This window comes from Deltaproteobacteria bacterium, assembly GCA_019912665.1.
GTDB lineage: Bacteria > Desulfobacterota > GWC2-55-46 > GWC2-55-46 > GWC2-55-46 > UBA5799.
Window position 1 is genome coordinate 112,391 of sequence record JAIOIE010000021.1, and the last position, 57,671, is coordinate 170,061.

The 57,671-nt window shown below is 58.3% G+C and carries 55 protein-coding genes and 1 other RNA gene (2 of these 56 running past the window's edge); 6 read left to right on the forward strand and 50 right to left on the reverse strand.

The features are described 5' to 3' along the window. Nucleotides 1-364, reverse strand: partial view of a cbb3-type cytochrome c oxidase subunit I gene (locus K8I01_09950; GenBank protein MBZ0220740.1) — the beginning only. It extends 1,031 nt beyond the left edge of the window; the window shows 364 of its 1,395 coding nt (coding positions 1-364); its start codon is at nt 362-364; its stop codon lies off the left edge, out of view. Nucleotides 365-602: 238 nt separating this feature from the next. On the opposite strand from K8I01_09950, the gene K8I01_09955 reads away from it, so the two are divergent. The 6 genes from K8I01_09955 (at nt 603) to apbC (ending at nt 3,227) form a co-directional block, all read left to right on the forward strand. Further along, nucleotides 603-827 (forward strand): NifU family protein, encoded by a 225-nt coding sequence (locus tag K8I01_09955; GenBank protein MBZ0220741.1) that lies wholly within the window; start codon nt 603-605, stop codon nt 825-827. Nucleotides 828-951: 124 nt separating this feature from the next. Continuing rightward, nucleotides 952-1,161, forward strand: a complete 210-nt coding sequence (locus K8I01_09960; GenBank protein MBZ0220742.1) for a 4Fe-4S binding protein — start codon at nt 952-954, stop codon at nt 1,159-1,161. A gap of 147 nt (nt 1,162-1,308) precedes the next feature. Further along, entirely contained in the window at nt 1,309-1,728 is a 420-nt protein-coding gene (locus tag K8I01_09965; protein ID MBZ0220743.1) for a hypothetical protein, read from the forward strand. A gap of 1 nt (nt 1,729) precedes the next feature. After that, entirely contained in the window at nt 1,730-1,951 is a 222-nt protein-coding gene (locus tag K8I01_09970) for a DUF1858 domain-containing protein (GenBank protein ID MBZ0220744.1), read from the forward strand. Nucleotides 1,952-1,955: 4 nt separating this feature from the next. Beyond that, a complete protein-coding gene (locus K8I01_09975) occupies nt 1,956-2,147 on the forward strand; it encodes a DUF542 domain-containing protein (GenBank protein MBZ0220745.1) in 192 nt (63 codons plus the stop codon). A gap of 27 nt (nt 2,148-2,174) precedes the next feature. Next, nucleotides 2,175-3,227, forward strand: coding sequence for an iron-sulfur cluster carrier protein ApbC (gene apbC, locus K8I01_09980; GenBank protein MBZ0220746.1), 1,053 nt, complete (start codon nt 2,175-2,177; stop codon nt 3,225-3,227). A 260-nt stretch (nt 3,228-3,487) separates the two neighbouring features. On the opposite strand, the gene K8I01_09985 is transcribed toward apbC, so the two are convergent. The 49 genes from K8I01_09985 to K8I01_10225 all read right to left on the reverse strand — a co-directional run. Then, nucleotides 3,488-3,790, reverse strand: coding sequence for a hypothetical protein (locus K8I01_09985; GenBank protein MBZ0220747.1), 303 nt, complete (start codon nt 3,788-3,790; stop codon nt 3,488-3,490). Nucleotides 3,791-3,901: 111 nt separating this feature from the next. Continuing rightward, nucleotides 3,902-4,762, reverse strand: coding sequence for a dihydroorotate dehydrogenase (locus K8I01_09990; protein ID MBZ0220748.1), 861 nt, complete (start codon nt 4,760-4,762; stop codon nt 3,902-3,904). Nucleotides 4,763-4,821: 59 nt separating this feature from the next. Next, nucleotides 4,822-5,640, reverse strand: coding sequence for a dihydroorotate dehydrogenase electron transfer subunit (locus K8I01_09995; GenBank protein ID MBZ0220749.1), 819 nt, complete (start codon nt 5,638-5,640; stop codon nt 4,822-4,824). Between the two features lie 21 nt (nt 5,641-5,661). Continuing rightward, entirely contained in the window at nt 5,662-6,132 is a 471-nt protein-coding gene (gene rimI / locus K8I01_10000) for a ribosomal protein S18-alanine N-acetyltransferase (GenBank protein ID MBZ0220750.1), read from the reverse strand. 12 nt (nt 6,133-6,144) lie between these two features. Beyond that, entirely contained in the window at nt 6,145-6,762 is a 618-nt protein-coding gene (locus K8I01_10005) for a methyltransferase domain-containing protein (GenBank protein ID MBZ0220751.1), read from the reverse strand. A 1-nt stretch (nt 6,763) separates the two neighbouring features. After that, nucleotides 6,764-7,279, reverse strand: coding sequence for a GNAT family N-acetyltransferase (locus tag K8I01_10010; protein ID MBZ0220752.1), 516 nt, complete (start codon nt 7,277-7,279; stop codon nt 6,764-6,766). Beyond that, nucleotides 7,276-8,319 (reverse strand): ATP-grasp domain-containing protein, encoded by a 1,044-nt coding sequence (locus K8I01_10015; protein MBZ0220753.1) that lies wholly within the window; start codon nt 8,317-8,319, stop codon nt 7,276-7,278. The genes K8I01_10010 and K8I01_10015 overlap by 4 nt, the downstream gene beginning before the upstream one ends. After that, the gene (locus K8I01_10020; GenBank protein MBZ0220754.1) at nt 8,316-9,329 is read right to left on the reverse strand and encodes a D-alanine--D-alanine ligase; all 1,014 of its coding nucleotides are present in this window, start codon (nt 9,327-9,329) and stop codon (nt 8,316-8,318) included. The genes K8I01_10015 and K8I01_10020 overlap by 4 nt, the downstream gene beginning before the upstream one ends. A gap of 175 nt (nt 9,330-9,504) precedes the next feature. Next, nucleotides 9,505-10,050 (reverse strand): arginine decarboxylase, pyruvoyl-dependent, encoded by a 546-nt coding sequence (locus K8I01_10025; GenBank protein MBZ0220755.1) that lies wholly within the window; start codon nt 10,048-10,050, stop codon nt 9,505-9,507. Nucleotides 10,051-10,115: 65 nt separating this feature from the next. Then, a complete protein-coding gene (speB, locus tag K8I01_10030) occupies nt 10,116-11,015 on the reverse strand; it encodes an agmatinase (GenBank protein MBZ0220756.1) in 900 nt (299 codons plus the stop codon). 155 nt (nt 11,016-11,170) lie between these two features. Further along, nucleotides 11,171-11,782: a lytic transglycosylase domain-containing protein gene (locus K8I01_10035; protein MBZ0220757.1), complete on the reverse strand. Its 612-nt coding sequence runs from the start codon at nt 11,780-11,782 to the stop codon at nt 11,171-11,173. A 231-nt stretch (nt 11,783-12,013) separates the two neighbouring features. Next, a complete protein-coding gene (gene recJ, locus K8I01_10040) occupies nt 12,014-13,726 on the reverse strand; it encodes a single-stranded-DNA-specific exonuclease RecJ (GenBank protein MBZ0220758.1) in 1,713 nt (570 codons plus the stop codon). 76 nt (nt 13,727-13,802) lie between these two features. Further along, nucleotides 13,803-15,500, reverse strand: a complete 1,698-nt coding sequence (locus K8I01_10045; protein MBZ0220759.1) for a tetratricopeptide repeat protein — start codon at nt 15,498-15,500, stop codon at nt 13,803-13,805. A gap of 145 nt (nt 15,501-15,645) precedes the next feature. After that, complete coding sequence (locus K8I01_10050) at nt 15,646-16,872, reverse strand: HD-GYP domain-containing protein (GenBank protein MBZ0220760.1); 1,227 nt, start codon at nt 16,870-16,872, stop codon at nt 15,646-15,648. A 33-nt stretch (nt 16,873-16,905) separates the two neighbouring features. After that, nucleotides 16,906-17,274: an STAS domain-containing protein gene (locus K8I01_10055; protein ID MBZ0220761.1), complete on the reverse strand. Its 369-nt coding sequence runs from the start codon at nt 17,272-17,274 to the stop codon at nt 16,906-16,908. Then, nucleotides 17,258-19,471 carry an ATP-binding protein gene (locus K8I01_10060; protein ID MBZ0220762.1) on the reverse strand — a complete coding sequence of 738 codons (2,214 nt, stop codon included), beginning with the start codon at nt 19,469-19,471 and terminating at the stop codon, nt 17,258-17,260. Before K8I01_10060 ends, K8I01_10055 begins: the two co-directional genes overlap by 17 nt. Continuing rightward, nucleotides 19,461-21,026, reverse strand: a complete 1,566-nt coding sequence (locus K8I01_10065; protein MBZ0220763.1) for a diguanylate cyclase — start codon at nt 21,024-21,026, stop codon at nt 19,461-19,463. The genes K8I01_10060 and K8I01_10065 overlap by 11 nt, the downstream gene beginning before the upstream one ends. A 344-nt stretch (nt 21,027-21,370) precedes the next feature. Further along, nucleotides 21,371-22,285, reverse strand: a complete 915-nt coding sequence (secF, locus tag K8I01_10070) for a protein translocase subunit SecF (protein ID MBZ0220764.1) — start codon at nt 22,283-22,285, stop codon at nt 21,371-21,373. 68 nt (nt 22,286-22,353) lie between these two features. Continuing rightward, nucleotides 22,354-23,940: a protein translocase subunit SecD gene (gene secD, locus K8I01_10075; protein ID MBZ0220765.1), complete on the reverse strand. Its 1,587-nt coding sequence runs from the start codon at nt 23,938-23,940 to the stop codon at nt 22,354-22,356. Between the two features lie 234 nt (nt 23,941-24,174). Further along, entirely contained in the window at nt 24,175-24,426 is a 252-nt protein-coding gene (gene yajC / locus K8I01_10080; protein MBZ0220766.1) for a preprotein translocase subunit YajC, read from the reverse strand. Between the two features lie 140 nt (nt 24,427-24,566). Continuing rightward, a complete protein-coding gene (gene tgt / locus K8I01_10085) occupies nt 24,567-25,694 on the reverse strand; it encodes a tRNA guanosine(34) transglycosylase Tgt (protein ID MBZ0220767.1) in 1,128 nt (375 codons plus the stop codon). A gap of 81 nt (nt 25,695-25,775) precedes the next feature. After that, on the reverse strand, nt 25,776-26,795 hold the full coding sequence (queA, locus tag K8I01_10090) for a tRNA preQ1(34) S-adenosylmethionine ribosyltransferase-isomerase QueA (GenBank protein MBZ0220768.1): 1,020 nt from the start codon (nt 26,793-26,795) through the stop codon (nt 25,776-25,778). 61 nt (nt 26,796-26,856) lie between these two features. Further along, nucleotides 26,857-27,972, reverse strand: a complete 1,116-nt coding sequence (locus K8I01_10095; GenBank protein MBZ0220769.1) for a SpoIID/LytB domain-containing protein — start codon at nt 27,970-27,972, stop codon at nt 26,857-26,859. Nucleotides 27,973-28,046: 74 nt separating this feature from the next. Further along, a complete protein-coding gene (locus K8I01_10100; protein MBZ0220770.1) occupies nt 28,047-28,256 on the reverse strand; it encodes a DUF2065 domain-containing protein in 210 nt (69 codons plus the stop codon). 57 nt (nt 28,257-28,313) lie between these two features. Then, nucleotides 28,314-28,667, reverse strand: coding sequence for a c-type cytochrome (locus tag K8I01_10105; protein MBZ0220771.1), 354 nt, complete (start codon nt 28,665-28,667; stop codon nt 28,314-28,316). Next, nucleotides 28,664-29,329: a cytochrome c gene (locus tag K8I01_10110; protein ID MBZ0220772.1), complete on the reverse strand. Its 666-nt coding sequence runs from the start codon at nt 29,327-29,329 to the stop codon at nt 28,664-28,666. Before K8I01_10110 ends, K8I01_10105 begins: the two co-directional genes overlap by 4 nt. A gap of 106 nt (nt 29,330-29,435) precedes the next feature. Beyond that, the gene (locus K8I01_10115; GenBank protein MBZ0220773.1) at nt 29,436-30,908 is read right to left on the reverse strand and encodes an Rne/Rng family ribonuclease; all 1,473 of its coding nucleotides are present in this window, start codon (nt 30,906-30,908) and stop codon (nt 29,436-29,438) included. Between the two features lie 39 nt (nt 30,909-30,947). Continuing rightward, nucleotides 30,948-33,476 (reverse strand): TIGR03960 family B12-binding radical SAM protein, encoded by a 2,529-nt coding sequence (locus K8I01_10120; GenBank protein MBZ0220774.1) that lies wholly within the window; start codon nt 33,474-33,476, stop codon nt 30,948-30,950. A 188-nt stretch (nt 33,477-33,664) separates the two neighbouring features. Continuing rightward, nucleotides 33,665-35,245: a radical SAM protein gene (locus K8I01_10125; GenBank protein ID MBZ0220775.1), complete on the reverse strand. Its 1,581-nt coding sequence runs from the start codon at nt 35,243-35,245 to the stop codon at nt 33,665-33,667. Between the two features lie 444 nt (nt 35,246-35,689). After that, nucleotides 35,690-36,850: a cell division protein FtsZ gene (gene ftsZ / locus K8I01_10130; protein MBZ0220776.1), complete on the reverse strand. Its 1,161-nt coding sequence runs from the start codon at nt 36,848-36,850 to the stop codon at nt 35,690-35,692. Nucleotides 36,851-36,995: 145 nt separating this feature from the next. Next, on the reverse strand, nt 36,996-38,225 hold the full coding sequence (ftsA, locus tag K8I01_10135; protein MBZ0220777.1) for a cell division protein FtsA: 1,230 nt from the start codon (nt 38,223-38,225) through the stop codon (nt 36,996-36,998). Further along, complete coding sequence (locus K8I01_10140) at nt 38,209-39,048, reverse strand: FtsQ-type POTRA domain-containing protein (protein ID MBZ0220778.1); 840 nt, start codon at nt 39,046-39,048, stop codon at nt 38,209-38,211. The genes ftsA and K8I01_10140 overlap by 17 nt, the downstream gene beginning before the upstream one ends. Then, a complete protein-coding gene (locus tag K8I01_10145; GenBank protein ID MBZ0220779.1) occupies nt 39,048-39,965 on the reverse strand; it encodes a D-alanine--D-alanine ligase in 918 nt (305 codons plus the stop codon). Before K8I01_10145 ends, K8I01_10140 begins: the two co-directional genes overlap by 1 nt. Before the next feature lie 3 nt (nt 39,966-39,968). Further along, nucleotides 39,969-40,871: a UDP-N-acetylmuramate dehydrogenase gene (gene murB, locus K8I01_10150; protein MBZ0220780.1), complete on the reverse strand. Its 903-nt coding sequence runs from the start codon at nt 40,869-40,871 to the stop codon at nt 39,969-39,971. A 41-nt stretch (nt 40,872-40,912) separates the two neighbouring features. Further along, nucleotides 40,913-42,244, reverse strand: a complete 1,332-nt coding sequence (murC, locus tag K8I01_10155; GenBank protein ID MBZ0220781.1) for a UDP-N-acetylmuramate--L-alanine ligase — start codon at nt 42,242-42,244, stop codon at nt 40,913-40,915. 77 nt (nt 42,245-42,321) lie between these two features. Then, nucleotides 42,322-43,440, reverse strand: a complete 1,119-nt coding sequence (gene murG / locus K8I01_10160) for an undecaprenyldiphospho-muramoylpentapeptide beta-N-acetylglucosaminyltransferase (protein MBZ0220782.1) — start codon at nt 43,438-43,440, stop codon at nt 42,322-42,324. A 5-nt stretch (nt 43,441-43,445) separates the two neighbouring features. Then, nucleotides 43,446-44,546 carry a putative lipid II flippase FtsW gene (gene ftsW, locus K8I01_10165; protein ID MBZ0220783.1) on the reverse strand — a complete coding sequence of 367 codons (1,101 nt, stop codon included), beginning with the start codon at nt 44,544-44,546 and terminating at the stop codon, nt 43,446-43,448. After that, nucleotides 44,543-45,916, reverse strand: coding sequence for a UDP-N-acetylmuramoyl-L-alanine--D-glutamate ligase (gene murD, locus K8I01_10170; GenBank protein ID MBZ0220784.1), 1,374 nt, complete (start codon nt 45,914-45,916; stop codon nt 44,543-44,545). The genes ftsW and murD overlap by 4 nt, the downstream gene beginning before the upstream one ends. A gap of 17 nt (nt 45,917-45,933) precedes the next feature. Continuing rightward, on the reverse strand, nt 45,934-47,004 hold the full coding sequence (gene mraY, locus K8I01_10175) for a phospho-N-acetylmuramoyl-pentapeptide-transferase (GenBank protein MBZ0220785.1): 1,071 nt from the start codon (nt 47,002-47,004) through the stop codon (nt 45,934-45,936). Between the two features lie 111 nt (nt 47,005-47,115). Further along, nucleotides 47,116-48,510: a UDP-N-acetylmuramoyl-tripeptide--D-alanyl-D-alanine ligase gene (gene murF / locus K8I01_10180; GenBank protein MBZ0220786.1), complete on the reverse strand. Its 1,395-nt coding sequence runs from the start codon at nt 48,508-48,510 to the stop codon at nt 47,116-47,118. Further along, nucleotides 48,507-50,036 (reverse strand): UDP-N-acetylmuramoyl-L-alanyl-D-glutamate--2,6-diaminopimelate ligase, encoded by a 1,530-nt coding sequence (locus K8I01_10185; protein ID MBZ0220787.1) that lies wholly within the window; start codon nt 50,034-50,036, stop codon nt 48,507-48,509. Before K8I01_10185 ends, murF begins: the two co-directional genes overlap by 4 nt. A gap of 117 nt (nt 50,037-50,153) precedes the next feature. Further along, nucleotides 50,154-52,118 carry a transpeptidase family protein gene (locus K8I01_10190; protein ID MBZ0220788.1) on the reverse strand — a complete coding sequence of 655 codons (1,965 nt, stop codon included), beginning with the start codon at nt 52,116-52,118 and terminating at the stop codon, nt 50,154-50,156. Next, nucleotides 52,115-52,459, reverse strand: coding sequence for a cell division protein FtsL (locus K8I01_10195; protein ID MBZ0220789.1), 345 nt, complete (start codon nt 52,457-52,459; stop codon nt 52,115-52,117). Before K8I01_10195 ends, K8I01_10190 begins: the two co-directional genes overlap by 4 nt. Before the next feature lie 78 nt (nt 52,460-52,537). Next, entirely contained in the window at nt 52,538-53,473 is a 936-nt protein-coding gene (rsmH, locus tag K8I01_10200; GenBank protein ID MBZ0220790.1) for a 16S rRNA (cytosine(1402)-N(4))-methyltransferase RsmH, read from the reverse strand. Nucleotides 53,474-53,476: 3 nt separating this feature from the next. After that, a complete protein-coding gene (gene mraZ / locus K8I01_10205) occupies nt 53,477-53,911 on the reverse strand; it encodes a division/cell wall cluster transcriptional repressor MraZ (GenBank protein ID MBZ0220791.1) in 435 nt (144 codons plus the stop codon). 466 nt (nt 53,912-54,377) lie between these two features. Then, nucleotides 54,378-55,223, reverse strand: coding sequence for a tetratricopeptide repeat protein (locus K8I01_10210; protein MBZ0220792.1), 846 nt, complete (start codon nt 55,221-55,223; stop codon nt 54,378-54,380). Beyond that, nucleotides 55,213-56,655 (reverse strand): HAMP domain-containing protein, encoded by a 1,443-nt coding sequence (locus K8I01_10215; protein MBZ0220793.1) that lies wholly within the window; start codon nt 56,653-56,655, stop codon nt 55,213-55,215. Before K8I01_10215 ends, K8I01_10210 begins: the two co-directional genes overlap by 11 nt. Before the next feature lie 294 nt (nt 56,656-56,949). Next, nucleotides 56,950-57,320, reverse strand: an RNA gene (rnpB, locus tag K8I01_10220) — RNase P RNA component class A. A gap of 72 nt (nt 57,321-57,392) precedes the next feature. Beyond that, nucleotides 57,393-57,671 carry the 3' portion of a ribonuclease HI family protein gene (locus K8I01_10225; GenBank protein MBZ0220794.1) on the reverse strand. Its footprint extends 300 nt past the window's final position, so the window shows 279 of its 579 coding nt (coding positions 301-579); its start codon lies beyond the right edge, outside the window; it ends in the stop codon at nt 57,393-57,395.

Sequence of the window (57,671 nt, forward strand, 5' to 3'; positions counted from 1 at the left end):
GTCCGAGCCCGAATACCGCGGCTATGACTACAAGGGCCATGCCGAGGGCCGAGAGCGCGAGGGAAACCCTTCCCAGGGCAGGGGAGAATATCGCGGATGGGAGCGAGTAGACCCAGAGAAAGCCCTTGAAGGCAAGAAACCAGATGACAACCGCAAGCACAACGTGCCCGACCAGGGCCACATAGATATAATCCCTGCCGAGCGGGAGCATCTCCTCTACGACAGGTGTCCTCGCAAGCGCCACAAGGAGCGCAAAGACTCCGGCAAACACAAGGGAAAATACCGCCAGTATGAGCCAGCCATGCGCAAGCGCGCGGTTTTCAGCTTTGATCGTCCGGGCAATGTATGGCGTCTCTTTTCTCATCTGCTTCACACGTTCCCGTGTATAAACTCCGGCTCTCAAGTCGTAAACCCAATGGGACCAATACAAAAGTACCAGAACACGGCCCTCAATTCAAGCCGGGCAACCGGAATGGGCCGCCTGAACGAATAAAAGGGCGCCCCCCAACATGACGGAAATCATTTATTATGGCTTGAAAGGTCGGTATACTCTAAGCTATAATATATTGTTCGAATAACCACTTACGGAGGAATATATTATGATCAGGGAACGGGTCGAAGAGGCTCTTAACGGCATCAGGCCGGCCCTTCAGGCTGACGGCGGCAACGTGGAGCTTGTGGACGTGGACGAGGCCCAGGGCATAGTGCGTGTACAGCTCCAGGGCGCCTGCTCCGGCTGCCCGAGCGCTCAGATAACGCTCGCAATGGGCATCGAAAGGGCCATAAAGGAGCGTGTGCCGGAGATAAAGCAGGTCCTTTCGGTCTAATCAAAGAAGGCCCTGCAAGCTGAATGATTTGGGGCGGCACGGCGATTCCCGCCGAATGCACAGGTGCGCGGATTTTCCCGGAAAAGAAATCGCCATAACATCCAGCGGTTTCCTGCGAGGGCCGATGTCCTACCTTATTCTCGAAGAATGCATCGCCTGTGGCGCTTGCCTGCCAGAGTGTCCTGAGGGCGCGATATCCGAAGGGACCCCTTACAAGATAGACCCAAGGCTCTGCACCGAGTGCGGCGCGTGCGCGGAAGTGTGCCCGGTAGACGCGTGCCGGCCCGCCGCTCCTGTGACAGAAAAGGATAATTCAAAACAAGGCAATCTCTAAAAACCAGAGATCTTTCCCGTAATCAAAAAAGGTCGGGAATAAAAAGCGGAGCATATATTACAAATATGTGGGCATTTTTTTCCCGTTAACTACGCAGAGCCGGGGAAAAGATCAATTTTTAAAACATAAATCAGCCGGAGGGATTTGATGAGCAGCGTAACAGTCTGGTTCATAAGATTCGCCATAATATATTTCCTGTTATCTATTTTACTGGGACTCCATATGAGCGCGGCAGGCCCGGTCTATCCGTGGATGCCGATACACGTCCACTTCAACCTCCTCGGCTGGATGTCCATGATGATATACGGGGTGGCCTATCACATACTGCCCCGTTTCAGCGGCCGCCCGCTTTATTCCGACCGACTGGCATATGCTCAGCTCTGGCTTGCGAACATAGGGCTCGTCGGGATGGCCGCGGGCTGGATAGTCCAGAGCGAAATCGGCGGCAACACGGTCCTCATAACCTTCTCGCTCATCGAGGCGGTCTCGATAGTCTTTTTCGCCGTGAACATGCTCATGACGATCAAGCCGGCCCCGGCGCCGCCTCCGGCGGCCGTAAAGAAGTGAAATGGCAGGCCCGGTGATAACAAAGGACATGATAATCGGCGAGGTCATTGAAAAGTACCCCGGCACCGCCGAGGTCTTCAGGAAATACTTCGGCAAGGGGTGTTTCGACTGCCCGGGCTCGGGTTACGAGGACATAGACTTCGGTTCCGGGATGCACAGCGCCGATATCGACGCGCTCCTGAAGGAGCTTAACGAGGCGGCAAAAGGAAAGGGGAAAGGATAAGGGGATGAACGGGATAAATGAGAAGATGGTCGTAAACGACTGCATAAAACTATACCCGAAGACTATCGGGGTCTTCACGCGTTTCCAGATAGACTCGTGCTGCGGCGGGGCGGTCTCGATTGAAGAGGCGGCAAAAAGGGACGGCGCGCCGCTAGAAGAGCTTATGACGGCGCTTAAAGAGGCTGCCTCGGCGTAATCACAGGAATGGAGGTGTAAATTGGCCATAAACAACATCACAGAGGCCGTTGTGCTCGACGCCCTCCGGAGCGTCATGGACCCGGAGCTCGGCAAGGACCTCGTAACCCTCAATATGATACGGGACGTGAAGGTCGAGGGCGGGAAAGTGAGCTTCACGCTCATGCTCACGACAATGGCGTGCCCATTGAAAAAAGAGCTCGAGGCCAACTCGGTGAACGCCGTAAAGGCAATACCCGGCGTTACCGAAGTGTCGGTCACGACCGGCGCCGAGGTGCCGAAATCGAAAGAGGTATCGGGCAAGGCGCCGATACCGGGCGTGAAGAACACTATAGCCGTGGCGAGCGGAAAGGGCGGGGTCGGGAAATCCACAGTCGCCGTAAACCTGGCCGTGGCGCTTGCGCAGTCCGGGGCGAAAGTGGGCCTCCTCGATACCGACCTCTACGGCCCGAGCCTGCCGCTCATGATGGGCATACACGAGCCGTTGCAGGCGACTCCGGAGGAGAGGCTCGTTCCTCTTGAGAAGTACGGTATGAAACTCGTCTCAGTGGGATTCATGCTAGACGAGGAGACGCCCCTCATATGGCGCGGGCCGCTTGTCATGCAGCTTATAAAGCAGTTCCTCGTCGGGGTCGAATGGGGAGAGCTCGATTATCTCGTAATAGACCTGCCGCCGGGCACCGGGGATACGCAGCTTACGCTCGTGCAGACCATACCCCTTACCGGCGCTGTCATAGTGACCACGCCGCAGGACGTGGCCCTTATAGACGCGAGGCGGGCCATAAGGATGTTCAAGGAAGTGAAAGTCCCGGTCCTCGGCATAATAGAGAACATGAGCCAGTTCGTCTGCCCGCACTGCGGCGGCGCAACCGAGATATTCAGCAAGGGCGGCGGCGAGAAGACGAGCGAAAGGTATCAGGTGCCGCTCCTCGGGAAGATCCCCATAGACATAGCCATAAGGGAGGGCGGCGACACGGGCATGCCCATAACGCACGCGGACCCGAATTCTGCCCACTCCAAGGCCTTTGTAGAGATAGCACAGTCGGTCGCGGCGAAGGTGAGCGTACTGGATCTCGAGTAGCCGGACGGATATGGAAAAAAGAAAAACCGGGAAGGCGCGTGCCTTCCCGGTTTTTCTTTTTGATACATTCGCTGCAGCTCAATCGCAGACTATCGGGCCAGCAATTCGTCCTCATACCGCTCTTCCCTGCGCATAAAGCAAGTTAAAGAGCTTAAGCCTCGAAAGCCGATTTAAAAAAAACCATTCAGCGCATACGAGCTGCCACAAGGCACTAAAAAAAACGGCCGGCAGGACTGCCGGCCGTTTTTGTGGAGCCGCTCTTATTTCCTGAGTTTCGCCATCGCGAGCTTGTAATCCTTCTTGACCACCTTCATGAGGGCGTCCGCCCTCTTCTGGACCTTTTTCGCGAGCTTTTCGTATCCGCCCTTCTTCCAGACCTTGAGCTGCTCCGCGGCCTTGAGCTTCTTCTTCGCTATCTTCTCCGCCTTGGCGAGGTCCTTTTTGAATTTTTTCCCGATCGCGTCCATATCCTTGTCGAGCCTGCACCTGAGCTTTGACAGCTTATGATACATCTCGGAGGTGATACTGGACCTTTTAAGGACCTTCTCTATCGGGTTCTTCATGCGTCCTCCTTCAACCTATTTTGGATAAATTAACCTTTAGAGGGGGAAAATTCAACCCTAAAGAGATTGGAGGGGGATATGGGCTTCTGAAACCTGCCGTCGGGGACTGGCTCAGGCGATCCTTAATGAGCCTATGAGGTCCTGAATGGTAATCGCGTTCCTGGAGAGGTACTCTTCTATGCCTTCGGCCACCTTTACGGCGGCGTCCGGCTCGATGAAGCTCGCAGTGCCGACCTGGACGGCAGTCGCACCGGCTATTATGAATTCGAGCGCGTCCCTTGCCGTCATTATCCCGCCCATGCCGATTACCGGGACGCTCGCGGCCTGGGCCGCCTGCCAGACCATGCGGACGGCTATGGGCCTTATGGCCGGGCCGGAAAGCCCGCCGGTCGCGGTCGCAAGGACCGGCCTTCTCCTGTCGACGTCTATTACCATGCCTGTGATGGTGTTGATGAGCGAGACCGCGTCCGAGCCGCCGTCCTCCGCGGCCTTCACCATCAACTTTATGTCGGTGACGTTAGGCGAGAGCTTCGTTATAACGGGGAGCCTCGTGGATTTGCGCACAGCGGAAACTACCTTGAACGCCTCCTGGGGGTCGGTTCCGAAGACTATGCCGCCTTTCTTCACGTTGGGGCAGGATATGTTCACCTCTACCGCCGAGACCCCTTCCGCCCCGTCGAGCCTCCTTGCGACTTCCATATAGTCCTCGACCGTTTCGCCGAAGATGTTCGCGATTATATGAGTGCCGGCGGTACGGATTAGCGGGAGCTTCTTCTCGATGAATTCATCCACTCCCACGTTCTGCAGGCCTATGGCGTTGAGCATCCCGCAGGGTGTTTCGGCTATCCTCGGCCCGGGGTTCCCCTGCCTCGGGTAGAGGGAAAGCCCTTTTACGACGATGCCTCCGAGCCTGCCGAGGTCCATGTAGGGGGCGAACTCGACCCCGTACCCGAACGTACCTGAAGCGGTCATCACCGGGTTTTTGAACTTGAGGCCCGCGATCGTCACCTCGGCCCCGGCCTTTGTCTTCTTCACAACAGGTCCCAATCTATCTCCTCGCTCGGGAAGACCGGCCCGTCCGAGCAGACCATCTTGTAAAACCGGTTCTCCTTCTCTTCTTTGTGCGCCTTTGCCCGAACTGCGCACCCAAGGCACACCCCTATGCCGCAGGCCATCGAGCGCTCAAGGGATACAAGGCAGCGCGCCCCGGCCTTCCCCGAAATGGCCGCCGCGGCCTTTAGCATGCCCACGGGGCCGCATGCGTAAACGATAGATTCCGGCGTTAGCTCGTCTTCAAGGAGGCCGGTCACAAGCCCCTTTACACCCGCGCTCCCGTCCTCGGTCGCGGTCTTTATCTTGAGGCCGAGTCCCCTGAAATCCTTAAGGAGAGCCGTCTCCGCTTTTGAGCGAGCCCCGAAAAGGAGCGTCCCCCCTCCGAGTCTCTTTGCCAGGAGGTAAAGGGGGGCTATCCCCATGCCGCCCGCGACGAGCACCATGTTACTGCCCTCAGCCGGGTCCGGGAAGCCGTTCCCGAGCGGGCCCAGCACCCCGAGCGTCTCGCCGGGCCTTCTTTCGGAAAGTATCGCCGTGCCCTTTCCGACAACCCTGTAGAGTATCTCTATCCCCTTCCTCTTCGAGGGCGAGCTCCCTGTCCCGATTGTCCGCCCTATCGTCCGCCCGAGCATCCGATAGATGCCGAAAGGCCTCCGGAGGAGCGGGTCGAGTCCGTCGGAGACCCGGAGCATAACGAACTGGCCAGGCTTCACCTCTGGGATTGCGCACGCAAGCCCGAGCTTGAAGTATCCCCTGGCCATCCTGTCGTTATACATTATCTCTGCTTTTATTTCCAAACCGGCCGGTTCCGTTTCCGTTCACAGGTCGAGGACCATGACTATCGCGTCCTCGTCCCCGTAGTAATTTTTCCTGACGAATGCTTCCCTGAACCCGAACTTCTTATAAAGGCTCCTGGCCGCCTCGTTCGACACCCTGACCTCGAGGAAGACCTCGTAGACCATGTTCCTCTTCATGAGCTGGAGCATGAGAGCGAGGAGCTTGGAGGCGACCCCCCTGCCCCTCAGGGCCGGCGCGACCGCGATATTCAGTATGTGGGCCTCTCCGTGGACTATCCAGAAAACGATATAGGCGGCGAGCTCCTCTTTCCGTTCAGGGCGCACCCGCAGGGTGTACGCGAACGAGACCGGGTTCTTCAGTTCTCCTTCGAACATTGCCCTGGTCCAGGGCTTGGAGAAAGAGGCCTTCTCTATCCTGAGGATGTCGTCGAGGTCCCCGGAGGACATCGGCTGGATCGAATGGCCGGATAGGATATTGTCCTTGGAACGCAAATGCCCCCTGGGCTATTTCTCGTTCGTCGCGAAGAGAATGTGCCAGAAGTCCAGTTTCTTGAGCATGTATTTCTGCCTGACGTTCAGTCCCGAGCGGTTTATGAACTCGTTAAGACAGAGGTCCGACCTCCACCCTATCTTCTTGCAGACCGGGTTTATGAGCTTCTCGACGACCTCCACCACCTTGTTGCTCGACTTGAAGTGGTTCACTATTACAACCTGCCCGCCCTTCTTGCAGACCCGCCTGACCTCGGACATGAGCTTGTAGGGGTCGGGCACGACGCTCACCACGTGCGAGATGAATACCTTGTCGAAGCTGTCGTCCTTGAAACCTATGCTCATGGCGTCCATGCTCATGACGTTTATGTGGCCGAGCCCGTGCTTGCGTATCTTGTCCTTGGCCTTCCTGAGCATGGCCGTGGAGAGGTCTATCCCCACCACCTTGCAGCAGCCCGGGAACTCCGAAAGGGAGAGCCCTGTTCCGACCCCTACGTCGAGCACCCTGTCTCCGGGCTCGATGTCCATATAGTTGATGGCGTGCTTTATCCTCGGGTAGAATATCCCCTTGAAAAGGACATCATAGACGTTCGAGTAACCGGCGTAGATCTTCTTTATGCTTTCCAGCTCCAATTCAGGCGTCCCCGTTTGTTTTTTGTAGGCGCTTCGTATAGAAGACGATGTCGTCTCCGGGCTTGTAGAACTCCCTTATCCGGGCCTCTTCGCGGAAGCCGTTCCTTAGATAAAACCTTCTCGCGGCCTCATAGGCCTTGAGGCCCGACGTCTCGGCAACCAGCATCCGGGCCCCCTCTTTCCTGAGCATTTTTTCAAGCTCCTCGATGAGCCTCGACCCTATGCCCCCGCGCCGCATGCGGCTATTCACCACGATCCAGTAGAGGTCATATACGGCATCCGTTAGCGGCCTTTTCCCGTAGCAGGCGTAACCCGCGGGAGAGGAGGAGGGGTCTACCGCCGTAAGAAAGAAGTAATCGGTCTCAAGCGGGTTTTTAAAGTATATATCAAGGAGTTCCGCCGCGCAATCCATCTCCTCCCTGCTCAGGTTCTCGGAGTTTTCTATGATGGCAACGAGGGCGGGCCTGTCCCCGGGAAGCGTCTTTCTGACCGTTATCCCGCCTCCGCTCACGGTCATGTCTTTACCTGGATCGCCCCGGCCTGCTGAACGTACCTCGATACGGCCGCATCCACTATCGCGCATATGAGGTCCGGATAATCGAGGCCCGCGGCCTTTGCGGCCCTCGCGAACCCGGCGTCAGAGGATATGTCCGGGTTCGGGTTGACCTCCAGGACCTTGGCCTTTCCGTCCTTCCCGACCCTCATATCCACCCTGGCGTAGTCCCTGCACCCCATCATGCCGTAGGCCTTGAGCGCCACGGCCTGGAGCTGGTCTTTAAGCTTCTCGGGTATTTCCGCCGGGCAGCAGGGCACGGTTTTACGGTAAAAAGGGCTATCTTCGACCCATTTCGCCTCGTAACAGCATATCTTGGGCTTGCCCTCAGGAAAGTCTACGAAGAGTATCTCGGAAGGGGGCAGGGCACGCCTGCTGTTTCCGTTCCCCATTACCGCGATATTGAACTCCCTGCCGTCCACGTACTCCTCGACCATCGCGGGCTGGGCGTAAGTTGAGAGTATATGCCCTACCCTTTCCTTCAATTCCGAGGGGTTCTCGACGACGGCCCCGGAATCTATTCCGATGCTCGCGTCCTCGCGTAGAGGCTTGACGATAAGCGGGTACTCGAGATCCACCGTTTTCCCGGACGCCTCGGTCATGACAGCATATCCGGGGGTCGGCACACCCTTCCTCGAGAGTATGTCTTTTGTAAGTCCCTTGTCCAGCGCGAGCCCTAGCGTCAGCGGCCCGCTCCCCGTGAACCTCGCGCCGTGGAGCTCAAGGAGGGCGGCCACGTGCATCTCGAGCGAGCTCCTGTTGAATGCGCCCTCGCAGAGGTTGAAGATGACCGCCTCCGGATCCCTTATCTCCTTCGTAAACCGTTCGAGGTCTTCGCGCCTCCTCAAGGGCACCCTTACGGTCTCGTACCCTTTCGAGCGGAGCGCGCCCTCGACGTCGCTTACGGTCGTAAGTATGTTATCCAGGTCTACTGTTTTCTCGCCAAGGGTGTAAGTATCGCTCCCGTCATCATTGAAGATTATCTTTACGCTCGCGGGGCTCATACCCCGTACCTCTCGCGCGCCGCGTCGAGGACCCCGTTCACCAGGGCGCTGAAGTCCATGCCCGCGGCCCTGGCGGCCTTGGGAAAGCAGGAATTGCACTTGGGGTCCATTAATATTCCGGGCAGCGGGTTGAGCTCTATCACGTGCGGAAGGCCGGAGGAATCGAGCCTCACGTCAATCCTGCACCAGTCCTTCACGTCAAGGGCCGTGAACGCGTCCTTTGAGACGGCCTCAATAGCGGTCTTGAGCCTTTCGGGTATGTCTGCCGGGCAGTTGAATATTTCGAGCGGTGAATCGGGCGTATCAAGCACCCATTTGGCCTCGTAGGAATAGATGTGGTTTACACCGGCGGGCAGGGCCGAGTAGTTTATCTCGACTATGGGGAGGACCCTTAAGCCGCTCCCGTTCCCCATGAGGGCCACAGTGAACTCGCGCCCGGGAAGATATTCCTCAACCAGGGCCGGCTGGGAGTATTCCTCGAGCACGGAAGCTACCTTCCTTTCGAGCTCCCCGGGTCCCGCGACTATCGAATCGTTCTTTATGCCCTTGCTCGACCCCTCGAAAAGGGGCTTCACTATCATGGGAAATGAGAGGAGCTTGTGTATCTCGAGATCGTTCTTCCGCGCTACCACGAACCTGGCCGTAGGTATGCCGTAGTAGGCCAGGACCTCCTTTGCGCGCGCCTTGTTGAGGCAGAGGCCGAGCGTAAGCGGGTTTGAGCCGGTATACGGGATCCGGAGCATCTCGAGGATGGCGGGTATCTGGGACTCCCTGCTCTCTCCCCATAGCCCCTCGGCCATATTGAAGACGATGTCCGGCCTCTCGCGCCTGAGCTTCCCGAATGCGTCCTCGTCCGCCTCGACCATGAGGACATCCCCATGGCGTCCGGCCAAAGCGTCCCGGACGGCGAAGACCGTCTCGGGCTCGTCACATTCGGCGTAGAAGTCCTTGGGGAGGCATTGCGCTTCCCCGAGCTCTTTCTTGAGATTATAGGTAAGTGCGACTTTCATGATACCGGGTTCAGGCTCAGCATCAACTCAGGTTTCCGCAAAGAAGGCGCGGGCGGAAAAAAACATCGCTTGCTCCATCCGCCAGGCATGGGCAGGCTGCCGCAACCGGCTACCTGCGCCTCTGTCGTCCCATGCACCGAAATGCGCCGGATAGCCCGGCGCGCCAAAGCCGGGCTTAAGGAATGAGGACGGCCGCGGCCACGACGGTGGTGAACTTCCCGTCGCTCTTTACGATCGCCGATTGTGTTATGTTGGACGTCTTTACGATCTTGTCGCTTATCCTGTATATCTCTTTCTTCTCGTCCCAGCCGAGGTTCTCGTCCAGCTCTATGCCGAGAGTGGACGCGAGCATCGCGGCCGCAAGGTCCTCGGCGTAGTCGCCTGCGGCGGTGTCCGTCTCTCCGTAGGCGTGGTGCTCGCTCAAATAGCCGTAGAGCTTCCGGTCCATCGGGATCGCGCAGCCGACGGAGGCCGCGAGAAGCCTCCGGGGCTCGTTGCTCGAAAGCCTGCTCATGACGCAGAAGACTATCTGGCCGGGGGAGAGCTTCTTAAGCCCGACGGTCTTGGGAACTATCTTGGCGGCAGGCGGAAAAATACTCGAGACCTGCACCAGGTTGAACTTCTCTATCCCCGCGTCCCTCAACGCAAGCTCGAAGGACGTGAGCTCTTCCTTGTGTATCCCTACGCCTTTTGTAAAAAACACCCTTTTCGGAACGAACATTTTTCTATACCCCCGGAATAGCGGATTATGTGTTTGAGGCCGGTTTTGCGGCCGTGGAGCACGTCTTAGGGCAGGCGCTGCCTCTTCCTGCCGCGGTTCATGTAACCCATTATCTTGTATACGAGTTTTGCGGCCAGGAAGTCCGGCGCTATGTTGCCCGGAAGCGGGCAGAGCTCGACGACATCGAACCCTACCACCTTCTTCCTTGAGACTGCCTCCCTGACTACGTCCAGGACGTTATACCACCCGAGCCCACCGGGCTCGGGTGTGCCTGTGGCCGGCATGATCGAAGGGTCGAAAACGTCCAGGTCGATGGTGATGCAGACCTCATTGGTCAGGCTTGAGGCTATCTTCTGCGGGCTTACGCCCTTCAGCACGTCAAGTGCGGTGAATGTCTTTATACGGGTCCGGGCCTTTCTGCCCGCCTTCCTTTCACCTTCGAGGAAAGCGGCCTCCTCCGCCGAAAGGCTCCTTATCCCCACCTGGACGATGGGGCAGAGCTCGGATATCCTCTTGGCAACGCAGGCGTGGTTGAAGGGGGTGTCCTGGTAGGCTTCCCGCATATCGGCGTGAGCGTCGAGCTGCAGGACCGACATCCCGGGGTATCTTTCCAGGAGGGCCTGCACGAGCCCGAGCGTTATGGAATGCTCCCCGCCGAGCATTACAGGCACCTTGCCTTCGTCCAGGATGGACGCGACCGACTCCCTGACCCTTCGTATCATCTCCTCGGGTCCTAGCGCCGTAGACTCAAGCTGGGGCAGGGTCTCTATCCCGGCCTCGTACGGCTCGCACCCGAGCTCCTCGTCGTATAGTTCCATGTGGGTGGAGGCGTCGATTATGGCCCTGGGGCCGCCCCTCATCCCGCTTATGTACGAGGCCGTAAGGTCATATGGGACCGGCAGCACCGAATAACGGGGTTTTTTCCCCTCGAACACCTCGCTTGAAACCCCGCCGAAATTGAACATCGCCTCAGCCGGGCTGGCCTTCTTTTTAACCGCGTTCATTAAACTGCCTTTCCAAGACTCCTGCCCGGCAAGCGGCGCCCCTGGCCTTAGCCCCGTAAGGGGACGATACCTGAACGGGTCCCGCAGCTTTCATCATTCGTCTTTCAGATGCTGTCTTAATTGTATTCGGCCCTTTCCAGAAACCTGCTATAGTTCTCAAATACCCTCTCGGCATACAAGGCGGCCGGCTCGCTCCCGTCCTTCATCCACGCGTCCACCTTGCCGGGGCCCGCGTTGTAGGCCGCAAGCGAAAGCCCGACGTCCTTATACCGGCGCTTGAGCCTGGAGAAATAATGCACGCCCATCTTTATATTGGTATAGGGGTCGAGGAGCGTTTCCTCTCCCTTCCATTCAAGCCTGAGCTGGCGCGCTATTTCCTCTCCAGTCGACGGCATGATCTGCATGAGGCCGACCGCGCCCCTCAACGACCTCGACCAGTTATAGAAGGTGGACTCGGTCTCAATGAGGGCGAGGATGAAGAGCGGGTCGAGCTTGTGCTCAACGCTCTCCATTATTATGACCTCGGCCAGTTTAAGCTCCTCGAGCGCCCCGAGCCCGGTCCTGTTCTCCCGTAGCACGTCCAGCACATAGTGCCTGGACGCGTTAAGCGACCTGTCGCCCTCCGGGAAAGCCCCGGTCACGAACTTGCCGCTCGTGAGCGACGGCGCAAAAACGGCCTCGAGGACGAGGGCGAAGACGAAGGCGGCCAGCCCTTTCCGGAGTATCATTTTATGTGATTTTCCGAGATGCATCAAGAGGATATCTCCTAACAAGCTGCTTAAAACTCAAAATCTCATTCAGGCTGCTCAAAAACTAAAGATGCACGGAGTCGAAAAATGAGGGAGGCGTACTTTCCTTGTACGCCGGAGTGTCCAATTTTGAAGACGACGCCTTGAAGCGGGCTTTTTCAGCAGCCTGCCTAAAAAGAAGCAACTTGAAAATATATTTTGTTTCCTGTTTCATGTCAAGGGATTTACAAACCCCCGCTTGACGTCCTTTATGCGGAGCCTCAAGCTCGTATTGCCCTGCCATTCGTCCATGTAAGGCGAAAAAGCTATGCCATAGCCCTTGCCTTCCACCGGGTGGAGGCCGGCGAGCCCGAACCCTATGCCGCGCTGGAAGCGCCCGTTATGACTCACCTTGAATTTCAGGTGCCTTGCTCCCACGACTTCGGTTTCCACTATGTGCGTGTCAGGCAGGCAAAGCAGCGGCTCGTGGTTGGAGGCGCCGAACGGGGCGAGGCTCTCTATCTCGGAGACGAGCCTTCTCCCGACTTCCTCGAGGGAGACGACCGCGTCGAGCGTCATTTCGGATACGAGGTCCTCATCCGTAAGGGAGCTGTTTACCTGCCTGATGAACTCTTTCCTGAAGCCCTCGACCATTTCGCCGGAGACTGTCAGGCCCGCGGCGGCCTTGTGCCCTCCGAACCTTTCGAGGAATGCGGAGCAGCCCTTGAGCCCCTCGAGGATGTTGAAGGAGCGTATGCTTCGGGCCGAGCCCTTGCCCACACCGTTCTCAAGCGCTATCAGGACGGCAGGCCTGGAGAACCTGTCCACGAGCCGGGACGCGACTATGCCTATGACGCCCGGATGCCAGCGCTCGGAGCAGAGGACTATGCCCCTGTCCCTGTGCCCTTCGAGCATTGAGAGGGCCTCTTCGAGAGTCTCGGCCTCTATCCTCTGGCGCGAGGAGTTCTCTTTTTCGAGGGCAGCAGCGAGGGACGAGGCCTCTTCCTGGCTTTCGGTCGTAAGGAGCTTAAGCGCCGTGTCCGCGGTCGATATCCTCCCCGCGGCATTGAGCCTCGGCGCCATCTGGAAGGCGATGTGGCTTGCGGAGAGCCTGCCCTTGAGGCCGGCCGCTTCCATGAGGGCGTTCAATCCCGGCCTTTTCATGGCCTCGAGCTCCTTAAGCCCGTAGTGCACGAAGACGCGGTTCTCGTCCATGAGGGGCACGAGGTCAGCGACCGTCCCCAGGGCCACGAGGTCGAGGTATCTCTTCAGGTTCGGCTCCCCTCCCCTGAACCACCCCGTCTCGCGTAGATGCGCACGGAGCGCAAGCGCGAGGTTAAAGGCGACTCCCACCCCCGCAAGTCTCTTGAAAGGGAAACGGCACCCCTCCTGGCCCGGATTGAGGACCGCGAGCGCGGGAGGCGCGTCCTTCGGCATCTCATGGTGGTCGGTTACGATGACGTCAATGCCGAGCGAGTTTGCCAACTCCACCTCGGCCCTGTTCGAGGAGCCGCAGTCCACGGTTATAATAAGGCGGCAGCCCGAGGCGGAAAGCCTCCTTACGGCCTCTGAGTTCAGGCCGTAGCCCTCGGCGAGCCTTCCGGGTATGTAGGTTGCTACGTCCGCCCCTATTTCGCCGAGAAAAAGGGAAAGAAGGGCCGTCGAGGTCGTGCCGTCGACGTCGTAGTCGCCGTAGACGGTTATCTTTTCCCTTTCGCGGAGGGCGCGGGCTATACGCTCAACGGCCTTTTCCATGCCCTTCATGAGCATGGGGTCGTGGAGCGAGGCGAGGTCCGGCTTCAGAAAAGAAAAGGCCTTGTCCGCGTCGACAAGGCCCCTGTTCACGAGAAGCTGTGCCGTAAGGGGCAGTATGTTCAGTTTCCTGCCCAGCCGCTCCTGCAGTTCCCTGTTAGCCGGGCTGATTTTCCAGCGTCTTCCGAGCATCGATCAATCACACACCCTGTCCGGAAAATAAGTAAACGGGTCGGTCAAGCCATTTTACGTTTTAAAGGAGCAAAGGTCAAGGAGAGGAATGCTGCCCGACCGTCAGATAAGAGGCGGCCTCCCTGGAGCCGCGCTCGGCCGCGGCCTTGAAATAGAAGGCAGCGCCGTCCTTGTCTCCGGCCCTCATATAGGCGAGCCCGATATTAAAAAGCGCGGAAAGATTGTCCGGCCTGAGATCTATCACCTTCTTGAAATCGCTTATCGCCCGCCCGTACTCCGCACGCGAGGCATAAGCCACCCCCCTTGCGAGGTAGGCCTCCTCGTATGACGGGTTCAGCCCTATCGCAACCGTGAGGTCGGCAATGGACTCCTGGTCCCTTCCAATGAGGCTCAAGGCCCTGGCCCTGTTGTAATAGGCTTTCGGCTCTTCAGGATTGAGCCGCACGGCATTGCTGAAATCCGTTAGCGCGTCATCGTATCTGCCGAGTTCCCCGTTCGCTATCCCCCTGTTTATATGGGCTATCGCGACCCCTGGATAATGCTTCAGCTCATGAGACCAGAGCGTAAGGGAGCCCTTCCAGACCGCAGCCTGGAGAACCGTGGCATAAGCCATGACGGCCCCCGCAGAGACCATTACGGCGGCCACGGCCGGGATGGCCAGCCTGCTCTTCCTTGATAAGGAGGATACTGCCCCGCCGGCAAGCACAAAGAGCGCGACTGTAGGCAGGTATGCGTACCTGTCTGCCGCGGCCTGCTCGCCGAACTTTATCATGCCCGATACCGGCAGCAGGGCGGCGATATAGAAGAGCCAGGCCGCAAGCGGGCCGCGGCTCCACTTCAAGAGATACAAGGCCAAAAGCGTCAACGCTGTAACAGCCGCCCCGTATAAGATGAGAGTGCTGATACCGGTATCAAAATCGACCGGATAATAAGGCGCGAGCCCGGCGGGCGCGATGGTCTTATAAACGTAGAAGACCACGGCGCGGAATGCAGTAGCCGCCTGAGGCACGAATAGAGCGCCGCCGTCTACTGCCCCCGCCTCTTTCTGCGCCCAGAGCGTTACAAATGAAATACCGGCGCTCATGGCGAAGAACGGAAGCTTCTCGATGATAAGGCCGGGCAGCGACCCCAGACCCCGGATGCGCTCCAGAGGAAAAAAATCAAGGACAAGAAAGAGGAGCGGAACGGTAACAGCCATGGGCTTGCTCATGAGGGCAAGCGCAAAGGACGCCAGGATAGCGCTATACCATAGCCTCTTTAGCCGCCCCTCTGCATAAAGGAAGTACAGCACGAGCGAGAGCAGCACAAAAAAAGACGAAAGCACGTCCTTTCTCTCCGATATCCACGCGACCGACTCCACGTGGAGCGGGTGAAGGCCGAAGAGCATGGCCGGGACTGAGACGAAAACAAGGCAGGTCCTCGCGTCAAGCTTCCCCCCGTATACTGAGAGCGCCACCCTGTACGAAAGCGCGCCGACAAGGAATGTATTGAAAGAATGGATGACCGAATTGGTAAGGTGAAACCCGAAAGGGTCAAGGCCCCATATGAGATGGTCGAGATCGAAGGAAAGGAGGGTCAAAGGGTGCCAGTTTCCGACTACCCTTGCCGTAAAGATCCAAACCAGATCGAACCCTCCGAGCCGCGGGTTCTTATAGACATACGACGGATCGTCCCAGTTCACGAACCCGTTCCAGAGGGAAGGGATGTAGACGAGGAAAGCGCTAATACCTAACAGGGCCGCGCCGCAGAGGGCGGCCCTTCTATTTCTTTCCATGCAAAAAGGCATTCCTGAGTATGGGATATCCGCAGCCCGGGAACCATGCCGCCGAGGCCAACTGTCCTTGCGGCTCGGACGAGCTAAAGCTCCAGCCCGAAATGGACGGATTCGCCGCCGGGCTTCAGTTACCCGGCAGCATGGCCTATGCCCCCGGGAAGCCTTCGAGTATCCTGTTAAGCGATACGGTGTCCAGCTCTTCCTGGAGGAGCGGCACTATGGTGGGGTTATCCGCCTCCCTCCTTACCTCCTTCCTGATGACCGATATGAAGGGGTGGATGACCTCAGGGTCGAACTGCCTGTTCCAGTTGTCCCTGACCTCGCATATGGCCTCCTTGAAGGAGAGCTTCGGCCTGTAGGGCCTGTCGGTCGTCATGGCGTCGAAGGCGTCGACCAGCGCCATTATCCGGGCTCCGATGGGTATCTCTGATTTCCTGAGCCTGTCCGGGTACCCTGTGCCGTCCACCTTTTCGTGGTGGTTCCTTGTCATCATGGGTATGCCCTTCCAGGGGAACTTTATCTTGGAGAGTATCTCGTAACCTATGACCGGGTGCGAGTTGAGTTCCCTGCACTCGTAGCTCGTAAGGGGGCTGGCCTTGTTTATTATCGTCTTGTCCACGGTTATTTTCCCGATGTCGTGGAGGAGCCCGGCTATCCTTATGCCCTCGACCTCCTCGTTAGACCAGCCCATCTCGCGCGCGAGCGCGGCGCTGTAGGCCGAGACCCTGTGGGAATGGCCCCTCGTGTACGAGTCCTTGGCGTCGATTGCCGCGGCGAAAGCGTGTATGGTGTCGTAGTATATGCGCCTCAGGTTCTCATAAAGGCCCTTGTTCTCCGTGTACTTGTGCATGAGCTTCATTAGGAGCGAGTGGCTGTGGAGCGAGAACGATATGTGCTGGGACATGACCGAAAGGAGCTGGTAGTCGTATAGCGTGAATGGCTCCCCCGAAAACTTTCCGTTTATGGCTATAAGGCCCAATAGCTCGTCTTTTACCGTCAGGCAGGCCAGGACCTTCGCGTCGATCTTTTCGAGCGTTTCCCTTGCGGTGCCGAGGAAACCGGCGTCCTTGCCGCCCCCGAGCTCGACCGGCTCCCTGCGTTTAAGTAGCTCAGAGACGGCCTCCGCGCCGAGCTTGAGCCTCAGCCCCCCGATGTCGCCCAGGCCCTTCGACGCGATGGGGAAGTAAGAGCCGTTCCCGTTCTCGTGCTGGAATATGGCCCCCTTGGACGACGAGAAGGTGCCCATGACCATGTAGAGCGAGGACTTGACCACGCGCGTGAAATCCTTGGGAGAGGTTATCTCTTCGCCGAGCTCGGCAAGGGTATTAAGGTTGAAGAGGAGCCTTTCAAGGCTCAGTTCGGTCTCAGACATCCGTACCTCCGGAAGCTATTTTATCCGCAACTATCACAGGACCGCCTGGCCCGCCGTCTTCGGACCAATGCCGAGGGCATCCTCTTCGGTCTCGAATATCCTGATGTGCTTGGTGAGTCCCACTATACTGAATATGTCATAATTCACGCGCTTGAGACCGGAGAAGTAGATGTTCGCGTTCCGTTCCCTGACCTTTTCTATCACGCCGATCAATATTGACACTCCGATAGAGTTGACGAGCTCGGTTTCCGAGAAGTCCACCACTATCTTGCTGAAGCCCCGGTCGAGATAGCTTCCGCAGAGGTCTTCGAGCTTCTCTCCCTCTATGTCGTTTATGTAATCGTCGGGGTAAAGGACGACCGTATCGCCAAGCTCCTTGAAATTCCTATATCTCCTGACCATTCCCGCCGTCTCCTTTTCTAACAAGGTATTTCACCAGGACGACCTTGGCCCCGCCTCGGACCTTTTCGACTCTTACTTCGTCCATGAGCCCCTTCATGAGCTCGAATCCCCAGCCCCGTTTCCTGGGGAGCTTCCCCGCCTCGGCAGGGGCCGATGCGGCTTCGGAGAGGCTGTCGAAGTCCACCCCGCCGTTCTGGACGTGGATGGTGAGCCTTTCCGCCGAGGCCACGAACTTCAAGAACACCTTCGCCGTCTTGACCCTGCTGTGCTCGAAGGCGTTTATGCACGCCTCGACGAGCGCGGCCTTTATCTGCCCTATAGCGGTATCATCGAAGCCCATCTCGGTGCCTATCTCCTCGACCGCCCGCGCAGCCACGAGCTCGGCCTTTGAAGCTGAAGGCAGGACGACCTCGAATTCCTTTACCGGCGCGACCCCGTTTATTTCCCGGGCCTCGGCGTCTTTGCCCCTGCTCTCGAAGTTTTCCTTTATTATCTTAAGCTGGACGGAATCGGAAGACAGGACGCCCTCTGTATCGGCCCGCTTAAGCGCCTCCGCCGTAAAGCCCTCCCTGGAGACGATCCACCGGACGGCCCTGGCGGCCCTGAAGTTCTCCCTGAGTATCTGGGACCTCCGGAGGAAGTTCTCGATGTCCCCGATGTTCACCGGAGATGCCGAGTCCTTTACGGCGGCCATCCAGACGACCTCGTTCCCGGAATCATACCTGCCGTTCTGGAAGCCGTGGGCCACGATTACCGGAGGGCCGGCTTCATTGGCCTCAAGCCGTTCGGAATCGAAGCAGCCCACGACCTGCGGGAAGGCAAGCTCTCCTTCATCCCCTGCCCCGGCCTTCTGCGCCCCCTTCTGGAACCGGGCGGCAAAGGCCTGGTTGCTGAAGAGGACCTTCCGGGCCTTCTGGTTATTGAATGACTTCAGGACCTGTGCGACCTCGTCCTTTAAATTCAGCGATATTTTCGAGCTCCTGAATTTGAAGCCCTCCTTCAAGACCTCCCGGGCGAGATAGGTCCTCACCTCGTCGGCGGACCTGCCCTTTACCCTGGTCTCGTATACGAAATAGACGAAGTCCCTCACGGCCGCGTCCCCGGTCCATTTAAGCGAGCCGAGGCTTGCCTCCAGGAGGCCTCCGGCCGAGAGTGTCCCGATAATGGAATCGAGCTCAGCCTCGCCCTGCCTGAACCTCTCGGAGAGTTCATCGGACGTAAGCGGCTTTTTGGCGACGGAACAGGCATGTAGCACACGGAGTGCATTGATGCCCCGTAGATTCAGCGCGGACTTGAGCGCGAAACCGGTATTGCCCTCGAAAAGCTCCTGCGTATAGAGGTCGGCGAAATCCTTCAACGTGGAAAGGCCGGTGCCGGCCTTTCCCGCGGCCCAGACGAGATTCCTCATGTACATGGGGTTGCCGTCGAGCCTGTGGGCCCCGAGCCTCACTATCTCGGGGTCGAACCTCACCCCGTAAATGCGGCATAGGTCCATCATCATGGAAGAGGCGGTCTCCTCGTCGAGGCCTTCGAGCTCGAGGACCTCGGCCGAGCCGTTGAAGACGCCCCCGTCCAGGAGACGCCTGGCTGACGCAGAGGCTACGAATGAAGACTGCCCGAGCGAGTCCAGGAGCTCCCTCGCTACCAGGGCCTCATTCTGACCTGCGCCCGAGACCGCGCGGTCCAGGTCGTCGAGGATGAGATAGACGGGAATCCCTGAGCGGGCCGATACGGCCGTCGGCGCCTGGAGGGCATTTCTCAAGGCCGCGGTCTCGTCACCTGCTTTTCTGGCTTCCCTGTGCACGGCAGCGAGGTCGGCGAGTTCGTAAAGGTCGTTATCGACGAGGAGGCTTTCTATCTTGTCGAGCGTGAGCTCGTTCTTTACGAGCCTGGAATCCCGGAGCCTGAAGGCAAGGTACTGTTTCAGGACTTCCTTAAGGTAGTCCTCGGCGAACCCCTCCCCGGGCCGCCCGCCCTTGAACTGGTAATACAGGGGCACGACCCTGGCCTGCCCCCAGAAGAGATTCCTGAAGACCCTCCGGAGGACCTCGGTCTTACCGGTCCAGCGCCTTCCGAAGAGGAATATGGCGGGAGAGGGCAAGGCGTCCCCGGCCCTTCTGCAGATGTAGTCTATCTCGGAGGCCCTGCCGAAGAACTCGCCGTCGGGGCAGGTGCTGAAGAGCGTCCTATCTTTCATAAACGACAACCTTGTTCTTTCCCATCCTCTTTGCGAGATACATGGCCTTGTCGGCCTTGTTTATCAAGTCGTCTATGTGGCTGGCGTCCACCGGGAACTCGGCCACCCCCAGGCTTATGGTCGGCCATATGTCGTGGTCCGCGTTCGGCGACCTGTAGTCCTGCACGCCTTTCCTGATCCTCTCGGCGATGACGTACGCGTCCTTCTTGTTCGTGTGGGGGAGTATGACCGCGAACTCCTCGCCCCCGTAGCGGGCGACCACGTCCATGGACCTGACCGCGTCCCTTATGGCCCTCGCGACACCTTTCAGGACCTCGTCCCCCGCGAGGTGGCCGTACCTGTCATTGAAGCTCTTGAAGTTGTCTATGTCTATGACGAAAGAGGTGAAGCACTCGTTGTGCCTCTTTACCCTCTCGACCTCCTCAAAGAGCCTTTCCCTGAAATACCTCCTGTTGAATAGGCCGGTGAGCGGGTCGGTCATCGAGAGCATCTTCAATTCCTCGCTCATGCTGTAGTACGCCCCCCGCTCTAGCGCTATCGAGGCGTAATTGGCGAACGAGGTAAGGAGGTAAAGGTCCTCCTCCGAGAATACCCCGCCTGAGCTCTTGTCCGATACGTTCAGGACGCCAATCACCTTCCGCTCCAGCATGAGCGGGATGGATATGAAGGACTTTGTCTTGTATCTCGGCCTGTTCTTCCAGGCCGGCACCTCGCTCTCGATGTCCTTTACGCAGACCGGCAGGCCCTTTGCCGCTATCGCTCCAGAGATCCCCTCCCCGACCTTGATCTTCACGTTCTCGACCGCCTTCCTGTCAATGCCTTTGGCGGCCTTGACCGAAAGGACGTTGTTTTTCTTGTCAAGTATCATGAGCGAGCCCCTGTCGGCCCCGACCAGCTCGGAGGACTTCGCGAGTATAGTCTCGTAGAGCTCCTCCCTGTCCAGGACAGGCGCGAGCGACTTGTATACCTCCTCAAGCGCCTTGAAGCCCTTTAGCCCCCCGGGGCCGGGCTCCCCCGGGCAGGAGCCCGCTGACGAAACGACGCACTTCAGGAACGGCGCCGCCATGCCGTTCACAATGGCCGGGACCATGAATATCGAACCGGGCGGGACAGGGTTTATCTCCTGCCGAAGTCCGAATATGGCCTGCTCGTTCAGCCCGTAGCCGGCCACCCCTTCGTAGAAATCCCGTATCTCGGTCCCCTTAAGATAGGTGCGGCCCCCGATTATCACGAACGAGTGGCCGGAATCGAGCAGTACGGGGATCCCGAAGATGTACTTGTTCGCGTGGCATTTATGGATATAGACGCTCTTTTTCTCAAGCGCCTCATTGATTACGCGGACTATCATCCCGGAGCAGAGCTCTCTGCCCCGCTCGCTTTCACTTATCGACCTGCAGACGCAGGGCTCCGTCGCAGGCGGGACGAGCAAGGCGCCTCCGGAGTCATATAGCGAGAGCGGCATGCCCAGTAGGGCCGAGAGCCCGTTCTGGAATTCGCGCCAGCCGGATAGGTCCAGGGATGGCAGGACCTTCGGGATGCAGTCCTTGTTTTCCATCTGCTTGAGAATGGCTGCTCCTTTTCAAGCAAAAAAAAGACGCCGCAAATACCTTCAGGTAGAACGGCATCTTCGCCTGGCGCGGGCCCATCGTGAGCCTCTATGCGGCTTATGCAAAAAAAATCCAGCGCCTGTTGTGTTCCTTCAACTTCCGATTGATTGACCGCCGCAGCCGATACCTGTGAATAGCACAAATCCCGAAAAATTACAACCGTGATTTTTTAAGGTTTTACGCAGAGAAAGGGCCTTTAAAGGGTAGGGTATACAGGAATTCCGGGGGCATTAAGGCCGCACCGGGCCTGCCGCCTGATGCTGCCTTAATCATATGCAAGCCGGGGAGGCGGTCAGGCCTTTGCAAGTGCCGGTTTTTTCTTATTTTTCCACAAAAGAAGGAGCGGGCTCGCTACAAAGATGGAAGAGAAGGTGCCCACTATCACCCCGAGCGACAGGGCAAGGGCGAAATCGTGTATGACCTCGCCGCCTAGGAAGGTGAGCGCCAGGGCGGCAAGGAGGGTGGTGGAGGAGGTCACTATAGTCCTGCTTAAGACCTCGTTCACGGACCTGTTTAGGAGCGCGGCAAAGTCCCCCTTGGTCTTTTTCTTCATGTTCTCGCGTATCCTGTCGAAGACGACCACGGTATCGGTAAGCGAGTACCCGGCAACCGTAAGGAGCGCCGTGACAATCAGGAGGCTCATCTCCTTATCGAGGAGAAAGAATATCCCGAGGACAGCCAGGACGTCATGGAAGGTCGCGACCACTGCCGCGACCCCGAACTTCAGCTCGAACCTCCACGCGACATACAGGAGTATGCCTATGAGCGAGACCACTACCGCCCAGAGCGCGTCCTTCTGGAGCTTCTTCCCTACGGTCGGGCCTATTTCGGAGGTGGAATCGATGGTGAACGGGTTATCGGGCATGCTCTCGGTGAACGCGCTCCCGATTGAATTTGATACTGCCCTCAGGTCGCCGTCACCGCCCTTTAGCTTCACAAGGAGCTTCGTGGGCTCGGCGAACTGCTGGAGGTTGGCGTCCTTGAACCCCTTTTCCGCAATGACCGTCCTCATCTTGTCTATTTCGATAGGCTTCTCGAACCTGAACTGTACGGCTACCCCGCCCTCGAAGTCTATGCTCAGGTTGGCCTTGCCAAGGGGTATGGCGACGGCCGCAACAAGGCCGATTATCGCGAACACGACGGAGATGACGAAGGCAATCCGCCTCTTGCTCATGAAGTCTATATTCGTATTCCGTACGAAATCCATCTATCCTCCAGGGGGCCCGGGCCTTCCCGCTTAGACCCCTTTGTTTCGAAAACGGTGTTATTTACCCGTCATATGCTGAGCCTCTTTACCCTGAACCTCTCGCTCTGGATGTCGAACATGAGCTTTGTGCCGACCAGGGCCGTAAAGAGGTTAATGAGGATACCGAGGCTCAGGGTCACGGCGAAGCCCTTTATGGGGCCGCTGCCGAACTGGAAGAGCACGGCCGCAGTGATCAGCGTCGTTACGTGCGCGTCCACGATGCTCCACCACGCCCTGTCGTACCCGGCGTTTATGGCCGACCTCGGGGTGCGCCCCGCGTGGAGCTCCTCCTTTATCCTCTCGAATATGAGGACGTTCGAGTCGACTCCCATGCCTATGGTCAGCACTATCCCGGCTATGCCAGGCAGGGTGAGAGTGGAGCTCAGCCATGCCATCGCGCCAAGGAGCATTATTATGTTCAGGAACACGGCGAAATCGGCTATGACCCCGGCTGCCCTGTAATAAACGATCATGAAGAGAAGCACGAGCGCCGCGCCGAGGGCCCCGGCCTTTATGCCGGCCTCTATCGAGTCCTGGCCGAGGCTCGGTCCCACGGTTACGTTCTGCACTATATTGACAGGCGCCGGGAGCGCCCCGGCCCTCAATATTATGGCGAGGTCGGTCGCCTCCTCCGGGGTAAAACCGCCGCTTATCTGGGCCTTGCCCCCGGCTATGGGCTCCCGTATCTGCGGGGCGGAATGGAGGTTCCCGTCGAGGACTATGGCGAGCCTCTTCCCGACGTTCTGGGTCGTGAGCCTCTCGAATATGCGCGCGCCGTTCGAATCGAAGGTGAGTGAGACGTAGGGCTCGTTATACTGGGTGTCGAAGGCCATCCGGGCGTCCGCGAGAGAGTCGCCGGTGAGCGCGGCCTCCTTCTTTACGAGGAACGGCGTCTTCTGGACCATCCCGGTCTCGCTGTCATAGCCCTGCTGGTATACTATCTCGGAGCCGAAGGGGGCTCCCTGAGTCTCTGCCGTGTACGGGCTCATGGACTCGTCCACGAGCCTGAACTCGAGGACCGCGGTCTTCCCGATGAGCTGTATGGCCCTTTCAGGGTCCTTTAAGCCCGGGAGCTGCACCACGACCTCGTTCACGCCCTGCTTCTGGATTATGGGCTCGGCCACCCCGAACTTGTCTATCCTGTTCCTTATGGTCTCAAGGGCCTGGGAAAGCGACCACTCCCGTATGCGCTCGCTCTCGCCATTATCCAGGGTGAAAAGGAGCCTGCCGTTCTGGTCGGAAGGAGAGCCGAATACGCCCAGCTCGTCCTTTACGGCCTTTGATATCTCCCCCTTTGATTTCTCGTCGGGGTATGCGACGGAGACGGAATCGAGCCCCTCCCGCGTGACGCTATAGAAGGCCACTCCCTTTCTCTTGAGCGCGTCCTCTACGGAGCCCGCAAGCCTCTGGGTATGGTTCTCCACGGCCTTGTCCTGGTCAACGTCAAGCACCAGGTGCATGCCGCCCTGGAGGTCGAGGCCGAGGTTTATCTTGGGGATATTGTCAGCCCAGAACGAGGGAAGCCTCTTTGAGACCGGGGTAGAGGGCAGGAAAAGGACAAACGCCAACGCCGTAAACCCGGCGACAAGGATGGTACGCCAAAAGATACTTCTCATTACATCTCCGAATGAAGCCGCTTCAAGCGGCCCGGAATAGCCGCCGCACGCCCTTTTGGGGCCATTTGCAGCGGACTCTCTTCAAGAAAAACCGCCGCGCATCTCTTAGGGCCGGGGCGGCGGTCTCCGTTATTTTCTTTAAAATCCTGGCAGTCTCTAAAAATTAGAGATACTTCACGCTTTTCCGTAACTACCCGGAGTCCGGGGAAAAGATCGATTTTTGGAGGTTGCCTACTATGACTGGGGCTTCCTGACAGTGACTGCCTCCTTCGAAACCTTTATTCTTACGCCCTCGGAGACCTCTACGGTCACGGTGTCCTCGTTCACGGCGGTTATCCTGCCGTGTATGCCGCCGGAGGTGATTACGCTATCGCCCTTCTGGAGGGCCGATATCATCTGCTTGTGCTCCTTGGCCCTCTTCTGCTGCGGCCTTATGAGGAGGAAGTAGAAAATGACGAACAGGATTATGAGCGGGGCTATGCTCATGATGCCGGAAAGCGGCGAAGCCGCCGGCGCGTCCTGGGCATAAGCGGTTGCAACGGGGAAAAACAGCACTATAATATCCTCCTTTTTTTGGCCGCCTCCGGAATCCGGAGCAACAGCCTTTTAATGCTTCTTACATGCGGCTACAGGGCCGCTATAGGCTCGGGTTCCGACCTGTCGGCGTGGAACCTCTTCCTGAACTCCTCGAACCTCCCCTGCCCTATGGCCTCCCTCATCTCCTGCATGAGCCTTGTGTAATAGAAGAGGTTGTGCATGGTATTGAGCCTGGGTGCGAGCATCTCGCCGGCCATGAAGAGGTGCCTTAGGTATGCCCGCGAGAAGTTCATGCAGGTGTAGCAGCCGCAGTCCTCCTCTATGGGCCTGGGGTCTTTCTCGTATTGAGCATTCTTTATAACCAATTTTCCACGCCTTGTAAAGAGGGTTCCGTTCCGGGCGTTCCGGGTCGGCATGACGCAGTCGAACATGTCTATCCCGGCCCCGACCCCGAATACGAGGTCCTCGGGCGTGCCCACACCCATCAAATACCTGGGCTTGTCAGAAGGGAGGTGCTGGAGGGCGGCCGCGGCCATCTCCTTCATGAGCCCTTTTTCCTCGCCGACGCTCAAGCCCCCTATGGCGTAGCCGTCAAAGCCCATGTCCACAAGGGCCTTCGCGCTCTCTTTCCTCAAGTCCGGGTACATCCCGCCCTGCACTATGCCGAAGAGGGCCTGCCCGTTCCGGACCTTGGCCTCCTTGCACCTCCTGGCCCACCTGTGCGTGAGGTTCATGGACTCAACCGTGTACTCCCTGTCGGCCGGATAGGGCGTGCATTCGTCGAGAGGCATTATTATGTCCGCGCCGAGCGCCTCCTGTATGGCGACCGCGCTCTCGGGGGTGAGCGTGTAGCGGGTTCCGTCTATGTGCGAGCTGAACTGCACGCCTTCCTCTGTTATCTTCCTCAATTTGCAGAGGCTGAAGACCTGGAAGCCGCCGCTATCCGTAAGCACCGGGCCGCCCCAGCCCATGAACCCGTGCAGGCCTCCCAGGTCCCTTACAAGCTCGTGCCCCGGCCTCAAGTAAAGGTGATAGGTGTTTGCGAGTATCACCTCGACCCCTATCGACTTAAGCTCCGACGGGGTTATGCCCTTTACCGAGGCCTTCGTGCCCACGGGCATGAAGACCGGGGTCGTGAACGCGCCGTGCGGGGTTGTTATGCGTCCGAGCCTTGCTGATGAATCGGTCCTCTTAAGCTCGAATCCGAATCCCTTCACTATCCAGAATCCCTCTCTTCAGATGCTCACAATTCGTATATAGAACCAGAAAACCGATGCGGAATATTATAGCAGACTTTTCTAACTGAGAAACATGGCGTCGCCGTAGCTGAAGAACCTGTACTCGTTACGCACGGCCTCCGTGTACGACCTGAGTATTAATTCCTTCCCCGCGAAAGCCGACACCAGCATTATCAATGTCGAGCCCGGCAGATGAAAATTCGTAAGGAGCGCGTCCACCACCCTGAACTCGTACCCGGGGTATATGAAAAGCCCGGTAGAGCCGGAAAGATCCGGGCTTTCCAGCCCGTTCCTTGCGCTCGACTCAAGCGCCCTCGTGGTGGTCGTGCCGACGGCGACGACTCTCCGGCCCTCCTTCTTAGCGCTTACGACCTCGTCGAAGACCTCCCCTTTGATAAAATACCGCTCCTTCATCATCCTGTGCTCTTCTATCCTCTCCGAGCGTACCGGCATGAAAGTCCCGGGGCCGGTATGGAGCGTTATGCTCCTTACGAGCACACCCTTTTTTCGTATCTCGTCCAGAAGTCCTGTCGTAAAGTGGAGCCCGGCGGTCGGGGCGGCTATGGCACCGTCCTCTCCGGCGAATACGGTCTGGTACCTCGTCCTGTCAGATTCGTCGGCCTCCCTCCTTATATACGGGGGGAGCGGGACATTTCCAACCCTCTCAAGGTCGACAGGACTATTGAACCTCACTTTAAAGAGCCCTTCCTCATCCCTGCCGGTTATCTCGCCCTCGGTCCCGTCAAGGATAACGGTAGAACCCGGCCTCAACCCCTTGCCGGGTCTCGCCATGCACATCCATTCCTCGCTTCCGGAAGAGGATATCCTTTCGACCAATAGCAGCTCAAGCTTCCCGCCCCCTGCCCTCTTTCCAAAGACCCTTGTGGGGATGACCCTTGTATCGTTAAGGATAAGAAGGTCGCCGGACCTGAGATACCCGGGGAAGTCCCTGAAAGACCTGTGCTCCATGCTCCCGGTCTTTCTCGAGACGGCCATGAGCCTTGAGGCGTCGCGATCGGGAAGCGGGCGCTGGGCGATGAGATGCTCGGGCAGATCGAACAGGAAATCCTTAAGCTCCATACACAAGCCGTCCCTTATATTCTAAACAAAAGGAGAGTAGGATAAAATCTTTATTTTACGGCTAGTTACGAAAAGAGAGGCCCCGTTGGAGATCGGTGCCCGGATAGAAGTGCCGGAGTATGTCCCGGTAGGAATACCCGTTCTCGGCCATGCCCTTTGCCCCCCATTGCGAAAGGCCTACCCCATGGCCAGACCCCCTCCCCCTGAATATGAAAACATCGCCTTCCTTCGCCACCTCGAAAATCGCTGACCTCAAGCTCGAATAGCCCAGGACCTTCCTCAATTCCTCCCCTGAAAGCCAGGCGTCCCTGCCTTCGCGGTCGCGGACGCTCAATGTCCGTATCCTCGCGGCAGAGGTGGTCTCGATGATCGTAAGCTCTTGGGGCGTGCCTATCTGATGGCCTGCCCTGGAGAGCGCCTCGCCAAGCGACTCGGCCGGGACCGCGAATTCCCAGAGATACTTCGGGGCCGCCTCGTCGAAGGGGCTTTCAACCGGCACGAGATACGGATAGCCCTTGAGCCAGACCTCGCTCGCCGCTTCGGTCATTCCTCCGGCGTTTGAATGGTATACCGTAAGGGCCGGCTCGCCGTCGAAGACGAGTATCTCTCCCCTGGTATCCATGACCGCCCGTATCGAGGCGCTGTCCTCGCTCGATGCCCCGCCGTAGACCTGCCCCATGACCGAGCTTTCGACGTGGTACGGGAGGTTCGACCTCTTCCTCATATTGTATACGGCATAGGTCCGGGCAATGATCGCCTGGGCTTTAAGCACCTCTTCAGGCCACCTGGAGGATATCTCGTTATTGATTATCCCGGCCACATAGGCTTCAAGTCCTATTTCGTTTATTACAAGCGCCTGCCCGTTACTGGCCGCGACATCGAGAACGCCTCTGTAAGGCTTCCCGTTTACGGAGATGAACCTGCCTTTGGGAAAAATCCTTACCGGGAGCGTAGCCCTGGAACCGTTTAAGAGTATTGTGCCGTTGTTACCGGCCCGCACAAGCAAGTCGCCCCTGTCCGTGCCCTTCAGCTCGATCTGGCCGCCTGATTTGAGTATAAGGACCCTTACCTTCTCATCGCCGCCCGCCTGCCCTGGCGCCGCATGGAGGCAGCCTCCGATAAAAAGCGCAAGGACCCATATGAGCCTGAGCGGGCTTATCTTGAGGAATTCAGTCATTTTCCGGGATTTGTACCAGGGACGGCGATACGGCAAAAGGTCTCACGGTATTCCGCATACTTACATCCGTGCGCTCAACGCCAGATGTCCTTGATGGCGAAAAGAAGGGTTATGCCTACCGCCATTATGATGAAGCCGAAGAGCCTCATCCTCTTCTCGGGGAGCCTGTGAAGGAACCCCGCCCATTCCTTTACCGCCCCGGGGAAACCGAAATACGGGATGCCCTCTATTACGAGGACCGCCCCGAGTATCATGAGGATGAAGCCGAATTTTTCAGAAACCATTTCCAGTCTCTTTGGTTCAAGGCAGCTATTGGAGCCGCCTAAGCTTACTTGAAGGGTTTACCTTGCCTTGCAGTTGCAGAGCTTCCTGAGATAGTCCTTTAATTCGAGTATCTCGTTCTTTGAAAACGTTTTTCCGTACGGCGGCATGAGACTAGACTTGCTTGTCGCCTGCCCGCCGTCTGTTATGGCGTTTACTATGTCCTCGTCCGTAAGCTTCCCCATCTCGAGCGCGCTCGTGTGGTCTCTCGGGCTTACGGGCATCTCCCTCGTTGCGTTTATGCCGTTCCCTTTTCCCTCAAGGCCGTGGCACTGGGCGCAGTGGAACCTGTAGTTCTCCTCCGCGGTGGCGGCGTAAGATAAAGAGGCGGCCCCGAATGCAAGGAAAAGAGGCAAAGCGTAGAATTTCTTCATCTAAGGCTCCCAACGTAAGAGGCAAGCCCCTTCATCTCCGCGTCGTTGATTATCCCGGCATAGACCGGCATCATCTTGACTGGCTTGAATACGGCGGGCTTTGAAAGATACGCATATATCCAGTCGGGGTTGAGCCTCTCGGAGGCCAGAGCGAGCGAAGGCCCCGAGAACCCGCCGACGATATTCCCCCTCGTCCTCACCTGGTGGCAGCCGTAGCAGGAATATCTCCTTACGAAGGCGACCCTGCCTTTGGGGTTATCCACGGCGCGAATGCCGAGGGGCTTCGCATCGGCTGACTTGAGGCTCATGAGATAGGCCGCAACGTCCGTTGCTTCCCGCCCGGAAAGCCGCGGGTGGTCGCCCCTGTTCCTCTCGGTAATGGAGTTATATGCCATGGGCCTTATGGGCTTCGGGTCAGCCAGCCACCTTTCGAGAAAACCGGCATTGAACTTGCTTCCTGAATACCACAATTCAGGGCCTTTTTTTGCGAGCTGGTCCTTTATTGTCTTTTCAGCGGCCGGGCCCGAGACCTGGTGGCATGTGGCGCATTTTCTGGCCTCGAACGCCTTTTTACCCTCAGGCACCCCGGCATGGGCGCCGGTCGATATGAACAGGGCTGCGGCAAGGACTGGAATGGCGGCTAAGTGAACGGCTCTACGCATCTTTACTCCGGATAATGATGTGCAGACTCATGGTAACGGGCCGGGGTTCTTTTGTCAAGGGTTTTGAGGCTGAAAAGCCCTTTCAAAACACGGGCTTCTGGATAGGTCAGATGATTTCGTACCTCTCCTGGTGAAACCTCTCGACCGGCTTTATCAGGACCTTTTTCCCGAACTTACGCTCAAGGTCCTGCATGGGGGCAGGGTCCTCCTTTAGGCGCTCGGATATGGACGGGCTCACGTAGATGGTCGCCTTTTTCTTCCTCAAGGGAAGCTCCCTTGCAAGCTCCCTGTAAATGTCCATTATTATGGTGTCCTTGGCCTTTATCTGGGCGTTACCGTCGCAATACGGACAGGGCTCACAGAGCGACTGCGAGAGGCTCTCCCTCACCCTTTTCCTCGTCATCTCGACTATACCAAGCTCGGAGATCTTCAATATGTTGGTGCGGGCCTTGTCGGCCTTCAAGGCCTCCTTCAAGGTGTTATATACCTTCTCCCTGTCGGATTGCCTTGCCATGTCTATGAAGTCTATTACAATAATGCCGCCTATGTTACGGAGCCGGAGCTGGTAGACTATCTCCTTTACGGCCTCGAGGTTCGTCTTGACGATAGTGTCCTCGGAGCTCCTTTTTCCGACGTACTTTCCTGTATTGACGTCAACGGCCGTAAGGGCCTCCATCTGGTCTATCACGATGTGCCCGCCCGAGCGGAGCCATACCTTCCTTTCGAGCGCGTCCGTAAGCTCTATCTCCACGCCGCGGGCGTCGAAGATGTCCTCCTTGCCCTCGTAGAGCTCCAGCCTTCCGGCGAGGTGCGGCATGAACTCCTCGAGGAACTTCTTCGCCCTCTCGTACTCGTCCCTGGAGTCTATGACGAGCCTTTCTATGTCCTCGGAAAAGAGGTCCCTGATGGTCCTTAAGGCAAGGTCGAGCTCGGCCCAGACCAGTCCCGGGGTCCTCACCTCTTCCTTCTTCTTCAAGATGGCCTTCCAGAGCTTTATGAGGAACTCCATGTCGGCCTGCACGTCTTCCTTCTTCATGCCCTCGCAGACGGTCCGTATGATGAAGCCGTAGCCGGGCGGCCGTATGGAAGAGACTATCTCGCGGAGCCTCTTTCTCTCCTTCTCGCTCGATATCCTCCTGGAAATGGCGATCTTGTCGTAGGTGGGCATGAGGACAAGGTAGCGGCCCGGGAGAGAGGCATAGGAGGTCACGCGGGCGCCCTTTGTGCCGATGGGCTCCTTAGCGGCCTGCACCATTATCTCCTGGCCTTCCTTCACTATGTCCTGGATGCGGACGTTAGCGTGGCGCTTGTGCTCCTCCTCGTCCTCCTCGAAGCCCTCGGGCGGCTCCTTTATGTCCGAGACGTGGAGGAACGAGGTCCTCTGGATGCCTATCTCCACAAAGGCGGACTGCATGCCCGGAAGGACCCTGACAATACGGCCCTTGTAGATGTTCCCGGTTATGCCCCTGTCCTTGGCGCGCTCCACGTAAAACTCGGAGAGCCTGCCCTGTTCGATAAGCGCCACCCTCGTCTCAAAGGGGTTCGAGCTTATCACAAGTTCTGTTTTGGTTGTTTTCATACCCGCGATGGACGCTCTCCTAAGCGGGAAAGAGCGCCCTTACTGGACGGACCTGGTCTTCAAGATGGGGATTAAGGAGGCGGATTCCCTTGGCAGGCCGAGAAGGCACGCGAGCACGTCGTGAGGCCGGACAGACGCGCCCGAGGCCTTTTTGAGCGTAAGCCGGAGCGTCAGGCCGTCGATGCGGGAAAGCCCGTCAACGAGCGGCCTCAAGTCTATGTCCCTTGTCCTGCCTTCCTTTTCGATACTTACCGGAATGGAGTCCCTGCTAAGAAAATCCCTTAAAAACCCATCAATTCTTTCGGAATCTATATCCAAGCCCAAAGGGCCGTCCTTCAAAGTTATAATATACTCAGTCATGATACCAGAGGGGAGCGGAAGTTTCAAGGGCAAGGAAGAAGCTGAGAGGAATCTTATCCCCTCGGGCATCTCCCGGTTCAGACTCTCGACGAGCCCGGCCGGGTCGGTCTTTCCGGATAGCTCCATATCCATGTACTCGTCCATGGACTCGATTCCGACCGGCAGGGGCTGCCCGAACGAGAGCTTGGGCATGGGGTGGAAACCCTGCGAGTACCTTATGGGGAGGCCCGCCCTCCTTATGCCCCTTATGACCGCGGCCATGAGCTCAAGGTGGCCCAAGAGCCGGGCCCCGTCCGTTTTCGAATACCTGAGCCTCACACGGAAGGCCTCTTCCGGCGGCAGAGGCCTCCGCTCATCAGCGCCATATTCCGCCCCGCCGGAGATAGACCTGGGCCTTATGGCCTTCCAGTCGCATAGGCCGCAGTCCGAGCATTTCCCTACCTTACAGTCCGGGGTCCCCGCAAGCTCAAGGGCCCTCTCGTACTCCTTTATAAGGAACTTCTTCGTTGCGCCCGTTTCCAGGTGCTCCCAGGGGAAGACCTCGTCAAAGGGCCTTCTCCTCCGGGTGTAGAACCCGGGGTCCAGGCCTGCCTCGGCAAGGGCCTCCTTCCATTTCGCGAAGTCGAAGAGCTCGCTCCAGCCGTCGAACCTGCAGCCTTTCCTGAAGGCGAGGAGGACCGCCTTAGAAAGCCTCCTGTCGCCCCTGGAGAATACCCCCTCCATGATGCTCATGTCCGCGTCGTGCCATTTGAAGCCGAGCTTTAGCTTCGTAAGCTCCCGGCGAAGGACCGCCTGCTTCTGAACCCCCTCCTCCATCGTGATCTGCGGCTCCCACTGGAACGGAGTATGGGGCTTCGGGATGAATGAGGACGCGCTCACGTTTATCTGAGGCCATCTGCCGGACGCCTCCTTGCCGATATTCTTGACGCACCCGGCAAGCCGGACTATCTGGAGGATGTCCTCTTCGGTCTCGGTCGGGAGGCCTATCATGAAATAGAGCTTTACCGAGCTCCAGCCGAGGGTGAATATGTCGCGGGCCGCGGCATGGAGGTCCTCCTCGGTTATGCCCTTGTTTATGAGCCGGCGCAGTCTTTCGCTTCCGGCCTCGGGCGCGAGCGTAAATCCTGTCTTCCTGACCTTTCTTATCTCTGAGGCTAGGGCCGAGCTCAAGGTGCCGACCCTGAGGGAAGGGAGCGATACCGCGATCTTCTCCTCGGAAAACCTCCTCATGAGCCCTGAAAGGAGCGTTTCTATGTCCGTATAGTCGCCGGTACTGAGGGAAAGAAGCGAGACCTCGTCGTAGCCGGTATTGCTCAGGGTCTCGTCGATTATCCTCTTTATTAGCGCGGGCTCCCTTTCCCTTACCGGCCTGTATATCATCCCGGCCTGGCAGAACCTGCAGCCCCTTGTGCAGCCGCGCGCGATCTCGACGCTCACCCTGTCGTGGACGGTCTCCATGAAGGGCACTACGGGCCTCGTCGGGAGCGGAAGAGCGTTTATGTCCGGGACCGTCCTTTTAATTACTCTCTCGTACCCTTCAAGGAGCGGGACTATCCTTCTTACCGTGCCGTCATCATGATATTCCGGCTCGAAGAAGGACGGCACATAGACGCCCGGTATGCTGGCAAGCCTTTCAAGCGCCTCTTCCCTTCCCCCTCCCTTCTCCTTCCACTCGATTATCGCGTCCGCTATCTCGATTGCGGCCTCTTCGCCGTCTCCGAGAAGGAAAGCGTCGAAAAACTCGGCCACGGGCTCGGGGTTGAAGGCGACCGGCCCTCCCCCTATGACAAAGGGGTCTTCCTTCCCCCTCTCTTTCGCGAAGAGGGGGATGCGGCCCAGCTCCAGCATATTAAGTACGTTGGTATACGAGAGCTCGTACTGTAGCGAAAGGCCCAGTATGTCTAGTTCTTTCAATGGAATGCCTGATTCAAGGGTGGATAGCGGCATGCCCCGCTCCCGGAGGAGCCTTTCCATATCGGCCCAGGGAGCGAACACCCTTTCGCACGAGATATCATCGCGGCCATTGAGGATCTGATATAGTATCTGTATCCCCAGATGGCTCATGCCTATCTCGTAGGCGTCCGGGAAGCCCAGGCCAAAGGCGAGCTTCACCTTCGAAAGGTCTTTCTTTACGGAATTGACCTCGCCGCCCATGTACCTTGACGGCCTTCTTACTAGTGGGAGGAGTTTTTTAATGTCAGTTGCCATTTCAAATATAAATGCGTTTTTTATTCTGACGTGCAAACAAAAACCATTTTGTGCGTTGCCGCGCGCTTTGGTGTTGCAGGGCTCCGTTCGCTTTCACCCTCCAGCCCTATGCTCGCTCCGCCCTGCACCCGTGTATCTGGAAAACAAATAGATACGGATTCTCAGCTTAAGTTGTTTTTGATGCGGAATCAACACACCCCGCACCGCGTGCACTTTCCCACGATACACGGCGGAGTCGTCTTTCCGGCAAGCCCCTTCTGATACTCCTTCCAGAAATAGTCCTTATTGACCCCGTGGTCTATTATGTCCCAGGGTAATACTTCGTCCCTGCTTCTTGCATGGTATACCGACTCCATGATAAACCCCTCTTTCCCTTTTATCGCCCTCTTCCAGCCCTTTTGAGAAGCCGCCTCGATTATTTCTCCGGCCCTCCTGTCCGCCCTTGAAAGATAGGCCTGCACGAATGCCTCTTTTGCCGGCATGTCCCTCACGGTTATCCCAGCCTTCCCCAGGGCCTTATTCAAAGTCCGCTGTCTCCCCTCGATGACCTCAAGGGGGGCGAACGGGTGCCACTGGAAAGGGGTGCACGGCTTCGGGACAAAAGGATTGACGCTAAGGTTGACCTCCCCGCCCTTAAGCGCCTTTCTTATATTAATCGAAAGGTCGATTATGCCCTGGACGTCCTCGTCTGTCTCTCCGGGGAGGCCGAGCATGAAATAGAGCCTTACCCTCCTGAACCCGGCCTCGCTTATGAGACGGACCGCCTCCATTATGTCCGCGTCCGTGATGCCTTTATTTATTATGTCCCTCATCCGCTCGGTCCCGGCCTCGGGCGCAAGTGTCATGGTCCTGTAGCCGGCTTCCCTGAGTAGCGCAAGGAACTCTTCGTCAAGCTCATCCAGCCTGAGCGATGAAAGTGTGACGGTCGTTTCCTTCCCAATGCCCTTTTTAAGGAGTTCCTTTATCTCCGGGTACTCGGAAACCGCCGCGCCGACAAGCCCCACCTTCCCGGCCCTTTCAATGCCTTCGTCCATAGCCTTTGCCACGGCCCCGCTTTCGCGCATCCGGGGCGGGAGGTACAGGAACCCTGCGGCGCAGAACCTGCACCCCTTGCCGCAGCCGCGCTCGACCTCCAGGCAATATGTCTCCTTGAACTCGGTATCGGGCGCATAGACGAAGCTACGCGGGACAGGGAGCCCGTTAACATCAACCGCCTTGGCCGCCTTTACAACGGGCTTTGCGCCCGGCCTGGGGCTTATCCCTGCTACGGCCGCCCCGTCATAGGTGAAATCATAAAAGGAGGGCACGTAGACCCAGTCGAACGAGTCGAGTGCATCGAGCGTTTCTTCCCTGCCCCGGCCCAACTCAATTCCGTGCTTGAGCATACGAAGGACCGGCCCTAACACGCCCTCGGCCTCGCCTATCAGAAAGAAATCCACGAAGTCGGCAATCGGCTCAGGGTTTAGCGAAACCGCCACACCGCCCGCGGCTATAAGCGGCCCCTGCCCCTGCCTTTCAGCGGCCCTGGGGTTTATGCCGGCGAGCCTCAATATTCTTATGAAATTGGCGTAATCCTCTTCAAAGGGGATTGCGAAGGCTATTACGTCGAAATCCGCTAACTGTTTCTGCGACTCGTAGGAGAGTAGCGTTGTAGCGGTCCTCTCATGTTCGAGGAGGGCGTCTTTATCGGGCAGGAAGGCCCTCTCGCATACGCAGTCGTCTACATCGTTAGCTAGCATGTAGACCGACTGGAAGCCCAGGTTAGCCATGCCGACGCTGTACGTGTTCGGATAGACGAGGGCAAGCCTCAGCTTTCCTCCGTGCTCCTTGTAGGCGGTCCCGCGCTCGATTGAGAGCGCCTCCCTTATCTTTTTTTTAATGGACCAGGATATTGTGCTGCCTCCGGGCGATAATACAAAGCATCCTTGAAATTATCCCATAGCGGTGGCGGGTTTACAAGGCGGGAAGGAGGGCAGGCCGCGCCCTCTGGGAAAAGCAGGCGAGGGCGCGGCGAAAGAACCCGGAATCGATTCTGTCCTTTTCTTATTACGGCCACAGCCTCTTCCGGCGGGCAAACAGCAACTCTGAAAATTAGAGATTTTTCCCGCAATCAAGGAAGGCCGGGAATAAAAAGCGGAGCATATATTAATAATATATGAGCATTTTTATTCCCGTAACTACGCAGAGTCCGGGAAAAAGATCAATTTTTAAGGTCAGTCCGCCTGCTTCCGGAGGAACGTCGGCGTATCGTAAAGGTCCTCGTCGTCCACGTTGAAGCCGCCGAGCTTGCCGAGCCTCCTTATCTCCGTGCTCTTCAGCTCATAGCCGCCCCTGTCAAGGCCTTTCCTCAATACCGTCGGCACGTCGAGGTTGTCGTCGAGGACCATGGCAGGGGCGATCACCTCTTTTTGGCGGCCTTCCCTGCCGAAGCCGGTGGCGATAACCGTGACCCTGACCTCCTCGCCCATCGACTCGTCGATGACCGCGCCGAAAATGATGTTCGCGTCCTCGTGCGCCTCCTCGTGTATGAGGCTCGACGCCTCGTCAACGTCATGGATGGTCATGTCCGAGGAGCCGGTGATGTTTATGAGTATGCCCTTGGCGCCGCTGATGGAGATGTCCTCGAGGAGAGGCGAGGAGATGGCCTTTCTTGCGGCCTCGGCGGCCCTGTTCTCGCCCCTTGCGGAGCCGCTTCCCATGAGGGCCTGCCCCATCTCGGACATGATGGTGCGGACGTCGGCGAAATCCACGTTCACGAGCCCCGGGATGGTGATGACGTCGGATATTCCGCGTACGGCCTGCAGGAGCACCTCGTCGGCCCTCCTGAACGCGTCCTTGAGGGAGGTGTTCTTGTTCGCGACGGAAAGGAGCCTCTGGTTCGGGATGGTGATTACGGTATCGACGACTTCGCGGAGCCTTTTCAAGCCTTCCTCGGCCTGCCTCATCTTCTTCTGGCCCTCGAAGGCGAAGGGCTTGGTGACGACCGCGACCACTAGCGCGCCCGCTTCCCTCGCGGCCTCGGCGACTATGGGGCCCGCGCCGGTCCCTGTGCCCCCGCCCATTCCGGCGGTGACGAATACCATGTCCGCTCCCCGCACGGCCTCCATGAGATGGTCCTTGCTCTCAAGGGCCGCGTTCCTGCCGACCTCGGGGTTTGCGCCCGCGCCGAGGCCCTTTGTGAGGCTTCCGCCGAGCTGCACCCTTATGCTTGCGAGTGATTTTTCGAGAGCCTGGCTGTCGGTATTGGCCGTCATAAACTCGACCCCGTCAAGACCGCTCTCTATCATGGTGTTCACGGCGTTCCCGCCGCAGCCCCCGACCCCGATGACCTTGAGTTTCGCGCCGCTGTTGAAGTTCTCGTCCATTTCAATCACCATCAACCACCTCCTTGAATATCCGCCGCCGAGAGTATTTTATAAACCGTTCCGATCCGTCCGCGCCCTTAAGGATTACTGAAAAGCCTGTTGGGGGAAACTTTTTACAAAAAGGTTCCCTCAAGAGTCTTTTCAGTAAATCTCTTTAGAAGAACTCCTTCATCCAGCCTTTCATCCTCGTTGAGAGCTTGTTGAAGAGGGTGCTGTCGGAGCCCCTCATGAACTGGGTGCCGTTAAGGTGCCTGCCTCCGTAGAGGACGAGACCCACGCCCGTCGAGTACATGGGGCCCTTCACCACGTCCACGAGCCCGGTTATCCCGATGGGGAGCCCCCGCCTCACCGGGAGGTTGAAGACCTGCTCCGCGAGCTCGGTTATGCCTTCCATCGCGGCCGTACCGCCCGTGAGGACGACCCCCGAGGAGACCAGGTTCTCGTACCCGGACTTCATTATCTCGCGCTTTACGAGCTGGAATATCTCCTCTATCCTCGGCTCGATTATCTCGCAAAGCATGTACCTGGAGACGGTCTTCGAGGTGTTCCCGCCGACGCTCTGGACCTCCATGACGTCGTCCCTCGATACCATGGCGGTCATGGCGCACCCGTGCTCGCGCTTGAGCTTCTCCGCCTCGTTCGCGGTAGTGCGCAATCCAACGGAGATGTCGCCCGTGACCTGATTTCCGCCGAGTGAAATTACCGTAGTATACTTTATTGTGCCGCCGTGGTAAAGGGCAATGTCGGTCGTTCCGCCGCCTATGTCGACCAGCACGACGCCTATCTCCCTCTCATCGGGATTGAGGACCGCCTCGCTCGACGCTATCTGCTGGAGCGCGATGTCCGCGACGTCGAGCCCGGCCTTGTTCGCGCATTTTACGATGTTCTGCGCGGAGGTGACCGCGGCCGTGACTATGTGCACCTTCACCTCGAGCCGTATCCCTATCATGCCCAGCGGCTCCTGTATGCCCTCCTGGTCGTCCACTATGTATTCCTGGGGGATGACGTGTATCACCTCCCTGTCAGGGGGTATGACGACCGCCTGGGCCGCCTCTATCACGCGGTCTATGTCGGCCTGGTTTATCTCCCTGTTCTTTATCGCGATGACGCCGTGGCTGTTGAAGGCGCGTATGTGGCCGCCGGCTATGCCGCAGTAGACCCTGTTTATCTCGCACCCGGCCATGAGCTCTGCCTCTTCAACCGCCTTCCGGATGGACTCGACCGTGCTCTCGATATTCACGACCACGCCCTTACGGAGCCCCTTGGAGGGGTGGGTGCCTATCCCGATTATCTCGACCCCCTCCCGGGTCTTCTCGCCCACTATGGCGCAGATCTTGGTCGTGCCTATGTCGAGCCCGACGATTATGTTATCCCTTTTCGCCATTCGCCTCACCGCCTCTCTTTACAACGTCGGTTGCGAACCTCACCACCACCTCGCGGTGGTTGTTGAGGTCGAAAGCCTCTATGCCCCGGAGCACCCCGTCTCTTGTCCCGAGTATCCTCTCGAAGGAGAGGAGCTTCTCCTCGAACCCGTCCAGGCCTACATCGAGCCTCACACCTTCGTCGAGCGTGAATATCGAAAGCCCGTGCGCCGGGTCGACGCTTATCTCCGATACGCCTGTTATATTGAAACCGCTCCGGTTATTCAACAAAGATATGAGCTCAAGGAGACTGCCTTCTATCTCGTCTTCTTTCTCTCCAAGCCTCTCGGGAAGGAAGCCGGTCACGACCGGGAGATCAAGCCCCTCGTCCTCCGCCGAGTACCTCTTGAATATTATCCCGCGCGCGTCCATAAGGTACAAACCGTCCGTCTTTACGAATACCGCGGGCCGCCTCTCGGTTATCTCTATAACGACCTTGTCCGGGAGCTTTCTGTCGATACTCGCGGACTCTATCCAGGCGTTGGCCTTCAGGCTCGATATGACCTGGTCCTTGGAGAAAGAGAAGAGGTTCTGCCCCTCCTTGAGGCCTGAAAGCCCTATTACCTCCTCTTCCGTGACCCTCTCCGCTCCTGTTACGCTTATGCCGCTTATGCTGAAATAGCCGGAGGTCATAAGCTTCCCATGCGCCCACCATGAGCCGAAGGCGAGAAGCGGGAGGGGGAGCGCGAAGGCAAGGACCCTCAAGGTCTTCCTTACAGCGCGGTCGGCCCGAAGCCTGAAGGGCTCCTTAAGCCTTCTGTTCCTTTTTTTGATTACCCTCTTCATCAGTACTTATCCAGCCCCGCGCCCTTCAATATCTCCTCGACCAGAGCGGGGTAATCCATGCCGGCCGCCTCGGCAGCCCTCGGAAGGAGGCTCAACTCGGTCATACCCGGGACCGTGTTAACCTCCAGCACATAAGGGGTACCGTTTCCGCCGAGCATCAAATCCACCCTGGCAGCGCCCGAGCACCCGAGCGCCCGGTATGCGGCAAGCGCCTCTTTGGCCGCCCTTTTATCTACCGCCTTCGCAATCGGCGCAGGGACCAGGAAATCGGTCATACCCTTCGTGTACTTGGCCTTGTAATCGTAAAAGCCGCCCTTTCTGGGCCTTATCTCTATGGTCGGAAGGGCCGTGCCGTCCAGTATGCCTATCGTAAGCTCTCTTCCTTCTATGTACTTCTCGACGAGCACGCCGCCGCGGAAGCTTTCTGCAAGCTCCAGGGCCTTTTTAAGCCCGGACCTTCCCTTTACGATGCTTACGCCTATTGCCGAGCCCTGGCACGCGGGCTTTACGACGAGCGGAGGCCTTAGCGTAACCGCGCCCTTGCCGCTATAGACGAGAGACTTCGGGGTAGACACGCCGTGGCTCTCCATCACCTTCTTGGCGACTACCTTGTCCATCGCCATGGCAGAGGCCCTTACGCCCGAGCCGGTGTATGGTATGCCCATTACCTCGAGGAGGCCCTGCACGCAGCCGTCCTCCCCGTGGCGGCCGTGAAGCGCTATGAATGCCACATCTATCTTCCCGGCCCTGAGCTTCGCCGGGAGGTCTTTGCCCGCGTCGATTGCAACGGCCCTGTAACCCTTTTCAAGGAGCGCGCCCAGGACGGCACTGCCTGTTTTGAGGGAAATCTCCCTCTCCTCGGAGGTCCCGCCCATGAGGACGCCTATCTTCTTCTTTTTCAGTATCCCGGGCCTCAAGGCCTAATCCTCCCCTATTACCTTTATCTCGGGCTCGAGCACGATGCCCTTCGAGCTAAAGACCCTGTCCCTTATGAGCGCCATGAGCGTGAGCACGTCCTTTGCCTTTGCCCCGCCGGTATTCACTATGTAGTTTGCGTGCGCCTCGGAGACCATGGCCCCGCCCGAGCGCTCGCCCTTCAAGCCCGCCTCCTCTATGAGCTTCCCGGCTATCTTGCCCTCGGGGTTCTTGAATATGGAGCCCGCGTTCGGGGAATGGATCGCGCTCGAGGCCTTTCTCCTCTCCCTGAACTCCGCCATCCTCCCCTTTATCTCCTCGGGGTCGCTCTTCCGGAAACGCATATGGGCCCTTGTGACTATCGCCCCCTTCGGGAGCTCGGCCCTCCTGTATGAAAAATTGAGCTCGCTTTTTGGAATGAAGCCCTTCTGCCCCTTCCTGCCTATCACCTCTATGCCTTCGACCACATCGGCCATCTCGCCGCCGTATGCGCCGGCGTTCATCATTACCGCGCCGCCCACTGTCCCGGGGATGTTGACCGCGAATTCGAGCCCGGAAAAGCCCCTGTCCCTGGCCTGCGTAACGAGCTCCGGAAGCTTCACCCCGGCTCCGACGATGGCCTTGCCGTCGTCGAGCCAGCTCGTGTCCTTGAAGCCCTCGCACATATTTACTACTATGCCCCGCACGCCGCCGTCCCTCACGAGGAGGTTCGTGCCCGCGCCAAGTACGTGGAACTGGAAGCCCTTGGACTCGGCAAAGGCAACGAGGTCCTTAAGGTCTCCCTCGTCCTGCGGGAAGGCCATGACGTCAGCCGGGCCGCCTATCCTGAACGAAGTGTGCTCGCTCATGGGCACGTTGAAAAGCACCTTGCCCTTGAAGCGCTGTATGAAGAATAACGAATACTGCATGGAATTCCTGTCTTCCCCCTTGCTCCTTCCGGCCTGCACGGCTACGCGCCCGCCCTGCTCTTAAGCGTATTTACGAATGCCACCCCGGCCTTCCAGACGTCGCCGGCCCCGAGCGTTATGACCATGTCTCCGGGCTCGACTACGCCGGATAGATGCTCCGGGAGCTTCGCTATATCGGGGACGTATGATACGTCCTTGTGGCCGTAGGCCTTTACGCCCTTATAGAGCGCTTCGCCCGATGCGCCCTCGATCCTTTCCTCGCCAGCTGGATAGACCTCGGTGATAATTAGCTTCTCCGCGTCGTTGAAGGCGGAGAGGAACTCGTCAAAGAGGTCCCTGGTCCTCGTGAACCTGTGCGGCTGGAATACGGCCACGACCCTCCTCGTCCAGCCACTTCTCGCGGCCTTGAGGACCGCCTTAATCTCCTCGGGGTGGTGCCCGTAGTCGTCGACCACGGTTATACCGGCGGCCTCTCCCCTCAAGTGGAAACGCCTTTCAACGCCGGTAAATCCTTCGAGCCCGGCCTTTATCCTCTCGAAAGGTATCTCGAGCTCCCTTGCCACGGCGACCGCCGCAAGCGAGTTGTAGACGTTGTGCTCGCCCGGCATATTGAGAGTTATCTCTCCCAGGCGCGTGCCGCCGTTCCAGACCTCGAAAGAGGTCCTCATGCCGTCCGGCGTTATCTTCTTCGCGTGGAAGTCGGCCTGGGCCGTGAGCCCGTAGGACCTGAACCTCCTCGTTATCTTCGGTATGAGCCCCTGTATGACCGGATGGTCCAGGCATATGACCGCGCACCCGTAGAAGGGGACCTTGTTCATGAAATTGAGGAACGCGCCCCTGACCTCCTCCATGTCGCGGTAGTGGTCCATGTGCTCCCTGTCGATGTTCGTGACGACGGCTATGGTGGGCGAAAGCTTAAGGAAGCTCCCGTCGCTCTCGTCAGCCTCGGCCACGAGGAAGTCCCCGCCCCCGAGCTTCGCGTTCGCGCCGAGACTATTGAGCTTCCCGCCCGTGACAATGGTCGGGTCCATGTTCGCCGCCGCGAGTATCATCGATACCATCGAGGTCGTCGTGGTCTTCCCATGCGTGCCGGCTATGGCTATCCCATACTTCATCCGCATGAGCTCGGCGAGCATTTCGGCCCTGGGGATTATGGGTATCTGGCGGGATTCGGCCTCCCTTATCTCCGGGTTCTCCTTTTTCACGGCAGAGGAATAGACGACGCAGTCGGAGCCGACGACGTTTTCTTCCCTGTGGCCTATAAAAATGGTCACGCCCAGGCTTTTTAGCCTCCTCGTGGTCTCGCTCTCGGCGAGGTCCGAGCCGGTCACCTTGTACCCCATATTAACGAGGACCTCGGCGATGCCGTTCATGCCGCTCCCGCCGACCCCTATGAAATGTATCTTCTTTATCCTGCCCCTGTACACCGCTTCACCTCTGCTTGGCGCCTTTAAGCCGCCCCTTGTGGTAGTAGTCTCAAGAAGTTTTCCGCTATTTCCTGCGCGGCCCTGGGCCTGCCCATTGCCTTCGACCTTTCCCGCATGAGCCTCAATGCCTGGCGGTCGTAGTAGAGCCTTTTTATGGCCTCGGCGAGTGTGGCGCCCGTAAGCTTGTCCTGCCTTATCATCACCGCGGCCCCGGCCTTCTCAAGGCACCCGGCGTTAACGGCCTGATGGTCGTCCGACGCGAAGGGATATGGTATCAGTATGGCCGCGAGCCCCGATGCAGTTATCTCCGCAAGCGACGTCGCGCCGGCCCTGCATACCACGAGGTCAGCGGAGCTGTAGGCGGCCCCCATGTCCTCTATGAATACCGAGACCTCGGCCTTGAGGTTCTTTCTCCTGTAAGCGGCGACTACCGCATCGTAGCCTTCCTTCCCGGTCTGGTGCGCTATCCTGAGGCCGCTCCATATGTCGGCCAGGAACTCTATGGCGTCCAGGAAGGCTGCGTTGATGGCCGTAGCGCCCTGGCTCCCGCCGAAAACGAGTATCGAGAACTTGTCCGCTACCCTCCTGTCCTCGAGCTTCCTTACGATATCCCTTCGCACCGGGTTGCCGCTCAATATCGTGCGCCCGCCCGGGAAGTACCTCCTCGATTCCTCGAATGAGATGTAGACCCTGTCAACGAACCTGCCGAGGACCCTGTTCGTGAGCCCAGGGAGCGCGTTCTGCTCCAATATGGCCGTCCTTATCCCCAAGAGCCTCGCCGCGGTCACGACCGGCGCCGACGAATAGCTCCCGCTCCCTATCACCCCGTCCGGCCTCATTGAGCGGAAGTGCCGGAGCGCCTCCATCGTGGACCTCGCGGCCTTTACGACCGCCCTTATCCGCCCGAACCCCTTCCTCCTCTTCAAGCCCTCGACGTTGAAGACCTTTAGCGGGTAGCCGTATTTCGGGACGACCTTCTCCTCCAGCCCGCCCCTGCCGCCCATAAAGGTTATGTCTATGCCGGGGTCCCTGCGCCTGAACTCCTCGGCGAGTGCGATGGCTGGAAAAAGGTGGCCGCCGGTCCCGCCGCCCGCGAAGACAAGCCTTAATCCCTTTTTTTCCCTTCCTTCCCGGCGCTCCATCCCCCTCAGGCCTCGTTTTCCCTGATGTAGATATTGAGCAATATCCCGACGGCTATGAGGTTCACCATGAGCGCCGTTCCGCCGTAGCTTATAAACGGGAGCGGCAGCCCCTTCGGGGGCAGAAGCCCCATGACGACCCCCATGTTCATGGCGGCCTGGAAGACTATCATGAAAGTGAGGCCCAGGGCCAGGTACTGGCCATGGAGGTCCTTTGCCTTTAGCGCAACCTTTATCCCGCAGACGAGTATCACGACAAAAAAGGCCGCGACGCCGGCAACGCCTATGAGGCCCAGCTCTTCCCCTATGACCGAGAGTATGAAATCCGTATGCGCCTCGGGCAGGAAAAAGAGCTTCTGCCTGCCTTCGCCGAGACCCACGCCGTACAGCCCGCCGGAGCCGAAGGCGAGGAACGACTGTATCATCTGGAAGCCCTTGCCCTCAGGGTCTTTCCAGGGGTCGACGAAGATCATTATCCGGTCCATCATGTACTTGAAATTGTGCACCACGAACCAGAGGCCGAGGCCCAGGAGAGCGAGAGAGCCGAGTATGTACCTGAGCCTTACGCCCGCCGCGAATATCATAAGAAATACAATGGAAGCGAGCGCGAGCGAGGTGCCGAGGTCCGTCTCGAACATGATGAGCCCGATTATCACGCCGGGTATGAGCACGTTCGGGAGGAAACCCGGGGAAAAGGTCTTTATGAGGTCCTTCTTGGCCGCGAGCGAATACGCGAGGAAGAATATGACCGCAAGCTTCGCCGGCTCCGAAGGCTGGAAGGCGAGAGGGCCGAGCCTTACCCACCTCCGGGCTCCTCCGGCAGAGAAGCCTATGCCCGGTATGTAAATGAATACCAGGAATATGGCGGCCAGTATGAGTATGGGGTAGGCCATCTTTTTATAGACGACATAGGGCACCCTGGAGGCGGCTATCATCATGACGACCCCGGCCAGGGCGTACGTCAGATGCTTCTTCACGAAGAAGTACTCGTCGCCGAACCTCTTCATCGCCACCACGTAGCTCGTGGAATAGACCATCACCACCCCGAAGACCACGAGGAGAAGGGTCGAGATTATGAGGACCCTGTCTATGTCCTTTATCTTTATCAGAGGGCCTCCACGAGCGACCTGAACCGCTCGCCCCTTTCCTTGTAGTCCCTGAACATGTCGAAGCTCGAGCAGGCAGGGGAAAGGAGTATCGTATCGCCGGGAAGGGCGTTTTTATGCGCCGTCGCAACCGCCTCCTCGAAAGACTCCGCGAGGACCGTCCGGCTGAATCCACCGAGGGCCTTCTCTATCTTGGGCCTGGCCTCTCCGATGAGGACCATGAGCTTCACCTTTTCCTTTATGAGATCCGCGAGTACGCCGTAGTCTCCGCCCTTGTCAACACCGCCGGCTATTAGCACCACCGGGCCCTTTAACCCCTTAAGCGCCATCATGAGCGCGCCGACGTTAGTGCCCTTGGAGTCGTCTATGTAGGTGATCCCGCCGAGTTCCCTCACGACCTCCATCCTGTGGTGGAGGCCCGTAAACGAGGAGAGCGCGGCCAGAACAGCCTCCCTATTGGCGCCGGAAAGCCGCGCAGACGCTATGACCGCCATGACGTTCTCGATGTTATGGAGCCCTTTGAGCCTGATGCCGCTTATCGGGTACTCCTCCCTTGAGCCGTCATGCCGGAAGACTATATAGCCGCCGTCCAGAAAGAGCCCTTCATCCAAACTGCCTTCTATGGTGAACGGCACGGCCCTTCCGCACCCGAGGAGGCCCGCCCTTCCGGTTATTGCCGGGTCGTTCGCGTTATAGACCGCGAAGTCTCCCGCGGCCTGGTTCTCGAATAGCCTGAACTTGGTCTCCGCGTAATGGCCGAAGTCCCTGTACCTGTCGAGGTGGTCGTCGGTAATATTCAACAGCGCCCCCACGCGGGGCCTGAAATGCCTCGTCGTCTCGAGCTGGAAACTGGAGACCTCAAGCACGATAAAGTCCGCGCCTCCGCCGTTCTCGACGTACTCAATCGCGGGGGTCCCTATATTTCCGCCGACGAAAGCAGAGAAGCCCGCCTTTTTCATTACTTCCCCGAGGAGGGCGGTAGCGGTCGTCTTCCCGTTGGTCCCGGCTATGGCGAGGACAGGGGCGTCCATGAACCTCCACGCGAGCTCTATCTCGCTTATGACCTCGGCCCCGTTCTCTCTTGCCCGCTCAAGGAGCGGCAGGTCCGAAGGCACCCCCGGGCTTACGACCACGAGGTCTACCCCGTCGAGGCCTACACCGTCGTGGCCCCCTGCCCTTACATTGACCCCCATTGAAAGGAGGCTATTAACCCCCTCTATCTTTCCAGCCTCTTTCGAGTCGGTCGCGATCACGCTGGCGCCGGAGCTACGGAGAAACCTGGATACCGAAATGCCGGTTCTGCCGAGCCCGACCACGACCGCGCTTTTCCCTTCGAGGAACGCCTTCGCGGCGGCAATAGAGTCTCCTTTCATAACGGCGCTCCGTATCATCATCTTATCTTCAGGGTGCTTATCGCCACGAGGGCGAGTATTATGGAAATAATCCAGAACCGCACTATTATCTTGGGCTCGGCCCAACCTTTGAGCTCGAAGTGGTGGTGGATCGGCGCCATCGCGAATACCCTTTTTCCGGTGAGCTTGAAGGAAGCTACCTGGAAGATGACCGAGAGGGCCTCGACAACGAAGATGCCGCCGACGATCAAAAGCAGGAACTCGTTCTTGGTGATTATGGCTATGGTGCCGAGCGCGCCGCCGAGCGAAAGCGAGCCCACGTCCCCCATGAAGACCTGCGCCGGGTAAGAGTTGTACCAGAGGAACCCGAGCGAAGCGCCGACCATCGCCCCGGCAAAGACCGTAAGCTCTCCGGCCTTGGGCACGTACAAGACATGGAGGTAGTTTGCTATTTTCACGTGTCCCACGAGGTACGCGAAGAGCATGAAGGTGGCCGCTGATATTATCATGGGCCCTATGGCCAGGCCGTCGAGGCCGTCCGTCAGGTTCACCGCGTTCGAGGTGCCCACGATGACGAAGACCACGAACGGGATATAGAAGGCCTTCAGGTCAAAGGAGGCGTCCTTGAAAAAGGGTATGGACACGACCGTGTCAGCGCCGTTGTAATAGAGGAATAGCGCGGCGGCGAGCGCCACTACGACCTGCAATGCGAACTTGGACCTCGCCCTGAGCCCGCCTTTCTTCCTCACGACCTTGTCATAGTCGTCCACGAACCCTATGGTCCCCATGCCTAGCGTTACGAAAAGGAGCAGCCATACGTATTCGTTCATCATGTTGCCCCAGAGGAGCACGGATATTATGACGACGAGCAGTATGAGGGCGCCGCCCATGGTCGGGGTGCCGGCCTTGCTCTGGTGGTTCGAGGGCCCGCAGTCCCGTATGACCTCGCCGACCTTCAGGGACTTAAGCTTCCTTATGACGTACGGGCCTATGATGAAGCTCAGGACGAGCGCGGTTATGGCCGCGTAGATGGTCCTGAAGGTGATGTACTGGAATACGTTGAATATCGTATGGTACTTGGCCAGCGGGTATAGGAAATAATAGAGCATCTCTTCCTGTTTCTCTTTCTTTTATGATACTGAAAAAGTCCCTCCTTGGACTTTTTCAGCCACGACTTGCCCGAAGTGAATTCGCGCAAGCCTTTCGAAACCTGCAGGTCTTCAGCCGCAGGCCCTTCTGGTATCCATGCGCTTCAGGAATTCGACCACTTCCTCGAGCGCAACACCCCTTGAGCCCTTTACGAGGACCGTGTCGCCGTCCGATACGACGGCCCGGAGGGCTTTTAAGGCCTCTTCCTTTGAGGCGAACCCGAATGAGTTCTCGATCCCGGCTGCTCGCGCCGCCTCCGCCGTGCTCCTTGAGAACTCCCCTATGGCCACAAGTGAATCCACTCCTAGCCCGGCAGCGAGCGCGCCTATTGACGCGTGCTCTCTCTCGCTCGCGTTCCCGAGCTCGAGCATATCGCCGAGCACGGCGACTTTCCTGCCCCGCGCATCCGCGAGGGTCTTCAATGCCGCTGCCATCGATTCGGGGTTGGCATTGTAGGTGTCATCAAGCACGATTACATCTCCGGCCCTCACTACCACCATCCTCCCTTTTACGGCAAGGGGGGCCGAGAGCCCGGCTGCCATGTCTTCGAAAGGCGCCCCGAGCGCAAGAGCCGCGGCAACGGCGGCAGCGCCGTTCATGACGTTCGTAAAGCCGGGTGAGGCGAACCTGGCTTCCAACTTTTTCCCGCGGACTTCATAGACGGCAGAGGGCCCGGAGAACGGGCCTTCGGAATCCCAGCTTTCGACCTTTACGTCGGCCTTGCCCGACATTGAATAGGTGACGGTCTCGCCGGGGCCTTTTGAGGCCTTGACAACCCTCGGGTCGTCGATGTTCACAATTTTCACACCGTGCTGCGGAAGGAGCTCGAAAAGCCGTCCCTTCTCCCTTGCAACGCCTTCGATCGAGCCGAGGCTCTGGAGATGGCTCCTTCCGATATTCGTTATGAGCGCGACGTCGGGCCTGCAAATATTCGCGAGGCGCTCCATCTCGCCCTCTTCGCTTATGCCAAGCTCGAGGACAGCCGCCTCATGCGAGGGGTCGAGCCCCAGGAGCGTAAGCGGAAGGCCGATGAGGTTATTCCTGTTCCCCTCGGTCTTCAGTACCTTCCTCGATACCGAAAGTATCGATGCTATCATCTCCTTGGTAGTCGTCTTCCCGGCGCTCCCGGTGACTGCCACGACCGGGATGCGGTAGATGCTCCTCAAGTGGGCCGCAAGGGAACCTAGCGCCTTTAGCGTGTCGTCTGTTTTTATAACCGCGGCCTCAGCGGGAAGCTCCCTGAGCCCGTCGTCTTTTTCGACCACTGCAATGGACGCGCCTTTGGCAAAGATCTCCTTAAGGAAGGCGTGCCCGTCGAACCTCGGCCCCTTCAGCGCGAAGAAGGCCTCGCCCGGCCTGATATTTCGCGAATCGGTCGATACTCCGCCTGCAAGTGTTTCAAGGCTTCCCTTTATGACAGCCCCTTTGATAACAGAGGCCAGCTCCTTTGCCCTTAAAGGCCTCATAGGGCCTGCCTCGCAGCCATGCCGCCGGGGTGGATAAGGGAGCGAAGCTCCTCGTAGTCGTCAAAATGGTGCTTTACGCCCTTTATTATCTGGTAGTCCTCGTGCCCCTTGCCCGCGGCGAGTATGGTATCGCCCTTGCCCGCGATGCTCACCGCCTTCCGGAGCGCCTCCCTCCTCTCGGGGATCACCATATAGCCCTTTCCGGAGGGCCTCTCCCCTGGGGCGAACTTCCTTGTGCCCCTCATGCCCGCTTCTATCTCGCTGATTATCTCCAGCGGGTCCTCGTCCCTCGGGTTGTCGGACGTGACTATGACTATGTCCGAATGCCTGGCCGCGGCTTCGCCCATCCTGGACCTCTTTTTTCTATCGCGGTTTCCGCCGCAGCCGAATACGGTTATGAGCCTGCCGCTCGTTACGGGCCTCAATGCAAGAAGCGCCCGCTCGAGCGCGTCCTCGGTATGCGCGTAATCGACGTAGGCCCTGAATGCGTCCTCGCCGCCTGATACGAGCTTCTCAAGCCGTCCGGGCACGCGTTCGAGCCTGCCTATGCCCCTGGCCGCGATCCTAGGCTCTATGCCCATCGATACGGCAACCGCCATTGCGGAGAGTATGTTCTGCAGGTTGTATTCACCGACCAGGTGCGCATCTATCGCGGCCTCGCCCGCGGGGGTCGATATGACCGCCTCGGTCCGACCTTCGAGGAGGGAGTAGCTCTTTGGGTGGACCGATGCGCCACCGTCCCTCAGGCTAAAGGTGATTGCGCCCGGGTTGGCCTCCTTGAGTCTTCTCCCCCAGGGGTCGTCGATGTTTATGACTTGTATTCCGCCGGATGAGCGGAGCATGTCGAAGAGGATGGACTTGCACCTGAAGTACTCGTCCATCGTCTTGTGGTAGTCAAGGTGGTCGTGCGTGAGATTTGTGAAGGCCCCGGCCCTGAACCTCAGGTGCGCGGCCCGCTTCTGCTCGAGCGCGTGGGAAGAGACCTCCATGACGCAGTGCGTAACATTCGCGTCCGCCATCTCCCGGAGCATCCTATGGAGGTCCGGGGCCTGCGGGGTGGTGTGGGGGGCGCTGAAGACCTCCCCGTTATAGCGGTAGTTTACGGTGCCTATGACGCCGGGTCTCATCCCGGCCTCAAGGAGTATCGATTCGATCAGATAAGTGGTGGTCGTCTTCCCGTTCGTGCCAGTAACCCCTATTACGGCTACTTCCCTTGACGGCTCGCCGTAGAAGATGTCAGAGGCCCTTGAGATGGCCTCCCTTACGTCCGGCACTATGAGCTGGGTCGCGGATATGGAAGGGGTCTCCCTCTCGGCAAGGACGGCGAGAGCGCCGGATGAAACGGCCTGGGGTATGAAGGAGTGGCCGTCAACGTGCTCGCCGGGAATGGCGGCGAAGAGGACCCCTTCGCCCGGACGGCTGCTTCTTACGATATTTCGCGAATCAGAGGAGATGCCGGTAATCTCTATATCGACCCTTCCAAGGACCTTGCAGCCCAGGGACGGCGTTATCTGGCCAAGTTTCATGCTGCCTCTTAAAGCTTAAGGAAACCGGCGACTTACGTTCCCGAAAGCCGGGACCCGGGCGCCTGCTTCAACTCGGTATTGTCTCACAAGAGGGGCTTTCTTTTCAAACCCTTCTTTTTACCTGAAATCCACTATCACCGGCCCTTTGGACGGTATGGACGAGCCGGGCGGAGGCATCTGGCTTACGGCCCTGCCGCTACCCCTGACCTCGACATCAAAGGACCTCTCCCTTGACATCCTCATCACCATTCTCACGGACTTCCCCTTGAAGTCCGGGACGGCCATGGGCCGTATCTCGGAAGGCTCCTCGGCGGTTTCGTCAACTGGCGCCGCGTCCTCATGCATGAGGGCCCTTTCGACCCTCATCGCGCCAGGCTCTTCCCTGAAAACCCCAAGGTACGCCAATGACTCCTCGGCTATTTCCCTGAATACAGGGCCGGCCACCAGCCCGCCGTAATACTCGCCCTGAGGCTCGTCTACGGTCACAAGTATCGCAAGCCTCGGATCGTCCGCCGGCACAAAGCCCATGAAAGAGGCTATGTATGCCCCTCTCGCATAACCGCCCTTTTTGAAGTCGGGCTTCTGCGCTGTCCCGGTCTTCCCGGCAACATCAAAATCCGGAAGCGCCGCAAGCGCTCCCGTGCTTTTTTCCTTGGTGGCCTCCACCATCATCTTCGTAAGCTTTCTGGCCGTATCCTCCGAGATGATCCTTTTTACGACAACCGGATGGGTCTCGGCGACCGGCCTGCCGCCGGGCTCCTTGACGGATTTCACCACGTAAGGCTGCATGAGGAAGCCGCCGTTCGCTATGGAAGAAAGCGCCGTGATCATCTGTAGCCCCGTTACCGACACCCCCTGGCCGAAGGATATGGTATGGAGAGAGACCTTCGACCAGTTCTTCGGGTGCCTGAGGACCCCTGCGGCCTCGCCCGGCAGGTCTATGCCGTTCCTTGAGCCGAAGCCGAACGCCTTAAGATACCTGTAAATCTGCTCCCTGCCGAGCTCCTCTCCTATCTTGGCCGTCCCTATGTTGCTCGAAAACTTGAGTATCTCGGTGACGGTAAGCCAGCCGTGCTCTTTAGTATCGTGGAAGACCCTGTCTGCCACCTTGTACTTGCCGTTCTCGCAGTAGAAACGGCTTTCCGGCTTTACAATGTTCTCCTCAAGGGCGGCGGCAATGAGAAAGAGCTTGAATGTGGAACCCGGCTCGAAAGCGTCGGCTATGGCCCTGTTCCTCCAGCTTCCCGAGCCGTAGCGCCGTATGTCGTTCGGGTCAAAGGAGGGCTGGGTAGCCATCGCGAGTATCTCGCCCGTCATGGGGTCCATGACCACGGCCGTCCCGCCCTTTGCGTTATACGAGTCAACGGCCTTCTTGAGCGACTTCTCGGCTATGTACTGGATCGACTTGTCGATCGTAAGCTCGACTTCCATGCCCTGGAGCGGCACGGTCTTGTCGAGGTCCTCGTAAAGGAGGCCCCTGCCCATCGCGTCCCTCTCCCCGGTGAGCCTTGCCGAGGAGCCTTTGAGCATCGCGTCATAGTACTTCTCGACGCCTTCAAGGCCGCTTGCGTCCAGGCCGGTGAAGCCTATGAGGTTGGAGGCGAGCTGCCTGTTCGGGTAAAACCTCCTGCCCTCCTTTATAATCCCTATGCCTTCGAGGCCGCGTATCATGTCGCGGTCCTTGCCCTTCAAGTCAACCTGGCGCTTGAGCCACACGAACCTCCCCTCCCCCGAGAGCTTTTTTTCGAGCTCGAAGGAGGATACCCCGATTACCGGAGCGAGCGCCCTGGCCGTCGCCCTGGGGGATTCTATCTTGTCGGGCTGGGCGAATATCGAGTCCACCTCTATGCTCACGGCCAGCTCTTTAAGGTTCCTGTCGTATATGTCCCCCCTCTTGGACTGGAGGTTCAGGGTCTTCCTGTGCTGCCTGTCGGCCATCTTCTTAAGCTCCGGCCCCTTCACGATCTGGAGCTGGACGGCCCTGAAGATTATCATGCCGAAGGCCGCGAGGAAGAGGCCCAGGATGACAGTCAGCCTGAGCTTGAGATACGCATCTGCTTTGGCCTGCTTCTTCCTCCTCATCTGAGGACGATTATCTGCCCGCTCTTGGGATTTTCGAAGCCCATCTCCGCCGCGATGCCCTCTATCCTCTCCGGAGACTTAAGGCGCACGTATTCGAGCTTGAGCCTCTTATTCTGCTCTATGAGGGCCGCCCTGGTGCTGTTTGCCTTCGATATCCCGTAGCCGGCGTTCACCACCATGAGCCTGCTCCAGACGAAGCCGAATATGATAAGCATGGCGGCGAGCGAGGCGGCCACGGCGAAGTATATGAAGTTCAAATCCCTCGGGTCCCTTTTGGCCTTTACGTCCTGCCCGAGGAGCACCCCGGGGAACTCGAGCTTTTTGCTTACCACCTCAGCCATGATTGCCTCCTTCTGCCTTTTGCGCCTTGTATCCTGTCATCATCCGGCCCCCGGCCGGAGGTCGGATTAAAAACAATATCAGAGCTTCTCGATTGCACGGAGCTTTGCGCTCCTTGCCCTCGGGTTCCTCCCGACCTCTTCCTCCGAGGGCGCGACCGCCTTTTTCGATACGAGCCTTGCCTGCGGCGTCTTTTTACATACGCAGACCGGGAACTTCGGGGGACATATGCAGCCGGTCGCGGCCTTTCTGAACGCGTCCTTAACGATCCTGTCCTCGAGCGAGTGGAAGGATATGACGACCATCCTGCCGCCGGGCTTAAGCGACTCTATACCGGCCGCGAGGCCCTCGCCTAAACTTCCGAGCTCGTCGTTCACTGCTATCCTCAGGGCCTGGAAAACGCGCGTGGCCGGGTGTATTCTCCCGCCCCTCAACTTCGCCGGGACCGCCTCGACGACTATGCGCTGGAGCTCGCCGGTCGTCTCTATCGGCCTCGCGGCCCTCGCCTTCACGATGGCCCTGGCTATCCTCCTTGAGTGCGCCTCTTCGCCATATTCCCTGAAGATGCGGAAAAGCTCGCTTTCGTCGAGCGTATTGACAAGGTCGCGGGCCGTAAGCCCGGAGGACCTGTCCATCCTCATATCGAGCCTCGAGTCGAAGCGGAAGCTAAAGCCCCGCTCCGGACTTTCGAGCTGGTATGACGAGACCCCCAAGTCCAGGAGCATGCCGTCAACCGGACCCTCGTCGAGACGGTCGAGGACCGCGCTTACGTTCCTGAAGTTTTCCTTTACGAGGACGAACCTTCCGGCAAAGGGCGCGAGCGCCTTCCGGGCCGCTGCCAGCGCATCCGAATCCCTGTCCAGGCCTATCAGCCTGTTCTCCGGGTTCGCCCTGAGTATCTCGGAGGCGTGCCCGCCGCCGCCAACCGTACCGTCCACATAGGCCCCCGCCCGGACGCAGCCGAGAAAATCCACGACCTCGGCCGGCATCACTGGAAGGTGCGCGAACTCCGCCATTTCCTAGAGCCCCAGCCGCTCGAGGGTGTTCACAATCTCATCATCCGAAGCGGCTGCCGCAGCCTGCTCCCACAGGGGCTTGCTCCATATCTCCATATGCCTGAACGCGCCGATAAGGACGACCTCTTTTTCGAGCTTCGCATAGTCCCTGAGCGTCTGCGGGATGAGGATCCTCCCGAGCTTGTCTATCGCGCAGTCAGCCGCGCTGGAATAGAAAAAACGGAGGAACGCCTTCGTGTCCTTCTTGAACTCCGGAAGGGCGGATATCTTCTCTTCGAGTTTCTGCCATTCGGCAAGGGGGTAGGCTATGAGGCAGCCGTCGTAATTGGTCACGACGAGGCGGGAATCGTATCTCTCGTTCAGCGTCTCCCTGAACCTCGAGGGTATGCTGATCCTGCCCTTGGAATCGATTAGGTGCTCGTACCTGCCCTTGAACATCGCTTATCTTCCCCGGTCTGCATGGAATCAGCAGGTTTAGGAATGCATTTCATTCCACTTGGGGGCCTCTTATACCACTTAATACCACTTTATACCACACGCTGGTCAACTATATTCCTGATGAAATTCTTTGTCAAGGGAAATCTAAGAAGGTAAGGCTTCAGAAATTCTCGGGAAATCAGCCGCATTCAACTTATAGTAGAAGGGATCTCAAGGGATACTATTAGTGGGGTCTCAACTCGGGTGAGCGGCAAAAATCCTTCGAAAATTCAATCCAAAGGAGGTGTTGAGGCCGTAAGTGGGATTACCGTGCGGTTTCTATTATTTTCGAGTTTGTTCAGGGGGAGCGCAATCAGGAACTGACAGGCGCATTGTTTTTGAAAAGTCTCTATTTTTAGCTCATCTCTTTTCGAGATGCATTCTGCCGAGCGCCCGAAATAGGGAAGGCGAACCGGCTCATATCGGCTTAGCCCTCGCGCTGGTTCCCCCGTATTCTCTCGAACCTCTCAAGTATGACCTCGGCCCTGTACTTGTAATCGGCGGCCACCCTGTTCGAGGGATCGAGCTCCAGGACCGTATCCCATTCCTTTATGGCGAGCTCCATCTCCTCGCTCTGGAAATACGCGATGCCGTTTCTCAAGTGCTTTTCAACCGCCTTGTCCCGCTCGGAGGCGGCCTTCTCAAGGAGCTCCTTCGCGTTCATGTATGAGGGGATTATCCTCAAAGCGGCCGTAAACTCCTCGATGGCCCTGTGGTATGCGCTCGACTCGAGATAGACCTTGCCCTTAAGGTAATGGAGGTTGGCCAGGTCCTCGGGCGCGTCGTCCTTGGCGATGATCTTTTTCACCGCCGTGGCCGGGGCCGCGGCGGCTTTTTTCCCGGCCTGGAAAGCGGCGCCGGAGGATACCGCCGTCCTGGGCGGCGCCTGACCGGACCTCATCGCCTCGGTTACGAGATCGAGCTTGCGCCTGGCGAGCAGGTTATCGGGGTTGTACCGGAGAGAGTCCCTGTACTCAGCCGCTGCCTTCGACAGTATCCCGGCCCTTTCGTAATCCTCGGCCATATCCATGTGCCTCCTCGAGAGCTGCATGGATATGGAGTTTATGTCCTGGAGGAGTTTCCTCGAGGCCCTGTAGTTCGGGTCGCTTCTGGGTATCCTGCTCGCCTTCTCCCGGGCCTCGGACAGCCTGCCGTTCTCGTACAGCAGGACGGCCCTGTCGTATTCGGTGCCCTGCGCGTACCGCGTGGACATCTGCACGCATCCGGCCATGAGGGCGAAGAGCGCTATCGTCATAGACAGCCTAAATAACAAAGCCTTCCTCCCTGAGCTCCCTGCACGCGAGGCTTACGACCCCTTCCACCTCGCCTGCCCAGCGCGGCCCGAGCTCCTTTATGTTATAGAGCGTAACGGGTTTATCGAAGCCCTTCAAGTATACGCCCCGCATCTCCTCGGCGACCACGTCCGCGGCCACCCTGCTGTAGATGAACTCGCTTACGAGTATCTCCCCGCCCCTCGCCAGGTCGGTGAGCCTCGAGGCCGTGTTGACCGGGTCTCCCACCGCGGTATACTCCATCCTGACGCTTGAGCCCATGTTCCCGACGATGACCTCGCCCGCGTCGAGACCGATGCCCATCTCAAGGGCCGTCTCTCCGCGCTCCGCCCTGAGCGAGTTCATCCTCTCGACCGCGAGCTTCACGGCCATTGCCGCCTTCACGCCCTGTTCGAGGTGCGAAAGGCTCCTTATGGGCGAGCCGAAAACGCTCATGACCGCGTCGCCTATGAACTTGTCTATCGTGCCCTCGAACCTGAAAACCATGTCGGTTACGACCGTGAAATACCTGTTGAGGAGTTCGACTATCTCCTCCGGCTCCATCTTCCTCGACATGGAGGTGAAGCCCCGGATATCCGCGAAAAAGACCGTTACCTCCCTCCTGTGGCCCCCGAGCCTTACTCGCTCCGGGTCCCTGAATATCTCGTCGGCCACGTGCCGGCTGACATAGCGGTTAAGGACCCCCCTCAGTATCTCCTTTTTCTTCAGGTCCGAGGCCATCCTGTTGAACGAGGCCACCAGGTCGCCTATCTCGTCCTTTCTCACCTCCGGGATGCGGTAGTCGAAGTTCCCCAGGGCTATTTCCCTGGTGCCCTGGAAGAGCCTGAGGACCGGCCTCAAGAGCCCCGAGGCGAGCGGGATTGAAAAAAGCGTGACTGCCCCGGCCACCATGAAACCGATTATGGTCACCCTCGTTACCGCGCGCCTTACCTGCTCCCTGATAAAGCCCTTAGAGAAGGACACTACCGTGTAGCCGACGGTCGTATCCCTGAATACTATGGGGGAGGCGAATGTAATTGACTTCTCGTCACCGTGGTCTATGGTCCACGGTGCCTCCTCGCCGTGCCGGGCCATTATGAGACCGGTGTCGAATAACGCGAAATCGCCGCCAGCCTCGAGCACGTCCTTGTGCGCCTCGACCTCGAACCTGTGGTTAAGGATGTAGGCGTCCAGTATTCCGGGATACTTGAGTATGTTCTGGACGGCGAGCGTCATGCCCAGCGTGTCCTTTTGCATGAATGGCATCTTGGAGCCGTTCGCGAACTCGTGGGTTATGGTCCCGGCCATTGAGCGGAGCTGCTCCTCGAGGTCGGACTTGTGCTGCAATATGAGGATCGCGCCTATGGAAACGGTGGCCGCGAAAAGGAGGGTCGAGAGTATGACCGCCAGCTTTATCTTGATGCCTATCTTCAAGTCCGACCGTCACCGATGGAAGGAAAAGCGCCATTATGCCGGCGAGCCGCATAGCTAGACTCACCCCCGGCGCGCTAAAAAAACACAAATCGCATGTAATGCCCGTGACCGCGGTCACGGAAAAGCATTTAGGGGAAATGGGAGACTCTCGGAGAGATTAAGGCCGGTTTATTAAACCACGGGGGCGCGGCGGATTAAATCCCTTTAAGAACGGGGAAAAAGGAACTGCCGAACGGAGCTGACGCGTGCCGTACCTCTCCAGTGCGATTACATTCCGAACACCTGATTAAAAAAAGCCGGAGGCTGCCGTAAGCCGGATTCTGTTCCCGGTAAAAACCGGGCGGCGGCCATTCGTCTAGGCCTGCCGTTGCCGGCAGGCTCGAGCGGCCAACCCGTTCCGCCCTCCCGAAGGAAAAGGACGGGCAGTCCTTGATGCGGAACCTATTTGGCCTTGCACCGGGAGGGGGTTGCCAAGCCCTGCCGGTCACCCGGCAGGCTGGTGGGCTCTTACCCCGCCTTTTCACCCTTACCGCCCTTTCGGGCGGCGGTATCTTTTCTGTGGCCCTGTCCCTGGGGTCGCCCCCGGTCGCCGTTAGCGACCTCCCTGCCCTGTGGTGTCCGGACTTTCCTCCGGCCCGAAGGCCGGTGGCCGCCCGGCAGCCTCCGGCGTGTATAATATTACACTATTCGGATGAAAACTTAAAGCCCATACCAGAGCTGCTGCGAAGTACTCCGGGTCACTGCCCCCGCCGCTCTATAGCCTCGTTGGCCAGCTTGTCAGCGAGGCTGTTCTCTTCCCTGTAGACGTGGACTATCTTGGAGGTCCTGAAGCCCTTCATGAGCCGCGCCGCCTCCTCGAAAAGGGGCTTAAGCTCCTCGCTCTTGACCCTGTATGCTCCAGTCATCTGCTTTACGACAAGTTCGGAGTCGGCGAATACCTCTATGTCCCTTATGCCCATTGACCTGGCTTCTGCAAGGGCCATTACGAGGGCCTTGTACTCCGCCATGTTATTGGT

Bases quoted from the DNA above. Each gene is read 5' to 3' on its own strand.
- K8I01_09960 (MBZ0220742.1), top strand. From the start codon at position 952: ATGTCCTACCTTATTCTCGAAGAATGCATCGCCTGTGGCGCTTGCCTG.
- K8I01_09965 (MBZ0220743.1), top strand. From the start codon at position 1,309: ATGAGCAGCGTAACAGTCTGGTTCATAAGATTCGCCATAATATATTTC.
- K8I01_09970 (MBZ0220744.1), top strand. From the start codon at position 1,730: ATGGCAGGCCCGGTGATAACAAAGGACATGATAATCGGCGAGGTCATT.
- K8I01_09975 (MBZ0220745.1), top strand. From the start codon at position 1,956: ATGAACGGGATAAATGAGAAGATGGTCGTAAACGACTGCATAAAACTA.
- K8I01_09985 (MBZ0220747.1), bottom strand. From the start codon at position 3,790: ATGAAGAACCCGATAGAGAAGGTCCTTAAAAGGTCCAGTATCACCTCC.
- K8I01_09990 (MBZ0220748.1), bottom strand. From the start codon at position 4,762: ATGACCGCTTCAGGTACGTTCGGGTACGGGGTCGAGTTCGCCCCCTAC.
- K8I01_10010 (MBZ0220752.1), bottom strand. From the start codon at position 7,279: ATGACCGTGAGCGGAGGCGGGATAACGGTCAGAAAGACGCTTCCCGGG.
- K8I01_10015 (MBZ0220753.1), bottom strand. From the start codon at position 8,319: ATGAGCCCCGCGAGCGTAAAGATAATCTTCAATGATGACGGGAGCGAT.
- K8I01_10020 (MBZ0220754.1), bottom strand. From the start codon at position 9,329: ATGAAAGTCGCACTTACCTATAATCTCAAGAAAGAGCTCGGGGAAGCG.
- K8I01_10025 (MBZ0220755.1), bottom strand. From the start codon at position 10,050: ATGTTCGTTCCGAAAAGGGTGTTTTTTACAAAAGGCGTAGGGATACAC.
- speB (MBZ0220756.1), bottom strand. From the start codon at position 11,015: ATGTTCAATTTCGGCGGGGTTTCAAGCGAGGTGTTCGAGGGGAAAAAA.
- K8I01_10035 (MBZ0220757.1), bottom strand. From the start codon at position 11,782: ATGATACTCCGGAAAGGGCTGGCCGCCTTCGTCTTCGCCCTCGTCCTC.
- recJ (MBZ0220758.1), bottom strand. From the start codon at position 13,726: ATGCTCGGAAGACGCTGGAAAATCAGCCCGGCTAACAGGGAACTGCAG.
- K8I01_10045 (MBZ0220759.1), bottom strand. From the start codon at position 15,500: ATGGAAAGAAATAGAAGGGCCGCCCTCTGCGGCGCGGCCCTGTTAGGT.
- K8I01_10050 (MBZ0220760.1), bottom strand. From the start codon at position 16,872: ATGTCTGAGACCGAACTGAGCCTTGAAAGGCTCCTCTTCAACCTTAAT.
- K8I01_10055 (MBZ0220761.1), bottom strand. From the start codon at position 17,274: ATGGTCAGGAGATATAGGAATTTCAAGGAGCTTGGCGATACGGTCGTC.
- K8I01_10060 (MBZ0220762.1), bottom strand. From the start codon at position 19,471: ATGAAAGATAGGACGCTCTTCAGCACCTGCCCCGACGGCGAGTTCTTC.
- K8I01_10065 (MBZ0220763.1), bottom strand. From the start codon at position 21,026: ATGGAAAACAAGGACTGCATCCCGAAGGTCCTGCCATCCCTGGACCTA.
- secF (MBZ0220764.1), bottom strand. From the start codon at position 22,285: ATGGATTTCGTACGGAATACGAATATAGACTTCATGAGCAAGAGGCGG.
- secD (MBZ0220765.1), bottom strand. From the start codon at position 23,940: ATGAGAAGTATCTTTTGGCGTACCATCCTTGTCGCCGGGTTTACGGCG.
- yajC (MBZ0220766.1), bottom strand. From the start codon at position 24,426: ATGAGCATAGCCCCGCTCATAATCCTGTTCGTCATTTTCTACTTCCTC.
- queA (MBZ0220768.1), bottom strand. From the start codon at position 26,795: ATGGAGCTTAAGGATTTCCTGTTCGATCTGCCCGAGCATCTCATCGCC.
- K8I01_10095 (MBZ0220769.1), bottom strand. From the start codon at position 27,972: ATGACTGAATTCCTCAAGATAAGCCCGCTCAGGCTCATATGGGTCCTT.
- K8I01_10100 (MBZ0220770.1), bottom strand. From the start codon at position 28,256: ATGGTTTCTGAAAAATTCGGCTTCATCCTCATGATACTCGGGGCGGTC.
- K8I01_10105 (MBZ0220771.1), bottom strand. From the start codon at position 28,667: ATGAAGAAATTCTACGCTTTGCCTCTTTTCCTTGCATTCGGGGCCGCC.
- K8I01_10110 (MBZ0220772.1), bottom strand. From the start codon at position 29,329: ATGCGTAGAGCCGTTCACTTAGCCGCCATTCCAGTCCTTGCCGCAGCC.
- K8I01_10115 (MBZ0220773.1), bottom strand. From the start codon at position 30,908: ATGAAAACAACCAAAACAGAACTTGTGATAAGCTCGAACCCCTTTGAG.
- K8I01_10120 (MBZ0220774.1), bottom strand. From the start codon at position 33,476: ATGGCAACTGACATTAAAAAACTCCTCCCACTAGTAAGAAGGCCGTCA.
- K8I01_10125 (MBZ0220775.1), bottom strand. From the start codon at position 35,245: ATGGCTAACCTGGGCTTCCAGTCGGTCTACATGCTAGCTAACGATGTA.
- ftsA (MBZ0220777.1), bottom strand. From the start codon at position 38,225: ATGGCGAAAAGGGATAACATAATCGTCGGGCTCGACATAGGCACGACC.
- K8I01_10140 (MBZ0220778.1), bottom strand. From the start codon at position 39,048: ATGAAGAGGGTAATCAAAAAAAGGAACAGAAGGCTTAAGGAGCCCTTC.
- murB (MBZ0220780.1), bottom strand. From the start codon at position 40,871: ATGCAGTATTCGTTATTCTTCATACAGCGCTTCAAGGGCAAGGTGCTT.
- murC (MBZ0220781.1), bottom strand. From the start codon at position 42,244: ATGAACGGCATCGCCGAGGTCCTCGTTAATATGGGGTACAAGGTGACC.
- murG (MBZ0220782.1), bottom strand. From the start codon at position 43,440: ATGGAGCGCCGGGAAGGAAGGGAAAAAAAGGGATTAAGGCTTGTCTTC.
- murD (MBZ0220784.1), bottom strand. From the start codon at position 45,916: ATGAAAGGAGACTCTATTGCCGCCGCGAAGGCGTTCCTCGAAGGGAAA.
- mraY (MBZ0220785.1), bottom strand. From the start codon at position 47,004: ATGCTCTATTATTTCCTATACCCGCTGGCCAAGTACCATACGATATTC.
- murF (MBZ0220786.1), bottom strand. From the start codon at position 48,510: ATGAGGCCTTTAAGGGCAAAGGAGCTGGCCTCTGTTATCAAAGGGGCT.
- K8I01_10185 (MBZ0220787.1), bottom strand. From the start codon at position 50,036: ATGAAACTTGGCCAGATAACGCCGTCCCTGGGCTGCAAGGTCCTTGGA.
- K8I01_10190 (MBZ0220788.1), bottom strand. From the start codon at position 52,118: ATGAGGAGGAAGAAGCAGGCCAAAGCAGATGCGTATCTCAAGCTCAGG.
- K8I01_10195 (MBZ0220789.1), bottom strand. From the start codon at position 52,459: ATGGCTGAGGTGGTAAGCAAAAAGCTCGAGTTCCCCGGGGTGCTCCTC.
- rsmH (MBZ0220790.1), bottom strand. From the start codon at position 53,473: ATGGCGGAGTTCGCGCACCTTCCAGTGATGCCGGCCGAGGTCGTGGAT.
- mraZ (MBZ0220791.1), bottom strand. From the start codon at position 53,911: ATGTTCAAGGGCAGGTACGAGCACCTAATCGATTCCAAGGGCAGGATC.